Source organism: Arminella tubonensis, assembly GCF_003240585.1.
In the GTDB taxonomy this organism is placed as follows: Bacteria; Pseudomonadota; Alphaproteobacteria; order Rhizobiales; family Rhizobiaceae; genus Rhizobium; species Rhizobium tubonense.
Genome location: NZ_PCDP01000001.1, coordinates 55,488 through 110,789, shown reverse-complemented (window position 1 = coordinate 110,789; position 55,302 = coordinate 55,488). Strand labels below are relative to the sequence as shown.

Below are 55,302 nucleotides of genomic sequence, written 5' to 3'. Positions count from 1 at the left end.
AGATCGGATGGATGTCGCGGTAGGGCTGAACCACCTTGGCGTGGCTCGGCATCAGCATCTTCATGAAGTCTTTCGCTTCACGATAGCCTTCCTCGCCGGCAACGATGATTTCCGAGATGTCCTTGTTGTAGAGATCGCGGATCGAGCGCTTGATCAGGCTGCCTTCCTCATAGACGAGGCAGGGGGCAGTCGAGTTCAGCGTAAGCGTCCGCACGTTTTCCCAGAGACGCATCAGGTATTCGAAGTCGCGCTTGACCTCGACCTTGGTACGGTTGGCACCGGCGGTACGCAGGATGACGCCCATGCCCAACGGCACTTCGAGCATCCGAGCGATTTCCTTCAGCCGCTTGCGGTCCTGCGGGTTGGTGATCTTGCGGGAGATGCCACCGCCGCGTGCCGTGTTCGGCATCAGCACCGAGTAGCGACCGGCCAGCGACAGATAGGTGGTCAGCGCTGCGCCCTTGTTGCCGCGTTCTTCCTTGGCAACCTGAACCAGCAGGATCTGCCGGCGCTTGATGACTTCCTGGATGCGGTACTGCTTGCGCGGACGACGCGCAACGCGGTCAGGCACCTCTTCCATGGCGTCTTCGGCGCCCACGGATTCGATGACTTCCTCTTCGCCATTGTCGTCATCATCGTCGTCGTCGCCGCGACGCTTGGACATATCGATGTCTTCCGAGATCGAGTCGGTCTCGACCATGGCGGCCATTTCGCCGGCCGGGCCGTCGTCGTCGTTATCGGCCGATGAAGTCGCCTCGCCATCGGAAGCATTCCCGGCGGCAGGGGCGTCGACTACCTTCTTGCGGCTGCGGCGTGGCTTTGCCTTCTTGACCGGAGCTTCGGCTTCTGCGGCAAGGGGTTCTGCTGCAACAGCATCGGTCTCGGCCGGAGTGGCAACAGGCTCGTCCTTTGGCACGATGCCGACATCAGGCTGTTCCTGATGGGCAAGGTCGAACGCGGTTTCGACGTGCTCGACGTCGTCGTCGCGGCGATCCTCGGCTTCAGCCCGAAGCAGGGCCTGACGATCCGCGAGCGGAATCTGATAATAGTCGGGGTGGATTTCGGCGAAGGCGAGAAAGCCGTGCCGGTTACCGCCGTAGTCGACGAAGGCCGCCTGCAACGATGGTTCTACCCTCGTGACTTTTGCGAGGTAGATATTGCCGCGGATTTGCTTCTTGTGCTCGGACTCGAAGTCAAATTCTTCTATACGGCTGCCGCGAACGACTACAACGCGCGTCTCTTCCTCGTGAGACGCGTCGATAAGCATTTTGTCTGCCATGAAAGCTGTGCTCCTCGGCGCAGCCGTAAGAGGTCGGCCCGGACTGTCTCAAAGACAGACTGGATGCAACCCACAAATGCTGTGCCGGATAATGAAAGTCGCGATTGGTCTTCTTGAGCGGTCAGCAGCCAGACGACAGCCGGGGATTGAGTGCCCCGGGGCCTGTTCTTTTCAGATAAAAGCTGCTGCGACAACATCCGTAACCAAGCGAGATCGACAATGCCTTAGACCCCATTTCGGGCCCGATGAATGTGCTCCTGAAGAGCGTTTGGTGGCTTTCCACCGATGAAATTCCTGCAAATTGCCGGAAGTTCAGGATCCAGTATGTGGGATAAAAGTTCGTAAGACGGCGGACGACTGCCGGTTATGGCGCCAATTCGTGGTGGCTGCCTTTGCGGCGACTCTGTCCCGTCAACACTTCTACCCTAAAATGCGTTGTATGTTTTATCTGTCACAATAGCAAGGGCAAAGCCAAGTATGCCATAATATTGATGGATTTCTCGGCTGAAGCAAAAAGCGGCCGCGGCATCGACGATTCGCGGCCCAACGGTTTCCACAGGCTCGTGCCATTTGCGGATTTTCTGCGGTTCCATCTCTATTTTAGACTTCGCAAAAATCCTTGGAAGGCATATGGGGTGCGGCAGGCCACTGTTGAAGGGAATGCGATATGCAGGGATGGTTTTCGTGAGGGGACACCGGTTTTCGCTAGTGGTTGCCGCTATCATGTTCGCTATCGCGATGATATCCGCATCGCTAGCCTCGGCAGCCGCCGCAATTGACCCCATCCTCGCTTATGGTGCACGCATTGCGGGTGACGATGCCCGCACCCGTATCGTCATCGATCTTGATCGCGAGCCCAGATTTTCCGTCCACTATCTCGCCAATCCGACGCGTGTCGTCATCGATCTTCCGGCAACGGCCTTCGGCTTTCCGGCGAAGGACTTGGCGCCCCGCGGTCTTTTCAAGGATATTCGCTACGGCACCATGGACGCCGACAGCGCCCGGATCGTCCTGACGGCAATCAAGCCGGTGAAGATGGTGGCCGCCAAGGTGCAGCTGGATGAAAGCGGCAAGGGCCACCGGTTGGTGCTCGACGCGGAAATGATGCCCGCCGATCAATTTGCGGATCTGGTCAGCAAGGAAAGCTGGACAGGCGACGACGACGCCAAGGAGGTCGGTCCGGTGGCGCCGGTCGAAAACGCCAACCCCAGCGATTTCCTCGTTGCGGTTGACGCCGGCCATGGCGGGATTGATACCGGCGCAGTCGCCAGCGACGGCACGACGCCCGAAAAGGAAATCACGCTCGCCTTCGCCAAGAGCCTCGCGGACCGGCTTAACAAGCAGCCAGGCGTAAAAGCTTTTCTGACGCGAGACAGCGATCAATATCTGTCGCTATCGGAGCGGGTAACAATCGCACGCCAGAACCACGCCGCGCTCTTCATCTCCCTGCATGCCGACACGCTGAAGCAGAAGGATATACGTGGCGCGACGGTCTACACCATCTCCGACAAGTCTTCGGATAAGCTCGCAAACGACGTGGCTGAGCGCGAAAACGATTCAGACAAGATTGCCGGCGCCGAAGCGCCGGCTCAGCCGGCTGCCGTGGCCGACATCCTGATGGATCTGACGCGACGCGAGACGCAGGCTTTCTCTATTTCGCTTGCTCAGGACGTGCTCAATTCGTTCAACGGCCAGATCTCGATGATCAACAACCCGCATCGATATGCCGGCTTCCGGGTGCTCCAGGCGCCGGACGTCCCGTCGATCCTGCTCGAGCTGGGTTTTCTGTCGAACAAGGATGACGAGAAGCTCCTTTTGGACGATAATTGGCGAGAGAAGATCGTCGACCGCCTGACCGATGCGGTCAAGCAGTACCGTGCCACCACTGTCGCGAACGGTGGCTGAGTGTACGTTCGATACCCGGTCCCCGTGTCTTTCCTGTAACAGCTTGGCTTTATGGGTGGGGAGGAAGTGGAGAATGCGACTTGAGAGCCCTATTTTGCTCACATTCCCGCCGCTACAGCGAAGTATCATGGGGCGGCAATGTAAGGGATGGCTTTGTTGCCATTCCTGTCTTGCAATAAGGTTCCGAGCGTGCAAAACGGCCGGTATGTAACGTATCGCCCATGCGCCATAGTAAAGAAACACCGGTAGCTTCAATATGGTCAAACTGATTGGATATTTCTTTGGGCTGGGCTGCATCCTGTTCCTAGGGGTTGCGGCTGCCGGTGCCATCTATCTGAGCATCGTTTCCAAGGAGCTGCCCGACTACGAGGTGCTTGCCAATTACGCGCCGCCGGTGACCACCCGCATTCATGCCGGCAATGGCGCATTGATGGCCGAATACGCCCGTGAACGCCGTCTCTTCATTCCGATCCAGGCTATTCCGGATCGGGTCAAGGCGGCTTTTCTCTCCGCTGAAGACAAGAACTTCTACAATCATCCCGGTGTGGATTTGACCGGCCTCGCGCGCGCCGTCGTCGTCAATGCCCAGAATTTCGGCTCCGGCCGCCGCCCGGTCGGCGCCTCGACCATCACGCAGCAGGTTGCCAAGAACTTCCTGCTCTCGTCCGACCAGACATTCGACCGCAAGATCAAGGAAGCGATCCTCTCCTTCCGCATCGAACAGGCCTATAGCAAGGACAAGATCCTCGAGCTTTACCTGAATGAGATCTATTTCGGCCTGAATGCCTACGGTATTGCCGGTGCGGCACTGACCTATTTCGACAAATCCGTCACCGACCTGACCATCGCCGAGACGGCCTATCTGGCATCGCTGCCGAAGGGGCCCTCGAACTACAATCCCTTCCGCCATGCCGATGCTGCCATCGCGCGCCGCAACTGGGTGATCGATCGCATGGTCGAGAACGGCTACGTCAGCCAGGCTGATGGCGAGGACGCCAAGAAGCAGCCGCTCGGCGTCACGGGCCGCCGGAGCGGCGCTTCGGTCTTCGCCTCGGAGTTCTTCTCGGAAGAGGTCCGCCGCCAGATCATCGACAAATACGGCGATAAGACCCTTTACGAGGGTGGTCTCTCCGTTCGCACGTCGCTCGATCCGCAGCTTCAGATCGAAGCGCGCAAGGCGTTGCAGGATGGACTGGTGACCTACGACGAGCGCCGCGGCTTTCACGGCCCGATCAAGCAGATTTCGACAGCCCAGGACTGGGGACAGGAGCTTGCGAAAGTTCAGGGCCTGAGCGACGTACCGGAGTGGCATATCGCCGTTGTCCTCGCAGTTTCCGACCAGGGCGTCGATATCGGCCTGCAACCTGATGTCGACGGCGGCGGCAAGGTGTCGACCGAACGCAAGCGTGGATCGATCGCCGCAGCCGACATGCGCTGGGCCTATCGTTCGTCGGAAGGCGACCATAAGACCGCCAAGTCGCCGTCGGGCGTGCTGTCGGCCGGCGATGTCGTCTACGTCGAACCGATCGGTGATGCGGGTTCCGACGCCTACCGCCTGCGCCAGCCGCCGAAGGTTCAGGGCGGCCTTGTCGCGATGGATCCTCATACGGGCCGCGTGCTCGCCATGGTCGGAGGTTTCTCCTACGGCCAGTCAGAGTTCAACCGCGCAACGCAGGCTATGCGCCAGCCGGGCTCATCCTTCAAACCCTTCGTCTACGCCGCGGCGATGGACAACGGCTATACGCCGGCATCGGTCATTCTCGACGATCCGATCGAGATGCAGCTTAGCAACGGCACGGTCTGGAAGCCGGAAAATTACGAAGGCGAAGGCGGCGGAGCCAATACGCTGCGCTTTGCCATCGAGCATTCGCGCAACCTTATGACAGTTCGGCTTGCCAACGACATGGGCATGAACCTGGTTGCTGAATATGCCGACCGTTTTGGGATCTACGACCACATGCAGCCGCTGATCGCCATGTCGATCGGCGCCGGCGAGACGACTGTCCTGCGCATGGTGTCGGCCTATTCGGTGCTCGCCAATGGCGGCAAGCAGATCAAGCCGACCCTGATCGACCGCATCCAGGACCGCTACGGCAAGACCATCTTCAAGCATGAGGAACGCGTCTGCGACGGCTGCAACGTCCAGGACTGGCAGAACCAGGATGAGCCGAACATCGTCGACAACCGCGAGCAGGTCCTCGATCCGATGACGGCATATCAGGTGACCTCGATGATGCAGGGCGTCATCATCCGCGGCACGGCTGCCGGCAAGATCAAGCTGAACACCGAGGTGGCCGGCAAGACCGGAACGACCAATGACGAGAAGGACGCCTGGTTCGTCGGCTATACGCCGAGCCTCGTTGCCGGCATGTATGTCGGTTTCGACGCGCCGGCGACGCTTGGCCGGGGCGCGACGGGTGGCTCGATAGCCGCGCCGATCTTCAATGAGTTCATGCAGGCCGCCACCAAGGACGAAGCGCCGGAGAAATTCGTCGTGCCCGCAGGCATGACCATGGCCGCCGTCGATCGCAAGACCGGCATGGCTGCACAGCCCGGCGACCCGAATTCGATCGTCGAAGTGTTCAAGCCAGGCACCGGGCCGGCGACCAGCTATTCGGTCATCGGCGGCGGAGAGACGCAGTTGGCGCCTGAGGAAATCCTCAAGACCTCGCCCCAGGCCAACCAGGCGGTCACGTCGGGCGCCGGCGGCCTTTACTGATCAGCCCACATCCCCATCGAACCGTGCCGCCGGGGCTTTACATCGGCGGCATGCCTATCTATTGACGGGCAACACTTAAAATCGAGGCGAAGAAGCACAGCAATGCGAGCGGAAATCGAGAATGTTGTCGACGAAATCAAGCAGGCCATAAGCCTGCTGAGGAGGCATCTTTGACTGGGATCAAGCGGTAAGACGGCTCGACTGGCTGAACAACAAGTCTGAGGATCCCAATCTCTGGAACGATGCTGCGGAAGCGCAGAAGCTGATGCGTGAGCGCCAGGGCCTCGAAGACGGCATCAATGGCGTACGTGCGCTGGAGCGCCAGCTCAACGACAACATCGAACTCATCGAGCTCGGTGAGGAGGAAGACGACGCCGGCGTCATCAAGGAAGCCGAAGACGCCCTGAAGGTACTGAAGGCCGAGGCGGGACGCCAGCAGGTAGAGGCAATGCTGTCGGGCGAAGCCGATGGCAACGACACCTATCTCGAAGTTCATTCGGGTGCCGGCGGCACCGAAAGCCAGGATTGGGCCAACATGCTCTTGCGCATGTACACCCGCTGGGCCGAACGTCGGCGCTTCAAGGTCGAGCTTCTGGAAGTTCATGACGGCGAAGAAGCAGGCATCAAGTCCGCAACACTCTTGGTCAAGGGCCACAATGCCTACGGCTGGATGAAGACCGAATCAGGCGTCCACCGCCTGGTCCGCATCTCGCCTTACGACAGCAACGCCCGTCGCCACACGTCGTTCTCGAGCATCTGGGTCTATCCGGTAGTCGACGATTCGATCCAGATCGATATCAACGAAAGCGACTGCCGCATCGATACCTATCGCTCGTCAGGCGCTGGCGGCCAGCACGTCAACACGACCGACTCGGCAGTGCGCATCACACACATTCCGTCTGGTATCGTTGTCCAGTGCCAGCAGGAACGCTCGCAGCACAAGAACAAGGCCAAGGCCTGGGACATGCTGCGCGCCCGCATGTACGAGGCCGAGCTGAAGAAGCGCGAAGACGCGGCCAATGCCGAGGCCGCTTCCAAGTCCGACATCGGCTGGGGTCACCAGATCCGTTCCTACGTGCTGCAGCCCTACCAGATGGTGAAGGACCTGCGCACCGGCGTTACCAGCCAGGCACCCGGCGATGTCCTCGACGGCGACATCGACGAGTTCATGGAAGCAGCGCTGGCACACCGCATCAGCGGTGCCGCAGACGCGGCAGCTGACGACATCGACTAGAATACCAGCTGATAAAATAGCGAAAAGCCCCGGTGACGGGGCTTTTTTGATTCTGCTGACATCCCCACTAAAAGGCTCAGTTGGAGGCTTTTTCCACGGTCACTTCGCCAAGCTCATCCAGCATCACGTTCCAGACTTCCGCGTCCGCATCGGGATCGGTCTTGATGAAGACCATGGCGAACAGGCCTGGCTCCCTGATGATGCCACCGGAGTTTTCCGGGCGGATGTCAGTGACATAGGCTTTCAGCGCGGTGATCTCAGGCAGCTCCGTGGTCGACAGCACCTGCGGCGCATCCTCGCTCGCGACGATCTGCTGGAGATAGACCTTGGACGTCCTGTCAGCTTGCCGGACAGCGAAAAGCTTGTAGTAGCCGTGACGCGGTGCCTGCTTTTGCACCGGGCCTGCTGCTGGTGAAGGGGCAGGGGATTGTGCGTCAGGCGGCGCTTCCGCCGGCCCGGCCGGGTCGTCCTGCCAATATCCTGTGCTGGTCGAATAGAGGATCGTTGCTGGCAAAACCGCGGTTTCCTGAGCCGATGCGCTCGTCGCCGCGATGGAGGCGATCAATAGGGAGGCGGCAATGGAAACGGCTTTGATGCGTTTCCCCACGGCGTCCTCACCTGATATCGGACCTAGCGCGCTCAATCGGAAAACTGCTCCGCCAGGATACGGTCCGACCAGGAGCGATCCGGATCGGAAAGGATGCGCGCGGTGGTGTCCTCCGTCTGGGCGATACGGACACTCAAGACCGATTTCACCTCGGCATTGTCGGCGACGGCGTTGACCGGCCGCTTCTCAGGTTCAAGGATCGTAAGATCGACGGTCACCTTGTTTGGCAGCAACGCCCCGCGCCAGCGGCGAGGCCGGAAGGCGCTGACAGGGGTGATGGCCAGCAACGGCGCGTCGAGCGGCAGGATCGGCCCGTGAGCCGATAGATTATAGGCAGTCGAGCCGGCCGGTGTCGTCACCATCAGACCATCGCAGATCAATTCCTCGAGCCGCACAAATCCATCGACTTCGACGCGGAGCTTAGCCGCCTGGTACGATTGGCGAAACAGCGAGACCTCGTTGATCGCCAGCGCGATCGACGTCGAGCCGTCGGCATTCGTCGTTTTCATCTGTAGTGGATGAAATGCATTTTCGACTGCGGCATCTATCCGATCGGGTAGGTTTTCCACCCGGTAGTCGTTCATCAGAAACCCGATGGATCCGCGGTTCATGCCGTAGACGCGCTTGCCGGAATTCATCGTGCTGTGAAGCGTCTGCAGCATGAAACCATCGCCGCCGAGCGCTACCATCACGTCCGCTTCCTCCTGCGGCGCCTGGCCGTAGAGCGCGATCAACTCCTCGCGGGCGGCACACGCTTCTGGAGTCTGGGAAGCGATGAAGCAGAGGGAGTGAAAAGATCGCGGCATGCAATGTCCTTTTGAACGTTGTTCTAGGTAAAGGATAATTGCCTTGTGCGACAAGCCGTTTTGCGCGGCGGCGGTCTAATGTGTTCATGAAATTGGAACGAAAGCACTGATTCAGCCCCGATTGACAACGCCGGCTGGACAGGAAGTGCGCGGAGCCCCCGCTCGGGATTCGAACCCAGGTCTTCCTGAATACTGCTCAGGTGCTCTACCGTTGAGCTACGGGGGCAACGCAGCTGCATGGTTAGCGGAAAGTTAAAGTCGCCTCAATGCGATAGTGCTAATATGGTTTACGCGGCTCGGTCGATGCGCCCGATATCGGGTTCGAGAGGCGTTGACGCCGGAAGGCATCTTCAAGCGTCCAGCCGAGAATCCATGTGTCGCGCCTGGCTTCCCAGTCAGCGATTGTGCTCGCCGGCTCTTTGGCGTCGCTCAGGAACGGGTTATCCGTCAGGCTGTTGCCGTTCGCTCTGGCCGTTGCGCCCATGCGCTCGATATCTGCCCAGTCGGTCTTCATCTCAGCCGCTTCCGCTTTGTCCAAACAATATGGACATTGATCGGACGGTGGCAAGAATGCGCTAGGGTTCAACTTTGGGTTCAAATAGTGAGACCGCCGATCCGCCCCCGCTTGCGCGGTGACAAATGCGGCGGTCTCTGGTCCCGACCAAGGGGCCATCCCAACAACGAATTTGGGCTCAGGAAAGTTCCAGGTCCGCTCGTCCGAAACGGTGGCGCGTACATTTCCCTGCCTGTCGGGATCCCTGGTTCAGGCAGCATCCAACTTTTCTAAAGGTGCAAGTTAAGCGCTTCCACCGACTGCGCCGCCGCTCAATTCGATCGCGGACACCATATCGCGCGTGAAATCGACCAGCATGTCTGCATGCTCATGCGCTGCCGCGTCGTCCATGCCGGATTGCTTGCCGATATCCACCCAGCTTTCGTGCAATCCACTCAAACACTCTTCTCGTGCATCCGCATCGAACTCCAGCACATGCATGGCAGCCGTTTGTACGAATTGCGTCATTGCCTGATCTAGTTCTGAAGTCATTGGATCCTCGCAGTCTCAGCCGGTTTGGTGAGAGCCTCGGCGGCAATGTGGGATAGAAGAGCCAGGTGTCAAGGTAGCGGCCTGGCGATAGAGTGGCGCTGCGACTTTAGTGGGTCTGGACTAAAGGCGGAGTAGCTGTGCTCCAGTCAAACGAGACTTGCCCTGGCTTTTCCTAGCTATATTGTCAGCATCGGCGATGTACGCTCGAGATAAAATTGGGGGGTGTAAGCTGATGAAAAACGTATTCGATCAGGGCGGACATTGGAGAAACTGGGTTGGCAACCAGTCTTGCATTACACGGTACCGGGGTGAGCCGACCAGCGAGGCCGAACTCTGCGAGATGGTAGCGCAGGCTGTCTCTCAGGGCCTCAACGTACGCTGCGTCGGTTCGGGCCATTCCTTCACACCGGTCGCCATCACCAGCGGGCTGCTTCTTTCCCTGTCGCGGATGAAAGGTGTCCGCCACATCGACCGCGAGGCGCGCCGGGTCACGGTATCGGCTGGCACGACGATCAACGAGTTAGGCCGCGTTCTCAAGGAGAATGGCCTGTCGATGGTGAACCAGGGCGATATCGATTCCCAGGCACTCGCAGGCGCTCTCACCACGGGGACGCACGGCACCGGCAGCACGCTGGGCAATCTGGCCTCCTCGATCGTTGGGATGAAGCTTGTTCAGCCGAACGGCGAGCTTCTGACGGTGGACGAGAACAATCAGGACCTGCTGCGCGCAAGCCGGGTCTCTCTCGGCACGCTCGGGGTGATTTCCGAGCTCACGCTTCAGTTGATGGACACATACAATCTTCATGAGACGATCTGGAGGGAGGATTTCGACGCCTGCATGGAAATGCATGACGACCTCGCCGCCAAGCATCGCCATTTCAGCTTCTTCTGGTGCCCGACGGAGCGAAGCCGTCACTGCTACTGCCTGCCCGACACGGCTGCGACATCGAAGTCGGGAAAAACCACCGATGTCTGCGAGATGAAGATCATGGACATCACCGATCGGCCGCCGATGGAAACCGAATTCGAAAAGATTGCATACAGCTCTGAGATTTATCCAATCGTCTATGTCCCGAATTTCCACGAGCTGGAATATGCGGTCCCGGTCGCCTACGGCAAGCAGGCGGTCCAGGAAGTCCGCAAGCTGATGCTGGAGAAATATCCGGAATGCATCTACCCGATCGAATATCGGTTCACCGCCGGCGACAACGCCTGGATGAGCCCGTTCTTCGAGCAGGACAGCGTAACGGTCTCGGTTTCCGGCGAGCCGGGCACGGATTACTGGCCCTATCTGCGTGACGTCGACGCCATCCTGCGCGGCTTCGGTTCGCGACCGCACTGGGGCAAGCTGCATTTCCTGACAAGCGACGACGTAACTGACATTTATCCCAAGTCCGCCGAGTTCCGCGCCTTGCGCCGCAAGCTTGATCCGCAGGGCGTTTACCTCAACGATCACCTGACGCAGTTGTTCAACTAGAGATAAGCATAAAAAAACCCGCCAGCGGCGGGGTGTATTTGTTGGCGCGATGTCAATCGCGTTTGAAAAATGGTGCCCCCGACAAGGTTCGAACTCGTGACCCCCTGATTACAAATCAGGTGCTCTACCAACTGAGCTACAAGGGCTTGGTGCCGCCAAGTACCATATTTTGAGCTTGTGTAAAGCCAAAATTCGCCTCGGCGATACGTGAGCGGCAAGTTTTTCCAGTGTCTGACGTTGGGCCTCGGGTCTGCGTTGTATAACGTCATTGCTGCGACGACATTCGACAGATTTACGCAACGTCAGGCACTGAAACGCCGCATGACCCTATGTTCAAAAAGTAACGATGGAGTAATATTTCGACATGCTCAAGTTAGGTCTATCGACAACGGGGTACAGGCGCGGAATAAATCAAGGCAACTTGAGCCGAGGGAACACATGATGAAACTGATGCAGTTTGCGTTTTCTTTCCTGTTCGCTTTCAACGTTGTGGCGGCGTCCGCCGAGGAGTTGCGTATCGACGGCACTTCGGAGGCGAGTTTTGCAAAGAGTATGAGCGCCATTGCCAAGAGCCTGACGCCTGAGGAGAGGGAGCCCTACAAGCGCGGCCTGATGAATATCGTGCTGGCGCATTACCCGCCGGCGGCGAATGCCCAAGGGGCTGCGTTGGTATCGCTGATCAATCCGGCGATCAAGGCGGCCCACACGACGCTCAACGGCATGACCAAGGACGAGATCGTCGCGCGGGGCCGGGAGCTGCTGAAAAGCCCGCTGCTGCGCGCCAATTGAACTGACTTCGGCGCCATCCTCGTGGGGGCAATCATTATGCTTCAGAAATCAATTATCGTTGGCGCCTTGTTTGCCGCAGCCTCTTTAGCACAGTCGTCCTTCGCCGCCGATCCAACGGCCCGCTACAGCTGCGAGGACGGCAGCCACTTCTCCGTCCGTTTTCACGATGGGGTGGCCTTCGTGACGCTATCGGACGGAAAAAAGCTCAGCTTGCCACAGCGTATTGCCGGATCGGGCATTTGGTATTCGTCCGGTCGCTACGACCTGCGCGGCAAGGGTAGGGATGCGACGTGGACTGTCGGCCGGAAGGTTCCGGTTAATTGCGTGGCAGCGGATTGAGCTTTTTGTGCCTATCGCCTATGCCAGTCGCGATATGAGATAGGTGAGGCAGGGACAATGGAAGTCAGGGATTCGAACGGCGCGATTCTGCAGGAAAACGACAACGTCACCCTGATCAAGGATTTGAAGGTCAAGGGGACGTCGACGACGCTGAAGCGCGGCATGCTCGTCAAGGGCATTCACCTGACTGACAATCCAGACGAGGTCGAGTGCCGCGTCGAAAAGGTCAAGGGATTGGTGCTGCGGACCGAGTTCCTCAAAAAGGCGTGAGCCCTTGCGGGGCGCTGCCGGGTCGGGCTACTGGCGGATGAGGAGCAGGGGCTGCCCGCCGTCTTCCTTCGATTTATCGAAATTGCCGGCGGCATTCATGTCGAAGGACAGCGCGGTTCCTTCGCTTCCCATCAGTACCAGCCCGAATCCCTCCGTTGCCCAGAGGCTGAGCTTCATATCCGTGATGGAGGAGGGGCAGCCGTCCGTCAGCGACATCTTGGCGGTGCCGTCCTCGTCCTTGTCGGCAAGCAGCGCCACCTGGCAGAGAGCCTCGCCGCCCGGGCGCTGCAACTGCCATGTCCCAACGAGGCTTTCGATCGAAGGAACATGATCTACATCCCCGAGCGCCGGCAGCAGCCAGATGGGATCGCCTTCGGCGGTTTCCCAGGGTGAGCCCTCTTCCTGTCCGAAGCGGAGCAGGACTTTGCCGGTCGCGTCCATGATCGCGAGCATATCGTCATCGCCGATATTCCAGGCGGTGGCGCCGGCAAGGTCAGGCAGTGCGGCAGCGCATGTCTGCCCCCCGGTGATGGGGTGGCCGCCGGCGGCCTCTCCAGTCTCGAAGGTGAGGTGGCAACCTTTCGCCCCATTCTCCGGGGCGACGAGCCATGAGCCGGCTTGCGCCTTGACCTGTTCGGCGTCGGCAGCAAGCGAAGGCCCGGCGCCGGCAAGAGTGATCGCACCGACGGTGATCGCAAGGAAGGTGAGCGAACGGATCAAGACGAGTTCTCCCAATCGGCCGCCGCTCGAATCCCAGCGCCGCTATATCTTCAGAAAGGAACGTGCCGCATACATGGCGATTGCGGCGGCATTCGAAACGTTCAGCGATTTGATGGCGCCGGGCATTTCGAGGCGGGCGAGGGTATTGACCGTTTCACGGGTCTTCTGCCGCAATCCCTTGCCCTCGGAGCCGAGGACCAGTGCGATCTTATTGCCCGAGAACGTGCCTTCAAGCGCTGCCGGACCATCCGAATCAAGGCCGATTGTCACGAAGCCGAGTTTGTGAAGTTCGCCAAGCGCATCGGCCAGATTGGTGACCTGTATATAAGGTATGAGTTCGAGCGCCCCCGAAGCCGATTTTGCCAGCACGCCCGATTCGGTCGGGCTATGGCGCATCGTGGTGATGACTGCGCCTGCATCAAAGGCGACGGCGGAGCGCATGATGGCACCGACATTGTGCGGATCGGTCACCTGGTCGAGCACCAGCAGCAACGGACTGTCGTTCAGCGCGGCCAGCCGGCGCACCGGCAGCGGCCGCGTCTCAAGCATCACGCCCTGATGGATGGCGTCCGGGCCGAGCACCTTGTCGAGGTCCTGCGGCGAAACGATCTCGACGGGATAGCCGAGTTGGTCGACCGGGCCGATCTCCAACCGCACCAGCGCATTCTGCGTCACCGAAAGCTTGATGATCTGGCGTTCCGGATTGTCTAACGCGGCGCGAACCGTGTGCAGCCCGTAGAGTTGGACCTGGTCGGGGGCAAGCGCCGGCGGCTTCCAGTCGTCGGCACCGCCTCGCTTGCGCTTCTGCGGCACGGGCGTCGGGATCTCGCCGCGCTCACGCTTGGCGTCGCGATGGGCGCGCCTCAGCGTCGCGTAATGCGTGTCCTTGCTGGAGTGATCGCCTACGGGGTTTTCGGGGGCTGGAGGCCCTGGGGATTTGTCTTTGCTCATGCCGCTTTATACCGACCGAGCCCGAAAGCGCATAGCCCTTCTTTTATCCCGCGGCTTTCCGCAACGACTGAAATTTTTTCGTCATTTTTGCTGTGGCATCATGTTGACAGGATGAAGTGGGGCGGTCATATACGCGGCGCAGATCGAGGCGGCAGCGTCACGGTCTGCTGCAGTTGATCGAAAGATCATACTGGCTTGATCGAAAGATCAGACTTGGTCGCAAGATCCGGATGGAATCTGGAGGGATGCCCGAGTGGTTAAAGGGGACGGACTGTAAATCCGTTGGCTCAGCCTACGTTGGTTCAAATCCAACTCCCTCCACCATTCCGTCTCAGGATCTTTTGCACCCGCGGGTATAGCTCAGTGGTAGAGCAGCAGCCTTCCAAGCTGAATATGCGGGTTCGATTCCCGCTACCCGCTCCAGTGCACTGGAATAAATCATCCCTCATGCCTATCTAAGTGCCTGAACCGAAAGACGCTTCCACGTCCGTTCGGAACAGTCGGCGAAATCGGCGAAACTATTCGGCGTCCCACGTGCACTTCGTGCGCGACCGCCTGCCGTACGGTAATAACAGGGGCTGCAATTAAGTCTTGCGCTATGGCGACGAAAGCCTTAAACGGCGGCACTAAACCGGTTCGCCGGGGTCACCAATCCTACGTTCATCAGGAAGCATTCAAATGGCAAAGAGTAAGTTTGAGCGCAACAAGCCGCACGTTAACATCGGCACGATTGGCCACGTTGACCACGGCAAGACGTCTCTGACGGCAGCGATCACCAAGTATTTCGGCGAGTACAAGCGTTACGACCAGATCGACGCTGCACCGGAAGAAAAGGCGCGCGGCATCACCATTTCGACGGCACACGTCGAATATGAAACGCCGGCCCGTCACTACGCGCACGTCGATTGCCCCGGCCACGCCGACTACGTCAAGAACATGATCACCGGTGCTGCCCAGATGGACGGCGCGATCCTGGTCTGCTCGGCAGCCGACGGCCCGATGCCGCAGACCCGCGAGCACATCCTGCTGGCCCGTCAGGTTGGCGTTCCGGCCATCGTGGTGTTCCTGAACAAGGTCGACCAGGTCGACGACGCCGAACTTCTCGAGCTCGTCGAGCTGGAAGTGCGCGAACTTTTGTCGTCCTACGACTTCCCCGGCGACGATATCCCGATCATCAAGGGTTCGGCTCTGGCCGCACTTGAAGATTCGGACAAGAAGATCGGCGAAGACGCGATCCGCGAACTGATGGCAGCGGTCGACGCTTACATCCCGACGCCTGAGCGTCCGATCAACCTGCCGTTCCTGATGCCGATCGAAGACGTGTTCTCGATCTCGGGCCGCGGCACTGTCGTGACCGGCCGCGTCGAGCGTGGCATCGTCAAGGTTGGCGAAGAAGTCGAGATCGTCGGCATCCGCCCGACCTCGAAGACGACGGTCACCGGCGTTGAAATGTTCCGCAAGCTGCTCGATCAGGGCCAGGCCGGCGACAACATCGGCGCTCTGGTTCGCGGTGTGAACCGTGACGGCGTCGAGCGTGGCCAGATCCTTTGCAAGCCGGGTTCGGTCAAGCCGCACAAGAAGTTCATGGCTGAAGCCTACATCCTGACGAAGGAAGAAGGCGGCCGTCATACGCCGTTCTTCACGAACTACCGTCCGCAGTTCTACTTCCGTACGACTGACGTGACCGGTATCGTTTCGCTTCCTGAAGGCACGGAAATGGTCATGCCTGGCGACAACGTCACCGTTGCCGTCGAACTGATCGTGCCGATCGCCATGGAAGAAAAGCTGCGTTTCGCCATCCGCGAAGGCGGCCGCACCGTCGGCGCCGGCATCGTCGCTTCGATCGTCGAGTAATTATCGGATCATTCCGATTGAGGGCCTCGCTGGAAACGGCGGGGCCCATTTTCGTTGATTCGCGGTGTGATGGAGAAGATGGTCCGAAGGTCGGTAAGGGCGGGGAGGAGATCTCCGCCGCTCAGCTTCCTTCCGCCACGAGTCGCATCGACATTGATGCTAGGTCACCAATCGGGGACAAGAGCTCTGGGCGGTCGATGACTGGCAGGAGCTGGCCATTTCCAACGCCGGGAACCGCGGATTCCGGTCGGCAAACACCAGCATGTCTTGGCGAGATGCGCTCAGGTCCATCTGCCAGTCGTGCCGCATTGGAAAAATCGAAAAACGCACTTGCCATTCATGGCGTCCCGTCTTAAAGGGAGCGCCATGCTTCCGGAAGATGCCCCGCTGAAACGCGTAGGGCACCGACGGTCGCAGCGTGTGGGGGTATAGCTCAGCTGGTAGAGCGGCGGTCTCCAAAACCGCAGGTCGTAGGTTCGAGCCCTGCTGCCCCTGCCATTTTCTCCGGTTTGCTTAAGCGCGGTTGCTTCGCGGCTACGCAAATTGGGGCCTGCCGCAATAGTGGCAAATTTCGCGGAGCCTCGATTCCCTCTTGTTAAATTGGGAATCGATGTTTATGTAGGGTTCAACAGACACGCGGTGCGTGGGGCTGACTTGTTCAGCTTTACGCGCCGTAATTGCGTGGGCAGTCAATGGCATCCAAATCGAATCCGTTTACGTTTCTGCAGCAGGTCCGCTCCGAGACGGCGAAAGTCACATGGCCATCCCGTCGCGAGACGATGATCTCGACGATTATGGTTCTGGTCATGGTGGTATTTGCTTCGGTGTTTTTCTTCGCCGCGGACCAGCTTATCGGTTGGATCCTCGGCTACGTGCTGCATGCCGGCAACTGATATTGAGTGGAGATGAAGATGGCGGCACGTTGGTACATCGTCCACGCTTATTCTAATTTTGAAAAGAAGGTCGCCGAATCCATCGAGGAGAAGGCCAGGCAGAAAGGTCTTTCTCATCTTTTCGAGAAGATCCTGGTGCCGACCGAGAAGGTGGTTGAAGTGCGTCGCGGCCGCAAGGTCGATAGCGAGCGCAAGTTCTTCCCGGGCTACGTCATGGTACGTGCCAACCTGACGGACGAGGCCTACCACCTGATCAAGAATACACCGAAGGTCACAGGATTCCTCGGTTCAGACAATAAGCCCGTTCCGATCCCGGATAGTGAGGCTGATCGCATTCTCGGTCAGGTTCAGGAAGGTGTCGAGCGGCCGAAGGCTTCGATCTCCTTCGAAATCGGCGAGCAGGTCCGCGTTTCCGATGGCCCGTTCGCCTCGTTCAACGGCACCGTGCAGGATGTCGATGAAGAACGGTCCCGCCTCAAGGTGGAAGTATCTATTTTCGGCCGCGCTACGCCGGTCGAGCTGGAATACAGTCAGGTCGAAAAGGTCTGACTGGGATCGCGGCTTTCGAGCCGCGACAGCGCGTGGGAGGGAAGGGGCCTTAGCCGGACCCCGAGCCGCACCACGCAACCGCAGCCGCCGGAGTGATCCGGCATCAACGACCGGGTAACCGGTCAGCAGTGAAAGGCAGAGAGATATGGCTAAGAAAGTTGCAGGCCAGCTCAAGCTTCAGGTCAAGGCAGGATCGGCAAACCCGTCCCCGCCAATCGGACCTGCGCTTGGTCAGCGTGGCGTAAACATCATGGAATTCTGCAAGGCGTTCAATGCCGCTACGCAGGAAATGGAAAAGGGCATGCCGATTCCGGTCGTCATCACCTATTACCAGGACAAGTCCTTCACCTTCATCATGAAGCAGCCGCCAGTCAGCTACTTCCTGAAGAAGGAAGCGAAGATCACGGCTGGTTCGAAGCTGCCTGGCAAGACCAAGGCTGGCTCGATCACCATGGATCAGGTTCGCACGATTGCTCAGGCCAAGATGAAGGACCTGAATGCAGCCGACGTCGAAGGCGCAATGGCAATGGTTGAGGGCTCTGCCCGCTCCATGGGCCTGGAAGTGGTGGGTTAAGACGATGGTTGCTAAGCGCATTAAGAAAATCCGCGAAGGCGTAGACGCTACCAAGCTCTATGCACTTCCGCTCGCCATCGGCATGGTCAAGGAACGGGCTATCGCCAAGTTCGACGAGACTGTCGAAGTGTCCATGAACCTCGGCGTCGACCCGCGCCATGCAGACCAGATGGTCCGCGGCGTGGTCAATCTGCCGAACGGCACTGGCCGCGACGTTCGCGTTGCCGTTTTCGCACGCGGTGCCAAGGCTGACGAAGCCCGCGCTGCCGGCGCAGACGTTGTTGGCGCCGAAGACCTCGTTGAAATCGTTCAGGGCGGCAAGATCGACTTCGATCGTTGCATCGCCACGCCTGACATGATGCCGCTCGTCGGTCGTCTCGGCAAGGTTCTCGGCCCTCGCGGCATGATGCCGAACCCGAAGGTCGGAACGGTCACCATGGACGTTGCCGGTGCAGTCAAGGCATCCAAGGGTGGCGCTGTCGAATTCCGTGTCGAGAAGGCTGGCATTGTCCACGCCGGTATCGGCAAGGCCTCGTTCGATGCCAAGGCCCTGGAAGAAAACATTCGTGCCTTCGCTGACGCCGTCATCAAGGCAAAGCCGGCCGGTGCCAAGGGCAACTACGTCAAGCGCGTAGCGATTTCCTCGACCATGGGTCCGGGCGTTCGCATCGACGTATCGTCGGTCACGGCAGCCGCATAATTATCGGCGGGGCTCTTGGCCCGGCCATTAAGAATTCCCGGCCTCTTTAGGGAGGCTGGGATTTCCGGAGAAATCCGGAATTCCTGTCCGAGATTGCAGGTGGTTATCCCTTAATCACTGATGCCTGCATGAGACGGGTAAGACCCGAATTTTGAAGAAGCTAGCGCTTCGATGAACTCGGTTCGAGCCTTGGATGCCTTGTGCCTCGCAGCCTTGCGGCTCGAGCGCGAGGGGACAGGATCCTCAAGCGTCGCTTGGGATCTCTACTGATCCCAGGAGGCAAAAGGCAACCCGGCAGGGCCGTTCTTCACGGTCTTGCCTACTGGAGAAAAGCAGTGGAAAGAGCGGAAAAACGCGAATTCGTCACGGAACTGAACGAAGTCTTCAAGGCTTCGGGCTCAGTTGTCGTGGCCCACTATGCTGGTGTCACAGTCGCACAGATGAACGACTTCCGTTCGAAGATGCGCGCTGCTGGCGGCACCGTCAAAGTCGCGAAGAACCGCCTGGCCAAAATTGCTCTTCAGGGCACTGAGTCGGAAGGGATGTCTGATCTCTTCAAGGGACAGACGCTGATCGCATACAGCACTGATCCCGTAACGGCTCCTAAGGTCCTCGTGGATTTCGCCAAGACCAATGACAAGATCATTGTTCTGGGTGGCGCCATGGGAACAACCACGCTCAATGCCGAAGCTGTGCGGTCGCTCGCGACCCTGCCTTCGCTTGACGAACTGCGTTCGAAGCTGCTGGCGATGATCCAGACACCAGCTACGCGTATCGCAGGGGTTGTTGCGGCACCGGCAAGTCAGCTTGCTCGCGTGTTTGCAGCCTATGCCAAGAAGGACGAAGCCGCGTAAGGCGGTTTTTCGCTGTTCATAATCAACCAGTTCGAACCGAACAAAAGGAACTAATATCATGACTGATCTCGCAAAGATCGTTGACGACCTGTCCTCCCTGACCGTTCTCGAAGCCGCAGAACTGTCGAAGCTTCTCGAAGAAAAGTGGGGCGTTTCCGCTGCTGCTCCGGTAGCAGTTGCTGCTGCTGGCGGCGGTGCCGCTGCTGCTGTCGTTGAAGAAGAAAAGACCGAGTTCGACGTCATCCTCTCGGATGTCGGCGCTAACAAGATCAACGTCATCAAGGAAGTCCGCGCCATCACCGGCCTGGGCCTCAAGGAAGCCAAGGATCTGGTCGAAGCAGCTCCTAAGGCTGTCAAGGAAGGCGTTTCCAAGGCTGAAGCCGCTGACATCAAGAAGAAGCTTGAAGACGCTGGCGCCAAGGCCGACGTCAAGTAAGCATCAAACTGCGCTTGGGGGGCGGCTATTCGCTGCCTCCCATTTGCCGTTTTTCTGAACAAATTACCCAAAAGCCCGGAGAAACGGCTTTTGGGTAATGGGTTCTTCAAGAGGATAGTCTCGAACTCGGAACAGCACAGCAATCCGCGCTGGCGTTTTGGGAATTGGACGAGTTTGAACGACCCATTGATTGACGGGATCGCCTGGCCAGCGAAACCCGTCCGTTGCAGGCCCGGATGCAAGATTTTGAAGGAGCGACGATGGCTCAGACCCTTACGTTCAACGGTCGTAGGCGCGTACGCAAGTTTTTTGGTAAAATTCCTGAAGTCGCAGAAATGCCGAACCTCATCGAGGTCCAGAAGGCATCCTATGACCAGTTTCTCATGGTTGAAGAGCCCGAGGGTGGGCGTCCCGAAGAGGGTCTTCAGTCTGTTTTCAAGTCGGTTTTCCCGATCACCGATTTCTCCGGCGCGTCCATGCTGGAATTCGTTTCCTATGAATTCGAGCCGCCGAAGTTCGATGTCGACGAATGCCGCCAGCGCGACCTGACCTATGCAGCGCCGCTTAAGGTGACGCTGCGCCTCATCGTGTTCGATATCGACGAGGATACGGGCGCGAAGTCCATCAAGGACATCAAGGAACAGAGCGTTTACATGGGCGACATGCCGCTCATGACCAACAACGGCACGTTCATCGTCAACGGCACCGAGCGCGTCATCGTCTCCCAGATGCACCGTTCGCCAGGCGTGTTCTTCGACCACGACAAGGGCAAGAGCCACTCGTCCGGCAAGCTGCTGTTTGCCGCTCGCGTCATCCCTTACCGTGGTTCCTGGCTCGACATCGAATTCGACGCCAAGGACATCGTCTACGCGCGTATCGACCGTCGCCGCAAGATCCCGGTAACATCGTTGCTGATGGCTCTAGGCATGGACGGCGAAGAGATTCTCTCGACCTTCTATACAAAGTCGAACTACGTCCGTTCGGGCGAGGGCTGGCGCATTCCGTTCAACGCTGAAACGTTGAAGGGCGCCAAGACCATCACCGACATGGTCGACGCCGATACCGGCGAAGTCGTTGTCGAAGGCGGCAAGAAGCTGACCCCGCGTCTGCTTCGCACGCTTCAGGACAAGGGCCTCAAGGCTCTGAAGGCGACCGACGAAGAAATCTACGGCAACTTCCTCGCCGAAGACATCGTCAACTTCGAAACCGGCGAGATTTATCTCGAAGCCGGCGACGAGATCGACGAGAAGTCCCTGGCGCTGATCCTTGCTTCCGGTTTCGACGAAATCCCGGTTCTCGGCATCGACCACATCAATGTCGGCGCCTACATCCGCAATACGCTGTCTGCCGACAAGAACCAGAACCGTCAGGACGCCCTGTTCGATATCTACCGCGTCATGCGCCCAGGCGAGCCGCCGACGATGGAATCGGGCGAAGCCATGTTCAACTCGCTGTTCTTCGACAGCGAGCGCTACGATCTGTCCGCAGTCGGTCGCGTCAAGATGAACATGCGCCTCGACCTCGACGTCGAGGACACGGTCCGCATCCTGCGCAAGGACGACATCCTGGCCGTGGTCAAGATGCTGGTAGAACTGCGTGACGGCAAGGGCGAGATCGACGACATCGACAACCTCGGCAACCGCCGTGTTCGTTCTGTCGGCGAGCTGATGGAAAACCAGTATCGCCTCGGCCTGCTCCGCATGGAGCGCGCCATCAAGGAACGCATGTCCTCGATCGAGATCGATACGGTCATGCCGCAGGATCTGATCAACGCCAAGCCGGCAGCCGCCGCCGTCCGCGAATTCTTCGGCTCGTCGCAGCTGTCGCAGTTCATGGACCAGGTGAACCCGCTCTCGGAAATCACTCATAAGCGTCGTCTTTCGGCGCTTGGACCTGGTGGTCTGACCCGCGAACGTGCCGGCTTCGAAGTCCGCGACGTGCATCCGACCCACTACGGTCGTATTTGCCCGATCGAAACTCCGGAAGGCCCGAATATCGGTCTGATCAACTCGCTGGCCACCTTTGCCCGCGTCAACAAATACGGCTTCATCGAAAGCCCTTACCGTAAGATCATCGACGGCAAGGTCACGTTCGAAGTGCTCTACCTCTCCGCAATGGAAGAGGCGAAGTACTACGTTGCCCAGGCAAACGCTGAAATGAACCCTGATGGTTCGTTCTCGGAAGAGTTCGTCGTCTGCCGTCATGCCGGCGAAGTCATGCTTGCTCCGCGAGACAACATCAACCTGATGGACGTCTCGCCGAAGCAGCTGGTCTCGGTTGCAGCAGCACTTATTCCGTTCCTGGAAAACGACGACGCCAACCGCGCTCTGATGGGCTCGAACATGCAGCGTCAGGCCGTGCCTCTGCTGCGTGCGGAAGCTCCGTTCGTCGGCACCGGCATGGAGCCGGTCGTTGCCCGTGACTCCGGCGCTGCCATCGGCGCCCGTCGCGGCGGCGTGGTCGACCAGGTCGATGCGACGCGTATCGTTATCCGCGCCACGGAAGAACTCGATCCTTCGAAGTCAGGCGTCGATATCTACCGCCTGATGAAGTTCCAGCGTTCGAACCAGAACACCTGCGTCAACCAGCGCCCGCTGGTCACCGTCGGTGACGTGGTCAACAAGGGCGACATCCTCGCAGACGGTCCTTCGACCGACCTCGGCGATCTGGCCCTCGGCCGCAACGTGCTCGTCGCGTTCATGCCGTGGAATGGCTACAACTACGAAGACTCGATCCTGCTCTCCGAGCGTATTGTTGCCGACGACGTGTTCACGTCCATCCATATCGAAGAATTCGAAGTGATGGCGCGCGACACCAAGCTTGGTCCGGAAGAAATCACGCGTGACATTCCGAACGTCTCGGAAGAAGCGCTGAAGAATCTTGACGAAGCCGGTATCGTCTACATCGGTGCCGAAGTTCAGCCGGGCGATATCCTGGTCGGCAAGATCACGCCAAAGGGCGAAAGCCCGATGACGCCGGAAGAAAAGCTTCTTCGTGCCATCTTCGGTGAGAAGGCTTCCGACGTGCGTGACACGTCCATGCGCATGCCGCCCGGTACCTACGGTACGGTCGTCGAAGTTCGCGTCTTCAATCGCCACGGCGTTGAGAAGGACGAACGCGCAATGGCGATCGAACGCGAGGAAATCGAACGTCTCGCCAAGGACCGTGACGACGAACAGGCGATCCTCGACCGTAACGTCTACGGGCGTCTGATCGAGATGCTTCGCGGCCAGGTGTCCATCGCAGGGCCGAAGGGCTTCAAGAAGGGTGGCGAGCTTTCGAACTCGGTCGTCTCCGAATACCCGCGTTCGCAGTGGTGGATGTTTGCCGTCGAGGACGAACGCGTCCAGGGCGAACTCGAAGCACTCCGTGGCCAGTACGACGAATCCAAGTCGCGCCTTGAACAGCGCTTCATGGACAAGGTCGAAAAGGTCCAGCGCGGCGATGAAATGCCTCCGGGCGTCATGAAGATGGTCAAGGTCTTCGTCGCTGTGAAGCGCAAGATCCAGCCGGGCGACAAGATGGCCGGCCGTCATGGCAACAAGGGTGTCGTATCGCGCATCGTGCCGGTCGAAGACATGCCGTTCCTCGAAGACGGTACGCATGTCGACATCGTGCTCAATCCGCTCGGCGTGCCTTCGCGCATGAACGTCGGACAGATCCTCGAGACGCATCTCGGCTGGGCTTGCGCCGGCATGGGACGTCAGATCGGCGATCTGCTGGAAGCCTACAAGACGAGCGGCAATATCACGCCGCTGCGCAAGACGATCGACGATATCGTCGGACCTGGCCCGAAGGGCGATGAAGTCCGCGATTACGACGACGACTCTGTCGTTCGTCTGGCCGATCAGTGGAAGCGCGGCGTTTCGATTGCGACGCCGGTCTTCGACGGTGCTCATGAAGCCGACGTCAATGCCATGCTGGTATTGGCAGGCCTCAAGGAAAGCGGTCAGTCGACACTGTACGACGGTCGTACCGGCGAACAGTTCGACCGTCAGGTCACCGTTGGCTACATTTATATGCTGAAGCTGAACCACTTGGTCGACGACAAGATCCATGCTCGTTCGATCGGTCCTTACTCGCTCGTTACCCAGCAGCCGCTGGGCGGCAAGGCGCAGTTCGGTGGCCAGCGCTTCGGCGAAATGGAAGTCTGGGCGCTCGAGGCTTACGGTGCGGCTTACACGCTGCAGGAAATGCTTACGGTCAAGTCGGACGACGTTGCCGGCCGAACCAAGGTTTACGAAGCGATCGTCCGTGGCGACGATACTTTCGAGGCAGGCATTCCGGAAAGCTTCAACGTTCTCGTCAAGGAAATGCGCTCGCTGGGTCTCAGCGTCGAATTGGAAAACTCCAAACTCGACGAACTCCAGGTGGCAGCGCAACTCCCCGACGCGGCCGAATAACGATCGACAGGGTGTGCGCTGTGGCAACGCAGCGCACACGGTTCCCGCCGGCGCCCCGTTTAGGCGCGTTGGCCCGGCAGGGACAATTTCGCCGCAATCTGCGGTATTTGTCGTTTTAAAGCATCAGTCCGGTTCCCGGGAATTTGCCGGTACTGATCGCATTTTGAGGGCGTTACGCCCATGAAGGAGACAGGCATGAACCAAGAGGTCATGAATCTTTTCAATCCGCAGGTGCCTGCACAGAATTTCGATTCCATCCGGATATCGATCGCATCGCCGGAGAAGATCCTCTCCTGGTCCTACGGCGAGATCAAGAAGCCGGAGACCATCAACTACCGTACGTTCAAGCCGGAACGCGACGGTCTGTTCTGCGCGCGCATCTTTGGCCCGATCAAGGACTACGAGTGCCTGTGCGGCAAGTACAAGCGCATGAAGTACAAGGGCATCATCTGCGAAAAGTGCGGCGTCGAAGTCACGCTTTCGCGCGTTCGCCGCGAGCGCATGGGCCATATCGAGCTTGCAGCTCCCGTTGCCCACATCTGGTTCCTGAAGTCCTTGCCAAGCCGCATCTCGACGCTGCTCGACATGACGCTGAAGGATGTCGAACGCGTTCTCTACTTCGAAAACTACATCATCACCGAGCCGGGCCTCACCGCGCTTAAGGAGCATCATCTCCTTAGCGAAGAAGAGTACATGCTCGCAGTCGACGAATATGGCGAAGACCAGTTCACCGCCATGATCGGCGCCGAAGCCATCTACGAGATGCTTGCCAGCATGAATCTCGAAAAGATCGCCGGCGATCTGCGCGCGGATCTGGCTGAGACCACGTCGGATCTGAAGCAGAAGAAGCTGATGAAGCGGCTGAAGATCGTCGAGAACTTCCTGGAATCCGGCAATCGCCCGGAATGGATGATCATGAAGGTCGTTCCGGTCATCCCGCCGGACCTGCGCCCGCTCGTGCCTCTCGACGGCGGCCGTTTCGCCACATCGGACCTGAACGATCTCTATCGCCGCGTCATCAACCGCAACAACCGTCTGAAGCGGCTGATCGAACTGCGTGCGCCTGGCATCATCATCCGCAACGAAAAGCGCATGCTGCAGGAATCCGTCGATGCGCTGTTCGACAACGGCCGTCGCGGCCGCGTCATCACGGGTGCCAACAAGCGTCCGCTGAAGTCGCTGTCCGACATGCTCAAGGGCAAGCAGGGCCGCTTCCGCCAGAACCTGCTTGGCAAGCGCGTCGACTATTCCGGCCGTTCGGTCATCGTGACCGGTCCTGAATTGAAGCTGCATCAGTGCGGCCTGCCGAAGAAGATGGCGCTTGAGCTCTTCAAGCCGTTCATCTACGCCCGCCTCGACGCCAAGGGTTATTCATCGACCGTCAAGCAGGCAAAGAAGCTGGTCGAAAAGGAAAAGCCGGAAGTTTGGGATATCCTCGACGAGGTCATTCGCGAGCATCCGGTCCTGTTGAACCGCGCACCGACGCTGCACCGTCTGGGCATCCAGGCTTTCGAACCAATGCTGGTCGAAGGCAAGGCCATCCAGCTGCATCCGCTCGTCTGCACGGCCTTCAACGCCGACTTCGACGGCGACCAGATGGCTGTTCACGTGCCGCTCTCGCTTGAAGCCCAGCTTGAAGCACGCGTGCTGATGATGTCGACCAACAACATCCTGCACCCGGCAAACGGCGCGCCGATCATCGTTCCTTCGCAGGACATGGTTCTCGGCCTCTACTATCTGTCGATCCTGAACCAGAACGAGCCGGGCGAAGGCATGGCCTTCTCGGATCTCGGCGAACTGCATCACGCGCTTGAAAACAAGGTCGTGACGCTGCACTCCAAGATTCGCGGCCGCTTCAAGTCCATCGACGAAGAAGGCAAGCCTTACTCGAAGATTTATGAGACGACGCCTGGCCGTCTGCTCATCGGCGAACTTCTGCCGAAGAACTTCAAGGTGCCTTTCGACATCTGCAACCAGGAAATGACCAAGAAGAACATCTCCAAGATGATCGACACGGTCTATCGTCACTGCGGCCAGAAGGACACGGTCATTTTCTGCGACCGTATCATGCAGCTCGGCTTCGCCCACGCCTGCCGCGCCGGCATTTCGTTCGGCAAGGACGACATGGTCATTCCGGACACCAAGGTGAAGATCGTCGGCGACACCGAGTCGCTGGTGAAGGAATACGAACAGCAGTACAATGACGGCCTCATCACCCAGGGCGAAAAGTACAACAAGGTTGTCGACGCCTGGGGCAAGGCAACTGAAAAGGTCGCCGAAGAGATGATGGCCCGTATTAAGGCTGTCGAATTCGATCCGGCAACCGGTCGTCAGAAGCCGATGAACTCGATCTACATGATGTCGCACTCCGGCGCCCGCGGTTCTCCGAACCAGATGCGTCAGCTGGGCGGCATGCGCGGCCTGATGGCCAAGCCCTCGGGCGAAATCATCGAGACGCCGATCATCTCGAACTTCAAGGAAGGCCTGACCGTGAACGAGTACTTCAACTCGACCCACGGCGCCCGTAAGGGTCTTGCAGACACCGCCTTGAAGACGGCCAACTCCGGTTACCTGACACGCCGTCTCGTCGACGTCGCGCAGGATTGCATTGTCACGCACGTCGATTGCGGCACCGACAAGGGCCTCACCATGACCGCCATCATCGATGCCGGTCAGGTCGTTGCTTCCATCGGCGTCCGTATCCTCGGCCGTACGGCACTGGACGACATCGATCATCCGATCACGGGTGAGCGCATCGTCGATGCGGGCCGCATGATCCTGGAACCAGACGTCCTGCTGATCGAAAAGGCTGGCATCCAGTCCATCCGTATTCGCTCGGCTCTGACCTGCGAAATCCAGACCGGCGTTTGCGGCGTCTGCTACGGCCGCGACCTTGCTCGCGGTACACCCGTCAACATCGGTGAAGCTGTCGGCGTTATCGCCGCACAGTCGATCGGTGAGCCGGGCACGCAGCTGACCATGCGTACTTTCCACTTGGGCGGCACGGCCACCGTGGTCGACCAGTCGTTCCTGGAAGCTTCGTACGAAGGCACGGTTCAGCTGAAGAACCGCAACATGCTGCGCAACTCGGACGGCGTTCTCGTCGCCATGGGCCGCAACATGACGATCCAGCTCCTCGACGAGCGCGGCATCGAGCGGTCTTCGCAGCGTGTCGCATACGGTTCGAAGATCTATGTTGATGACGGCGACAAGGTGAAGCGCGGCCAGCGTCTGGCCGAGTGGGATCCTTACACACGTCCGATCATGACGGAACTTGCCGGTACGGTTCAGTTCGAAGACGTCATCGATGGTCTCTCCGTTCTGGAAGCGACCGACGAGTCGACAGGCATCACCAAGCGTCAGGTCATCGATTGGCGTTCGACGCCACGCGGTTCCGACCTGAAGCCGGCGATCGTCATCAAGGATGCTAACGGCAACGTAGCCAAGCTTCCTCGCGGCACCGACGCCCGGTTCTTCCTGTCGGTCGAAGCGATCCTGTCCGTCGAGCCTGGCCAGAAGGTCAGCCAGGGTGACGTTCTTGCCCGCTCGCCGCTGGAAAGCGCCAAGACCAAGGACATCACCGGTGGTCTGCCGCGCGTTGCCGAACTGTTCGAAGCTCGTCGTCCGAAGGACCATGCCATCATCGCTGAAATCGATGGTACGATCCGCCTCGGCCGCGACTACAAGAACAAGCGTCGCGTCATCATCGAGCCTGCGGAAGACGGCGTCGAGCCGGTCGAATACCTGATCCCGAAGGGCAAGCCCTTCCATCTTCAGGACGGCGACTATATCGAAAAGGGTGACTACATCCTCGACGGTAACCCGGCACCGCACGACATCCTGGCGATCAAGGGCGTGGAGGCTTTGGCTTCCTACCTCGTGAACGAAATCCAGGAAGTCTATCGTCTGCAGGGCGTTGTCATCAACGACAAGCACATCGAAGTGATTGTTCGCCAGATGCTGCAGAAGGTCGAAATCACCGATGCGGGCGATACCCACTACATCGTCGGCGACAGTGTAGACCGGATCGAACTCGACGACCTGAACGAGAGTCTGATCGAACAGGGCAAGAAGCCTGCTTACGGCGATCCTGTTCTGCTCGGCATCACCAAGGCGTCGCTGCAGACCCCGTCGTTCATCTCCGCCGCTTCCTTCCAGGAAACGACGAAGGTGCTGACGGAAGCAGCAATCGCCGGCAAGACCGACGGGCTTCAGGGCCTCAAGGAAAATGTCATCGTCGGTCGTCTGATCCCGGCCGGTACCGGTGGTACCATGACCCAGATCCGCCGCATTGCGACGGCTCGCGACGAACTCATCCTGGAAGAGCGCCGCAAGGGCTCCGGCTCGGCAGCTGCCACGCCGATGCTTCAGGACATGAACGAGAACGCGTCCGCCGCCGAATAAGCTGCGACAGCCGCGTGAATCAAAACCGCCCGGATTGCTCCGGGCGGTTTTTGTTTTTGAGCGCGCATATGAGAAGAGAATAGGCGAGGGCGGCTATGCGCCCCGCTGGGCAATTAGCGAAAACGGATGATCGCCACTTCGCCTTCGAGCGCACCCTGATAGGCGGACGCATGCGGCTCTTCATCGGGAACTTCGGTCAGCATGCCGATCTGGTCGAGGTCGGCCTCGATGAAGCCTTCCTCGGCAAGGGCATTCAGCGCCTCGCGCACGGCGGTATCGTCGTCCGGGGCTCTGAGCATGACGTGAAGATCGACGCCTTCGCTGCCATCCGTCTCGTATCCCTTGCCGATGATGATGAAGACCATGGGGCCGTCGTAGTTGTTGTCGTTGTCGGGCGTTGCGATCATCAGTCTTCCTTCGGTAGAATCGATTCGTCGCAGCGAATCTCTAGGTTGCCTTCGCGTCTTGGCGGGACGGTTTCATCGATTTCTTATAGGCTTTCGCCGAATTGCCCAAGTCTATCTTGATTGGCTACCGCCATTTCCCTATGAAATGGCCCGGAGGGCCGCGTCTGCAGGGGTTTCGGTCGCCTCGGGCGAAGATTATTTCTTAACCGGCCTTGACGAATGGGCGGGAACCCAGTATTCCCCGCGCCATCAGGTCCGATGTGAGGCTAGGCTATTCGGAGCGACACGCTCTGGAGTTCGCCTCAAACAAGGTTCTAAACGCACGTTGAATATATGAATGCTGCACGCATGACGCATTTTTTATGTGTCCTCTGCTTTTTGTGGTCCATCTGCGCAAGCGGATAGGGCCACGTTTTGCGCATTTACGATGATCGTGTGTCGTTGCCGGAGACGGTGAATGGTATCCGAAAGGGTATCGAGACAAGAATTTATAAGGGATGGTTGAATGCCTACCGTAAACCAGCTGATCCGCAAGCCTCGCCAGGCGCAGGTAAAGCGCAATAAGGTTCCTGCTCTTCAGGAAAACCCGCAGAAGCGCGGCGTTTGCACACGCGTCTACACGACCACGCCGAAGAAGCCGAACTCGGCTCTGCGTAAGGTCGCCAAGATTCGCCTGACCAACGGCTTCGAAGTCATTGGCTACATTCCAGGTGAAGGCCATAACCTTCAGGAACACTCTGTCGTGATGATCCGCGGCGGCCGCGTAAAGGACTTGCCGGGCGTTCGTTACCACATCATTCGCGGTGTTCTCGATACCCAGGGTGTCAAGAACCGTAAGCAGCGCCGTTCCAAGTACGGCGCAAAGCGTCCGAAGTAATTCGGTTCCAAATCCGGCGCTACGCGAGGTTCTCCGCGTGATGAAGCGTCAGTAACAAGTTGAGAGACGAGAAATATGTCCCGACGTCATAAAGCAGAGAAGCGTGAAATCAACCCGGATCCCAAGTTCGGTGATCTGGTTGTTACGAAGTTCATGAACGCGATCATGCTTCACGGCAAAAAGTCCGTGGCTGAAAACATTGTTTACGGCGCATTCGAAACCGTGCAGGGCAAGTCCAAGCAGGAGCCGTTGATCGTGTTCCATGCTGCTCTGGACAACATTGCTCCGCATGTCGAAGTTCGCTCGCGCCGCGTTGGCGGTGCTACCTATCAGGTTCCGGTCGACGTTCGTCCTGAGCGCCGTCAGGCTCTCGCGATCCGTTGGCTGATTGCAGCTGCCCGTAAGCGTAACGAAACCACCATGGTCGATCGCCTCAGCGGCGAGCTTCTCGATGCTTCCAACAACCGTGGAAGCGCCGTCAAGAAGCGCGAAGACACGCACAAGATGGCTGATGCCAACCGTGCGTTCTCGCACTATCGCTGGTAATCGACAAACGGTATCGAAAGGCAGTCCAAAATGGCTCGCGCATATAAAATCGAAGACTACCGTAATTTCGGTATCATGGCTCATATCGACGCCGGTAAGACCACGACCACCGAGCGGATTCTCTATTACACCGGCAAGTCGCACAAGATCGGTGAAGTTCACGACGGCGCCGCCACCATGGACTGGATGGAGCAGGAGCAGGAGCGTGGCATCACGATCACTTCCGCTGCGACCACGACCTATTGGAAAGGCCGCGACGGCAAGACCCGCCGCTTCAACATCATCGACACTCCCGGACACGTCGACTTCACCATCGAAGTAGAGCGTTCGCTCCGCGTTCTCGATGGCGCAATCGCGCTGCTCGATGCCAACGCAGGTGTTGAGCCGCAGACGGAAACCGTCTGGCGTCAGGCTGAAAAGTACCATGTTCCGCGGATGATCTTCTGCAACAAGATGGACAAGACCGGCGCCGACTTCTATCGCTCGGTCGAGATGATCAAGACCCGCCTGGGTGCGATCGCCGTCGTCATGCAGCTCCCGATCGGCGCTGAAAGCGATTTCATCGGCGTTATCGACCTGATCGAGATGAATGCCCTTATCTGGCGCGACGAGCAGCTCGGCGCCCAGTGGGATGTCGTCGAAATTCCGGAAGATATGAAGGAAAAGGCGCAGGAATATCGCGAGAAGATGATCGAACAGGTCGTCGATATCGATGAAGCTGCGACTGAAGCCTATCTCGAAGGCATCATGCCTGACAACGATCAGATCCGCGCGCTGGTTCGCCGCGGCACGATCGACGTCAAGTTCCATCCGATGTTCTGCGGCACGGCCTTCAAGAACAAGGGCGTTCAGCCTTTGCTCGACGCCGTTGTCGACTATCTGCCTTCGCCGCTCGACATTCCTTCGATCGCCGGCATCGATGTTAAGACCGAACTTGAAATCGCCCGTCATCCGTCGGATGAAGAGCCGCTTTCGATGCTCGCCTTCAAGATCATGAACGACCCCTTCGTTGGTTCGCTCACCTTCGCTCGTATCTACTCCGGCAAGCTCGAAAAGGGCACGGCGGTCATGAACACGGTCAAGGAAAAGCGCGAGCGTATCGGCCGTATGTTGCAGATGCACTCCAATTCCCGTGAAGACATCGAAGAAGCCTTTGCCGGCGACATCGTTGCTCTCGCAGGCCTCAAGGAAACCACGACCGGCGACACGCTCTGCGATCCGCTGCACCAGGTTATCCTCGAGCGCATGGAATTCCCCGAGCCGGTCATCCAGATCGCTATCGAGCCGAAGACCAAGGGCGACCAGGAAAAGATGGGCCTCGCGCTCAACCGCCTGGCTGCTGAAGATCCTTCCTTCCGCGTCAAGACGGATGAAGAGTCTGGTCAGACGATCATTGCCGGCATGGGCGAACTGCATCTCGACATTCTCGTCGACCGCATGCGTCGCGAATTCAAGGTTGAAGCAACCGTCGGCGCGCCGCAGGTTGCCTATCGTGAAAGCATCACGCGCAAGCACGAAGAAGACTACACGCACAAGAAGCAGTCCGGTGGTACCGGTCAGTTCGCGCGCGTCAAGATCGTCTTTGAACCGAACCCAGATGGCGACGATTTCAAGTTCGAATCGAAGATCGTCGGTGGTTCGATCCCGAAGGAATACATCCCGGGCGTTCAGAAGGGCATCGAAAGCGTGCTGTCTTCTGGTCCGCTGGCTGGCTTCCCGATGCTCGGCGTCAAGGCGACCCTCATCGACGGCGCGTTCCACGATGTTGACTCGTCGGTTCTCGCCTTCGAAATCGCTTCCCGCGCTTGCTTCCGTGAAGCTGCCAAGAAGGCTGGTGCCCAGCTTCTCGAGCCGATCATGAAGGTCGAAGTTGTGACCCCCGAAGATTACGTCGGTGACGTTATCGGCGACCTGAACTCGCGTCGCGGTCAGATCCAGGGTCAGGAAAGCCGCGGTATCGCCGTTGTCATCAACGCGCATGTGCCGCTCGCTAACATGTTCAAGTACGTCGATAACCTGCGCTCCATGTCGCAGGGTCGCGCTCAGTACACGATGTCGTTCGATCATTACGCACCGGTCCCGAGCAACGTCGCACAGGAAATCCAGGCAAAGTATTCCGGTCAAAAGTGACCGGCATACCTATTGACCGATAAAAGAGAAATACATCCCGTCAGGGAAAAGATAATGGAGAGCCGAAATGGCAAAGAGTAAGTTTGAGCGCAACAAGCCGCACGTTAACATCGGCACGATTGGCCACGTTGACCACGGCAAGACGTCTCTGACGGCAGCGATCACCAAGTATTTCGGCGAGTACAAGCGTTACGACCAGATCGACGCTGCACCGGAAGAAAAGGCGCGCGGCATCACCATTTCGACGGCACACGTCGAATATGAAACGCCGGCCCGTCACTACGCGCACGTCGATTGCCCCGGCCACGCCGACTACGTCAAGAACATGATCACCGGTGCTGCCCAGATGGACGGCGCGATCCTGGTCTGCTCGGCAGCCGACGGCCCGATGCCGCAGACCCGCGAGCACATCCTGCTGGCCCGTCAGGTTGGCGTTCCGGCCATCGTGGTGTTCCTGAACAAGGTCGACCAGGTCGACGACGCCGAACTTCTCGAGCTCGTCGAGCTGGAAGTGCGCGAACTTTTGTCGTCCTACGACTTCCCCGGCGACGATATCCCGATCATCAAGGGTTCGGCTCTGGCCGCACTTGAAGATTCGGACAAGAAGATCGGCGAAGACGCGATCCGCGAACTGATGGCAGCGGTCGACGCTTACATCCCGACGCCTGAGCGTCCGATCAACCTGCCGTTCCTGATGCCGATCGAAGACGTGTTCTCGATCTCGGGCCGCGGCACTGTCGTGACCGGCCGCGTCGAGCGTGGCATCGTCAAGGTTGGCGAAGAAGTCGAGATCGTCGGCATCCGCCCGACCTCGAAGACGACGGTCACCGGCGTTGAAATGTTCCGCAAGCTGCTCGATCAGGGCCAGGCCGGCGACAACATCGGCGCTCTGGTTCGCGGTGTGAACCGTGACGGCGTCGAGCGTGGCCAGATCCTTTGCAAGCCGGGTTCGGTCAAGCCGCACAAGAAGTTCATGGCTGAAGCCTACATCCTGACGAAGGAAGAAGGCGGCCGTCATACGCCGTTCTTCACGAACTACCGTCCGCAGTTCTACTTCCGTACGACTGACGTGACCGGTATCGTTTCGCTTCCTGAAGGCACGGAAATGGTCATGCCTGGCGACAACGTCACCGTTGCCGTCGAACTGATCGTGCCGATCGCCATGGAAGAAAAGCTGCGCTTCGCCATCCGCGAAGGCGGCCGCACCGTCGGCGCCGGCATCGTCGCTTCGATCGTCGAGTAATTATCGGCTGGGCCATACAAGGTTCAAAGTCGGGGACACCGCCGGTGTCCCCCTCGATTTTTGAAACCGGTGGCCCGCCTAAACAACTAAAGGTCAGTTCCGTGTCTGTACGCAGACGCCGGAATAACAAGAGCAAGGATAAAGTCGAATGAACGGCCAGAATATCCGCATCCGCCTGAAGGCGTTCGATCACCGGATTCTCGATGCCTCAACGCGCGAGATCGTATCGACGGCTAAGCGCACCGGTGCAAGCGTCCGGGGCCCCGTTCCGCTTCCGACCCGCATCGAGAAGTTTACGGTCAACCGGTCCCCGCACATCGACAAGAAGAGCCGCGAACAGTTCGAGATGCGCACGCATAAGCGCCTTCTCGACATCGTTGACCCGACCCCCCAGACAGTGGACGCGCTGATGAAGCTCGACCTCGCAGCTGGTGTCGATGTTGAGATCAAGCTCTGAGACGTCTAGTTCTCGGGCTGAGTGAGAAGGATTGAACCGATGCGTTCAGGTGTGATTGCACAGAAGGTGGGAATGACGCGCGTCTATAATGACGCCGGCGAGCATGTCCCGGTTACAGTATTGCGTATGGAGGGCTGCCAGGTTGTCGCCCAGCGTACGGTTGAAAAGAATGGCTACACCGCAGTCCAGATTGGTGCCGGTCAGGCGAAGGTCAAGAACACTTCGAAGGCCCTTCGCGGTCACTTCGCAGTGGCAAGCGTCGAGCCGAAGGCCAAGCTGCAGGAATTCCGCGTAACGGAAGACAACCTGCTGGACGTCGGCACCGCGATCAATGCGACGCACTTTGCGGCCGGCCAGCTGGTCGACGTAACGGGCACGACGATCGGTAAGGGTTTTGCCGGTGCGATCAAGCGCCATAACTTTGGCGGTCTCCGCGCCACGCACGGTGTGTCCGTATCGCACCGTTCGCATGGTTCGACTGGCTCGCGCCAGGACCCAGGCAAGGTGTTCAAGAACAAGAAGATGGCTGGCCACATGGGCCAGACGCGCGTCACGACGCAAAACCTTGAAGTTGTTTCGACCGACGAAGATCGTGGTCTGATCCTCATCAAGGGTGCCGTCCCGGGTTCCAAGGGATCCTGGATCATCGTTCGCGACGCCGTCAAGTCGGCAGCGAAGTAAGGGAGCCGGACCAATGGAATTTAACGTCAAGACCCTTGAGGGAAAAGACGCTGGGAAGGTTTCCCTTTCTGATGCGATTTTCGGCCTCGAGCCGCGTGAGGACATTCTCGCACGCGTCGTTCGCTGGCAGCTCGCCAAGAAGCAGCAGGGCACGCACAAGGCTAAGGGCCGCGCCGAAGTTTGGCGCACCGGTGCCAAGATGTACAAGCAGAAGGGTACGGGCCGCGCTCGTCACCATTCGGCTCGCGCTCCGCAGTTCCGCGGCGGCGGTAAGGCTCACGGCCCGGTTGTTCGCAGCCATGCTCATGACCTGCCGAAGAAGGTTCGCGCCCTCGGCCTGCGCCACGCTCTGTCTGCGAAGTTCCGCTCGGAAGATGTGATCGTCCTCGACGACTTCACACAGACCGAAGCCAAGACGAAGATCCTGGCCGGCACGTTCGAGACGCTCGGCCTGACCAATGCGCTCTTCATCGGCGGTTCAGAGCTTGACAGCAACTTCAAGCTCGCAGCCCAGAACATCCCGAACATCGATGTTCTGCCGATCCAGGGCATCAATGTTTACGACATCCTGCGTCGCGGCAAGCTCGTGCTTTCCAAGGCTGCGGTAGAGGCTCTAGAGGAGCGTTTCAAGTGACGGATATTCGCCATTACGATGTGATCGTTTCTCCCTCGATCACCGAAAAGTCGACGCTGGTTTCCGAACATAACCAGGTTGTCTTCAACGTTGCCAAGACCGCGACGAAGCCTGAAATCAAGGCTGCCGTCGAAGCGCTGTTCGGCGTAAAGGTCACGGCCGTCAACACCCTGCTTCGCAAGGGCAAGACCAAGCGGTTCCGCGGTTTTGTCGGCAAGCAGAAGGACGTGAAGAAGGCCGTTGTGACGCTCGCCGAAGGGCAGTCGATCGACGTCTCCACCGGTCTCTGAGGATAAGAAAATGGCATTGAAAACATTCAATCCGACAACCCCGAGCCAGCGCCAGCTGGTCATCGTCGACCGCTCGCACCTCCACAAGGGCAAGCCGGTCAAGGCTTTGACCGAAGGTCTGACGAAGAGCGGTGGTCGTAACAACCTCGGTCGCATCACTGCCCGCTTCATCGGCGGCGGTCACAAGCGCACCTACCGTCTGGTCGACTTCAAGCGTCGCAAGTTCAACGTCGAGGGTACAGTCGTACGCCTCGAGTATGACCCGAACCGCACGGCTTACATCGCCCTGATCTCCTATACCGATGGCGAGCAGGCATACATCCTCGCTCCGCAGCGTCTCACGACAGGCGACAAGGTGATTGCCTCCGACAAGGCGGTTGACGTGAAGCCTGGCAACACGATGCCGCTTCAGTTCATCCCGGTCGGCTCGATCATCCACAACGTCGAGATGAAGCCGGGCAAGGGTGGCCAGCTTGGCCGTTCCGCTGGTACCTATGTCCAGCTCGTCGGCCGCGACCAGGGCATGGCGATCCTTCGCCTCTCGTCCGGTGAGCAGCGCATGGTCCCCGGTTCGTGCCTTGCATCGATCGGTGCGGTCTCGAACCCGGACCATGGCAACATCAACGACGGCAAGGCCGGTCGTACGGTATGGCGCGGCAAGCGTCCGCATAACCGCGGCGTCGTCATGAACCCTGTCGACCACCCTCACGGTGGTGGTGAAGGTCGTACCTCGGGTGGTCGTCACCCGGTTTCGCCTTGGGGCAAGCCGACGAAGGGCAAGCGTACGCGGTCCAACAAGTCGACTGATAAGTTTATCATGCGCTCGCGCCACCAGCGCAAGAAGTAAGAGAGGAAGTCTCCAATGGCTCGTTCAGTATGGAAAGGTCCGTTTGTTGACGGCTATCTTCTCAAGAAGGCTGAGAAGGTTCGTGAAGGCGGACGAAGCGAAGTAATCAAGATGTGGACACGTCGTTCCACCATCCTGCCGCAGTTCGTGGGTCTGACATTCGGCGTCTACAACGGCAGCAAGCACATTCCGGTCAGCGTCAATGAAGACATGGTCGGACACAAGTTCGGTGAATTCGCTCCGACCCGCACCTATTATGGTCACGGCGCGGACAAGAAAGCGAAGAGGAAGTAACAATGGGCAAGGCAAAAGCCGAACGCCGGCTGAAGGACAACGAAGCGCAGGCAATCGCCCGCACGCTTCGCGTCAGCCCGCAGAAGCTCAACCTGGTGGCTGCATCGATCCGCGGCTTGAAGGTAGAGCGCGCACTGGCCGAGTTGGAATTCTCGCGCAAGCGCATCGCAGGCGCCGTCAAGAAGACGCTCGAAAGTGCGATCGCCAACGCTGAGAACAACCATGACCTCGACGTCGACTCATTGGTCGTCGCCGAAGCCTATGTCGGCAAGTCGATCGTCATGAAGCGGTTCCACGCACGTGGTCGCGGTCGTGCATCGCGCGTCGAGAAGCCTTTCTCGCATTTGACGATCGTCGTTCGTGAAGTGACAGCGCAGACGCAAGAGGAGGCCGCATAATGGGTCAGAAAATCAATCCAATCGGTTTTCGTCTTGGCATCAACCGCACTTGGGATAGCCGCTGGTTTGCGGATAATGCCGAATATGGTCAGCTTCTTCATGAAGACCTGAAGATGCGCAAGTTCGTCATGACCGAGCTGAAGCAGGCCGGCATTTCGAAGGTCGTGATCGAACGTCCGCACAAGAAGTGCCGCGTAACGATCCACTCGGCTCGTCCGGGCCTGATCATCGGCAAGAAGGGCGCAGACATCGACAAGCTTCGCAAGAAGCTCGCCGACATGACGAATTCCGAAACGCACCTCAACATCGTTGAAGTTCGCAAGCCGGAAATCGACGCTGTTCTCGTTGCCCAGTCGATCGCCCAGCAGCTCGAGCGTCGCGTGGCTTTCCGCCGCGCCATGAAGCGCGCTGTTCAGTCGGCAATGCGTCTCGGTGCCGAAGGCATCAAGATCACCTGCGCCGGCCGCCTCGGCGGTGCTGAAATCGCTCGTACGGAATGGTATCGCGAAGGTCGCGTGCCGTTGCACACGCTGCGCGCCGACATCGACTACGGCGTATGCGAAGCTGTTACCGCTTTCGGTATCTGCGGCATCAAGGTCTGGATCTTCAAGGGCGAAATCCTTGAGCACGATCCGATGGCTTCCGAGCGTCGTTCGATGGAAGGCGACAGCCAGGGCCCCGCAAGCCGGGATAGAGACCGTCGCCGCGATAACGCTTAATTGCGCGAGTGGCAGTTTAGTTCGGAGAATAAATAAATGTTGCAGCCAAAGCGTACGAAGTACCGGAAGCAATTTAAGGGCCGCATCAAGGGCGTCGCCAAGGGCGGTTCTGACCTGGCATTCGGTGAATTCGGCCTCAAGGCCCAGGAACCGAACCGCGTCAATGCTCGCGAGATCGAAGCGGCCCGCCGCGCGATCACTCGCTTCATGAAGCGTGCCGGTCGTGTCTGGATCCGGGTTTTCCCTGATGTTCCGGTCACCAAGAAGCCTACCGAAGTCCGCATGGGTAAAGGTAAGGGCGGCGTGGAATACTGGGCATGCAAGGTCAAGCCCGGCCGTATGATGTTCGAGATCGATGGTGTTAGCGAGGAAATCGCTCGTGAGGCGCTTCGCCTCGGTTCCGCCAAGCTCTCGGTTAAGACGCGCTTCGTTCAGCGCATTGCAGAGTAAGGATGAAGCTCATGAAAGCCGCAGACGCTCGCGCTCTCACCGCCGATCAACTGAAGGAAGAGCTTGCCAAGCTGAAGAAGGAGCAGTTCAACCTGCGCTTCCAGAAGGCTACCGGCCAGCTTGAGAAGTCTTCGCGTGTACAGGAAGTCCGTCGCGACATCGCACGCGTGAAAACCATTGCCCGCCAGAAGGCGGCAGAAGCCAAGGCCTAAGAGGATCTAATAATATGCCAAAGCGCATTCTGCAGGGCGTCGTCGTCAGCGACAAGAACGAGAAGACCGTAGTGGTTCGGGTTGAGCGTCGTTTCGCCCACCCGCTGCTTCAGAAAACCGTTCGCCGTACGAAGAAGTACAAGGCTCATGACGAAGCCAACCAGTACAAGATCGGCGACGCCGTTTCCATCGAGGAATGCGCTCCGATCTCCAAGGACAAGACCTGGACGGTTATCTCTGCCCAGTCGAAGTAACGGATTTTTGCTCAAGCTCTTGCGCTTGGGCGAAATATCTGTATGAAGCACGGAATTGGAAGCAGGGACGCTCGTGTTCGAGCGTTCTTTTGCTTATGTGATGGCCTGCGCAGGCGAGCTCTTGTTCGCGAGGCGGGTAAATTCAGCCAAGACTTTAGTCCATAAGCCGGGGTAGGGGGCGCCAAGCCCAACCATTCCGGTAAACAAGAAGGCGACCTGATATGATTCAGATGCAAACAAACCTCGACGTGGCGGATAATTCCGGCGCACGTCGTGTCATGTGCATCAAGGTGCTGGGCGGCTCGAAGCGCAAGTATGCCTCGATCGGCGACATTATCGTCGTTTCGATCAAGGAAGCGATCCCGCGCGGCCGCGTTAAGAAGGGCGATGTGATGAAGGCCGTAGTGGTTCGTACCGCTGCCTCGATCCGTCGCGCAGATGGCAGTGTCATCCGCTTCGATACCAATGCTGCAGTACTTATCGACAACAAGAAAGAGCCGATCGGCACCCGTATCTTCGGACCGGTTCCGCGCGAACTTCGCGCCAAGAACCACATGAAGATCATCTCGCTGGCTCCTGAAGTATTGTAAGGAGCGGAAAAGATGCAAAAGATTCGTAAGGGCGACAAAGTCGTCATTCTTGCTGGTAAGGACAAGGGTCGTACCGGCGAAGTCATTCAAGTGATGCCGAAGGAAGATCACGCTGTCGTGCGTGGCGTCAACATGGTCAAGCGCCATCAGCGCCAGTCGCAGACGCAGGAAGCCGGCATCATCAACAAGGAAGCCCCGCTTCACCTGTCCAACATCGCGATTGTTGACAAGGACGGCAAGCCGACCCGCGTCGGCTTCAAGTTCGTGGATGGGAAGAAGGTCCGTGTGGCCAAGCGTTCGGGAGATGTGATCGATGGCTGAGGCAAAATACGAGCCACGGCTCAAGCTGGAATATTTCGAGCGGATTCGTCCGGCCATGCAGGAGAAGTTCTCCTACTCCAACGAAATGCAGATCCCGCGTCTTGATAAGATCGTGATCAACATGGGTGTTGGCGAAGCAACGGCTGACTCGAAGAAGCCGACAATTGCTGCAGCCGACCTTGCAGCGATTGCCGGTCAGAAGCCGGTCATCACCCACGCACGTACGTCTATCGCCGGCTTCAAGGTCCGCGAGAACATGCCGATCGGCGCTAAGGTAACGCTGCGCGGCGCCCGTATGTATGAGTTTCTGGACCGCCTGGTGAACATCGCTCTCCCGCGTGTTCGCGACTTTCGCGGCCTGAACCCGAAAAGCTTTGACGGTCGTGGCAATTTCGCCATGGGCATCAAGGAGCACATTGTGTTCCCTGAGATCAACTACGACAAGGTTGATCAGATGTGGGGCATGGACATCATCGTTTGCACGACGGCCACCAAGGACGACGAAGCACGGGCTCTCTTGACAGAGTTCAACTTCCCGTTCCGTCAGTAACCGTAACGACGAGCGTAGAAAAGGAACCAAGATATGGCGAAGACAAGCGCAGTTGAAAAGAACAAGCGCCGCCGAGAAATGGTCGCACAGCAGGCCACCAAGCGCGCAGCGCTGAAGGCCACGATCATGAACCAGACTCTTTCGATCGAGGAGCGGTTCAAGGCTACCCTGAAGCTCGCATCGCTCCCGCGCGATGGATCAAAGACACGCGTCCGCAACCGTTGCGAAGTCTCCGGTCGTCCGCGCGCCTACTACCGCAAGCTGCGCATGTCGCGTATCGCGCTGCGTGAACTCGGCAATTTCGGCAAGGTGCCGGGCATTGTCAAGTCGAGCTGGTAAGGAGACGCCCAGATGACAATGACAGATCCATTGGGCGATATGCTCACCCGTATCCGTAACGGCGCTTCCCGCCGCAAGTCGTCGGTTTCGACGCCTGCGTCCAAGCTTCGTGCACGTGTTCTCGACGTCCTGCAGTCCGAAGGCTACATCCGTGGCTATGCTCTTGTCGATTTCGGCAACGGCAAATCGGAGCTGAACATCGAGCTCAAGTATTATGAAGGCGCATCGGTGATCCGTGAGATCGGCCGTGTGTCCAAGCCGGGCCGCCGGGTTTATGTCTCGGTCAAGTCCATTCCGCAGGTCGCGAACGGTCTCGGTATCACTATCCTTTCTACTCCGAAGGGCGTGATGGCCGACCACCAGGCTCGTGAACAGAATGTTGGTGGCGAGGTTCTCTGCTCGGTCTTCTAAGGCCGACGGAAATCTCCCGTCGAAACAGACAGGTTTGATAAAATGTCTCGTATCGGTAAGAAGCCCGTTCAGGTCCCTGCAGGAATCACGGCCACTGTTGATGGCCAGAAGGTGACTGCTAAGGGTCCTAAGGGCGAACTGTTCTTCATCGCGAATGATGAAATCGGTCTCAAGATCGAAAATAACGCTGTTGTGGTTACGCCGCTCAACGACAGCAAGGATGCTCGCGCAAAGTGGGGCATGTCCCGCACGATGGTCGAGAACATTCTGAAGGGTGTCACCGAAGGTTACGAGCGCAAGCTTGAAATCAACGGCGTCGGCTACCGTGCCGCCATGCAGGGCAAGAACCTGCAGCTCGCGCTTGGCTTCAGCCACGACGTGGTTTACGAACCGCCGGCCGGTATCACCATCGTTGTTCCCAAGCCGACGGAAATCGTCGTCAGCGGCATCAACAAGCAGCAGGTCGGCCAGGTTGCCGCGGAAATCCGCGAATACCGCGGCCCCGAGCCTTACAAGGGCAAGGGCGTCAAGTATGCCGGCGAGCGGATTGTCCGCAAAGAAGGCAAGAAGAAGTAAGGATCACGCGAAATGGCTAGCAGGAAAGAAGCACTTGCACGTCGTGCCAACCGCGTGCGTCGTCAAATCAAGTCGGTGGCCAACGGCCGTCCGCGCCTGTCTGTTCATCGCTCGTCGAAGAACATCTACGCTCAGATCATCGATGATGTGGCCGGCAAGACGCTTGCGTCTGCCTCCACCCTCGAAAAGGATGTGCGTGGCTCTTTGAAGACCGGTGCCGACACAGCGGCTGCCGCCGTCGTTGGCAAGCTCGTTGCAGAGCGTGCCTCGAAGGCAGGCGTCAACCAGGTCGTATTCGACCGTGGCGCCTTTATCTATCACGGCCGCATCAAGGCACTTGCCGAAGCTGCCCGTGAAGGTGGACTGACCTTCTAATTTGATTTCCGGCCGGATCTAGCATCCGGCCGGCTTTCGGCCTTTTAAGGCCATCACCGGATCGCATCGACGCCAATAAGGCGCGTTGTGGTCCTTCTTTTAGTTTGCCGATTGCACCGGAAAAGAAAAAGGAAAAGGACAATGGCACAAGAAAAAAGAGGTTCTCGCGACGATCGCCAGAACCGCGATGAGCGCGATAGCGAGTTTGTCGACAAGCTCGTCGCAATCAACCGCGTTGCCAAGGTTGTCAAGGGCGGCCGTCGTTTCGGCTTTGCTGCTCTCGTCGTCGTTGGTGACCAGAAGGGCCGCGTAGGCTTCGGCCATGGCAAGGCACGCGAAGTGCCGGAAGCCATCCGCAAGGCCACCGAAAGCGCCAAGCGCGACATGATCTTCGTGCCTCTGCGCGATGGTCGTACGCTGCATCACGACATTCACGGCCGTCATGGCGCCGGCAAGGTTCTGCTGCGCTCCGCCAAGGTCGGTACCGGCATCATCGCCGGCGGTCCGATGCGTGCCGTTTTCGAAACGCTCGGCGTTCATGACGTCGTCGCCAAGTCGACCGGTTCCTCGAACCCATACAACATGGTTCGCGCAACCTTCGACGCTCTGAAGCATCAGATTCACCCGAAGGATATCGCAGCTCAGCGCGGCATGAAGTATGCCACTCTGCAGGCTCGTCGTGCTGCCTCCGGCAATGCCTCTGAAGAATAAGGGGAGTTTGACCTATGGCCAAAGCGACCAAGAAGACCGAAGCAAAGACCGTAACGGTCGAGCAGATCGGTAGCCCCATTCGCCGTCCCGACGTTCAGCAGAAGACGCTGATCGGTCTCGGATTGAACAAGATGCACCGTCGTCGCACGCTGGAGGATACTCCTTCGGTTCGTGGCATGATCCGTGCTGTCCAGCATCTCGTTCGCGTCGTCGACGAGAAGTAAGCCGGAGGTATTCGTTATGAAACTGAATGAAATCACCGACAATGATGGTGCGACCCACAACAGCAAGCGTGTTGGTCGCGGTATCGGCTCTGGCAAGGGCAAGACCGGCGGCCGCGGCGTCAAGGGACAGAAGTCCCGTTCCGGCGTAGCGATCAACGGTTTCGAAGGCGGTCAGATGCCAATCTACCGTCGTCTGCCTAAGCGTGGCTTCAACAACATCTTCAAGTCGGACTTCGTCGTAGTCTCGGTTGCTCGCCTCCAGGCAGCAGTCGACGCCGGCAAGCTCGATGCCAAGACGACGATCGATGCGGTTGCCCTCAAGGCTGCCGGCGTCATCCGTCGCGTCAAGGACGGCGTCCGTATCTTGTCCGATGGCGAGATCACGGCGAAGGTGACGCTTGAAGTTGCAGGCGCTTCCAAGTCCGCAGTCGAGAAGATCGAAAAGGCTGGCGGCACCGTCAAGCTTCTTTCGGCTCCTGTCGAAACTGTCGCAGAATAATATCACTTATAAGTCGCCCGGGGTGCTTCACACCGGGCGATTTTGCTCCCATATGTGAGCCTCACGAATCTGTGTAACGCAGCCGCGTCGGACAGATGATAACGGGAACGAGGGTGAGGTATCCGATTGCGCCGCAATCCGTCCAAAGCCCGGCTTTTGAACAATTTACTTACTGATTCCGGACCCGGCCGATTTTGCCGGAATTGGTAGTGCGGAGATTTGCATGGCATCTGCAGCGGAACAACTGGCGTCCAATCTCAATTTTTCGACCTTCGCCAAGGCAGAGGATCTGAAAAAGCGGCTCTGGTTCACTCTGGGCGCTCTTCTCGTTTACCGCTTGGGCACCCACATTCCGCTTCCGGGTCTAAATCCCCAGGCCTATGCTCAGGCTTTCCAAGGCCAGGCCGGCGGCATCCTCGGTCTATTCAACATGTTTTCCGGCGGCGCCGTCCAGCGCATGGCGATCTTCGCGCTCGGCATCATGCCCTATATCTCCGCTTCGATCATCGTGCAGCTCATGACCTCGGTCGTGCCGGCGCTTGAGAATTTGAAGAAGGAAGGCGAGCAGGGCCGCAAGATCATCAACCAGTACACCCGGTATGGCACGGTGCTGCTCGGCACGTTGCAGGCCTATGGCATTGCGATCGGCCTTCAGAGCGGCAACGGCCTTGTGGTATCTCCGGGCTGGTTCTTCATCGTTTCGACCGTCATCACGCTGCTCGGCGGCACGATGTTCCTGATGTGGCTTGGCGAGCAGATCACCTCGCGCGGTATCGGTAACGGTATTTCGCTGATCATCTTCGCCGGTATCGCAGCCGGTCTGCCGACAGCACTGGCAGGCACACTGGAACTCGGTCGTACCGGTGCTCTTTCGACAGGCCTCATCCTCGCGGTGCTGGTCGTCGCCATCGGCGTCATCGCGCTCATCGTCTTCGTCGAGCGTGCCCAGCGCCGGCTGCTGATCCAATATCCGAAGCGGCAGGTCGGCAATCGGATGTTCCAGGGCGATACGTCGCACCTGCCTCTGAAGCTGAACACCTCGGGCGTCATCCCGGCGATCTTCGCGTCTTCGCTGCTGCTTCTGCCGGCGACGCTTGCGGGCTTTGCCAACACGGCGGGCATGCCTGCCTGGGCAACATCGATCGTCGCAGCGCTCGGCCATGGTCGACCGCTCTACATGGTGCTTTATGCCGCCATGATCGCTTTCTTCGCCTTCTTCTACACGGCCATCGTCTTCAATCCGAAGGACACGGCCGATAATCTGAAGAAGCACGGCGGCTTCATTCCGGGCATCCGTCCGGGCGAGCGTACCGCCGAATATATCGACTACGTCCTCACCCGCATCACCGTGATCGGCGCAGTCTACCTCGTCTTCGTCTGCATACTGCCTGAGATCCTCGTGTCGCAGACGGGGATACCGTTGTCCCTTGGTGGGACTTCGCTTTTGATCGTGGTTAGCGTAACGCTGGATACGGTGGCACAAATTCAAGGTCACCTGATCGCGCAGCAGTACGAAGGCTTGATCAAGAAATCGAAGTTGCGTGGAGGAAAGAGGGGGCGATGAGACTTATACTTTTGGGGCCACCGGGAGCAGGTAAGGGGACCCAGGCCCAGCGTATCGTGGAGAAGTACGGGATACCCCAGCTCTCCACCGGGGATATGCTGCGGGCCGCGGTTGCTGCCGGAACTGAAGTCGGGAAGCGCGCCAAGGCCGTTATGGATGCGGGTAAGCTCGTCTCCGACGAAATTGTCAACGCCATCATCTCCGAACGCATTGATGCAGAGGATTGCGCCAAGGGTTTCATCCTCGATGGTTTCCCCCGCACCCTGGTGCAGGCCGACGCCACAGAGCAGATGCTGAAGGCAAAGGGCCTCGAGTTGTCGGCCGTGATCGAGATCAGGGTAGACGACGTCGTGCTCGCCGATCGCGTGTCAGGCCGCTATACCTGCGCCAATTGCGGGGCGGGCTATCACGATACCAACCTCAGGCCAAAGGTTGAGGGCGTCTGCGACAGGTGCGGCTCTACGCATTTCAAGCGTCGTCCCGATGACACGCGCGAGACAGTCGTCACGCGTATGCAAGCTTATTACAAGGAAACGGCTCCGTTGATTGGCTATTACTATGCCAAGAACAAGCTTCATTCCGTAGACGGCATGGCCGATATCGATCATGTAACTGCTGAGGTCGATTCTATCCTCGGCAAGCTGTAAGGCTCTGTCCCTCGCTTGCGATGGATGCGCCAAAATAAACTTGGCGGAACGGTTGCTTTTTTTAACTGATTCCGCTAAACACCGCGCCAACTCGCGACATCTGATGCGATCGGCGCGGACTTCCCGTCAAGGGAATTCCGGGTTCGGTCGCTTTGACATGTTACGGACCTCTATCTGAACAGGTGGCCCCTAGGGTCGCATAACGAAGACCTTTGCCGCATGGCAAATGGAACGCAAGGAGAATAGGCGTGGCACGTATCGCTGGCGTCAACATCCCGACGGCAAAGCGCGTAGTAATTGCGCTGACCTATATTCACGGGATTGGAACTAAGTTTGCACAGGAAATCGTCGCCAAGGTTGGTATCCCGGCAGAACGCCGCGTTCACCAGCTGACGGACGCCGAAGTCCTGCAGATCCGCGAAACCATCGACCGTGACTATCAGGTCGAAGGCGATCTGCGTCGCGAAACCTCGATGAACATCAAGCGCCTGATGGACCTCGGCTGCTACCGCGGCCTGCGTCATCGCCGCGGCTTGCCGGTTCGTGGCCAGCGCACGCATACCAATGCCCGTACCCGCAAGGGCCCGGCAAAGGCTATCGCAGGCAAGAAGAAGTAATATCCGGGAAACCGGGTGGGGGAGGCTGGTGGTTACACCGGCCTCTTTTGAGTTTGGCAAAGGGCCTGTCGGGTCTTTTGCCGGTGGAGCCGCTGGAATTACGGCGGTGCAGAGATCAACGAAAGGAATACCATGGCCAAGGAAGCCGTCCGCGTTCGCCGTCGTGAGCGCAAGAATATCTCGTCGGGTGTCGCTCACGTCAACTCGACTTTCAACAACACGATGATCACCATCACCGACGCACAGGGCAACGCCATTGCCTGGTCGTCTGCTGGCGCAAAGGGCTTCAAGGGCTCGCGCAAGTCGACGCCGTTCGCAGCGCAGATCGCCGCTGAAGATGCAGCCAAGAAGGCGCAGGAACATGGCATGAAGTCGCTGGAAGTCGAAGTCTGCGGCCCGGGTTCGGGTCGTGAGTCCGCTCTGCGCGCGCTCCAGGCTGCCGGTTTCATGATCACGTCCATCCGCGACGTGACCCCGATCCCGCACAATGGTTGCCGTCCGCGCAAGAAGCGTCGCGTTTAATCGTCGCCAATCACAACACCGGTAAGCGCCAAGCGTTTGCCGGTGCTTCTCAAGGTCGGTTGCCACGATTGGATGGTGGCAACGAACGGAAGGCAGGAATATGATTCAGAAAAATTGGCAGGAACTGATCAAGCCGAACAAGGTCGAGTTCTCCTCGAGCGGTCGCACGAAGGTGAACCTCGTTGCAGAACCTCTTGAGCGTGGTTTCGGCCTGACGCTTGGCAACGCGCTCCGTCGCGTTCTGCTGTCTTCCCTGCGCGGCGCCGCTGTAACGGCCGTGCAGATCGACGGCGTATTGCATGAGTTCTCCTCGATCCCGGGCGTCCGCGAAGACGTGACCGATATCGTGCTGAACATCAAGGAAATCGCCATCAAGATGGACGGCGATGACGCAAAGCGCATGGTCGTGCGCAAGCAGGGCCCAGGCGTCGTCACGGCTGGCGACATCCAGACGGTCGGCGACATCGAGATCCTCAACCCGGAGCATGTCATCTGCACGCTCGACGAGGGCGCTGAAATCCGCATGGAATTCACCGTCAACAACGGCAAGGGCTATGTTCCGGCCGAGCGCAATCGTGCGGAAGATGCTCCGATCGGTCTCATCCCGGTCGACAGCCTGTATTCGCCGGTCAAGAAGGTGTCCTACAAGGTGGAAAACACCCGTGAAGGACAGGTTCTCGACTACGACAAGCTGAACATGGCCATCGAAACCGACGGCTCGATCACCGGTGAAGATGCCATCGCTTTTGCGGCGCGCATCCTGCAGGACCAGCTTGGCGTCTTCGTCAACTTCGACGAGCCGCAGAAGGAAACCGAAGAAGAGACAGTCACCGAACTGGCCTTCAACCCTGCCCTTCTCAAGAAGGTGGACGAGCTCGAACTGTCCGTTCGTTCGGCAAACTGCCTGAAGAACGACAACATCGTCTATATCGGCGACCTCATTCAGAAGACCGAAGCAGAAATGCTCCGCACTCCGAACTTTGGCCGCAAGTCGCTCAACGAAATCAAGGAAGTTCTCGCTTCCATGGGTCTCCACCTCGGCATGGAAGTGCCGGCATGGCCGCCTGAGAACATCGAAGATCTCGCCAAGCGCTACGAAGACCAGTACTAACAACAAAAAAGGCAGGTTTTGACTGCCTTTCCCCGTCAAACAGCAGGCCCCGATGCAAAATGCAAGGGTGCCTGCATGTGCCAGGAAACGGCAGGCCCATAAACAGAGGGCGCCTGCGATATAAGGAGAATAGCAATGCGCCATGGTATGGTAGGCCGCAAGCTGAACAGAACTGCAAGCCACCGCAAGGCAATGTTTGCCAATATGGCGGCTTCGCTCATCCTGCATGAGCAGATCGTAACGACCCTGCCTAAGGCGAAGGAAATTCGCCCGATCGTCGAAAAGCTTGTCACGCTCGGCAAGCGCGGCGACCTGCATGCTCGCCGCCAGGCGATCTCGCAGATCCGCGACGTAGTCGTTGTCGCCAAGCTCTTCGATGCGATCGCAACCCGCTACGCCACCCGCAACGGCGGCTACCTTCGCATCATGAAGGCCGGCTATCGTCAGGGCGACAATGCCGCCATGGCAGTCATCGAGTTCGTCGACCGCGACACCTTCGCCAAGGGCGCTGCCGACAAGGCTCGTGTTGCCGCTGAAGAACAGGCTGCTGCTGCCGCTTAATCGCGAAGGCACAGGTTCATTAGAAAAGCCGGACGATCGCTCGTCCGGCTTTTTTGCCGTTTGGGTTAGCCAGTCTTTTTTAGTTCTAGCGACGAGTGATGCCCGCGCCGTACCGGATTCGCCCCACCTGATAGTGACAGTCCGGCGCGATTGGATTACGACAATTCCTAAAAATCAGGGTCTTGCCCGTCCGATTGGCGGAATGGGTCTGCCGCAGGCATCGCCCTGAAAATCAAGACGTCGAGGATAGCACCATGCCAGTTTATCGTTCCAGAACCACGACCCATGGCCGCAACATGGCAGGCGCGCGCGGCCTTTGGCGCGCGACGGGTATGAAGGACGGCGATTTCGGCAAGCCGATCATTGCGGTGGTCAATTCGTTCACGCAGTTCGTGCCCGGCCACGTCCATTTGAAGGACCTCGGCCAGCTCGTCGCGCGCGAGATCGAGGCATCGGGCGGCGTCGCCAAGGAGTTCAACACCATCGCGGTCGATGACGGCATCGCCATGGGCCACGACGGCATGCTCTATTCGCTGCCCTCGCGCGAACTCATCGCCGATAGCGTCGAGTACATGGTCAATGCCCACTGCGCCGACGCCATGGTCTGCATCTCGAATTGCGACAAGATAACCCCTGGCATGCTGATGGCTTCCCTGCGCCTCAACATCCCGACGGTCTTCGTCTCCGGCGGCCCGATGGAAGCCGGCAAGGTCATCATGCATGGTAAGAAGGTTGCGCTCGATCTCGTCGACGCGATGGTTGCGGCCGCGGATGACAAGATCAGCGACGAGGACGTCGCCGTCATTGAGCGTTCGGCTTGCCCGACCTGCGGCTCTTGCTCGGGCATGTTCACCGCCAACTCCATGAACTGTCTGACCGAAGCACTTGGCCTGTCGCTGCCCGGCAATGGTTCGACATTGGCCACGCATTCGGACCGCAAGGAGCTATTCCTGGAAGCCGGACGCCGGATCGTCGCCCTGGCAAAGCGCTACTATGAGCAGGACGACCTGACTGCCCTGCCGCGCACGATCGCCAGCAAGGGCGCTTTTGAAAACGCCATGGCCCTCGATATCGCCATGGGCGGTTCGACGAACACGGTTCTCCATATTCTGGCAGCTGCCCACGAGGGCGAAGTCGATTTCACGATGGATGACATCGATCGCCTGTCGCGGCGCGTGCCCTGCCTTTCCAAGGTCGCGCCTGCCAAGGCCGATGTCCACATGGAAGACGTGCATCGTGCAGGCGGTATCATGGCGATCCTTGGCGAGCTGAACCGCGCCGGCCTGTTGAATGCCGACTTGCCGACCATCCACGCGCCGACGCTTGGCGATGCATTGGCTCTCTGGGACATCGCTGTCACCGACAACAAGGCGGCGCTCGATCTGTTCAGCGCAGCCCCAGGCGGCGTGCCCACGCAGGTTGCCTTCAGCCAGAGTGCCCGCTGGGAAGAGCTCGACCTCGACCGTGAGCACGGCGTCATCCGCGACGCCCAGCACCCCTTCTCGAAGGACGGTGGCTTGGCAGTTCTGAAGGGTAATCTGGCGCTCAACGGCTGCATCGTGAAGACGGCCGGCGTCGATGAAAGCATCCTGAAATTCTCCGGCCCAGCCCGCGTCTTCGAAAGCCAGGACTCATCGGTCAAGGCCATCCTTGCCAACGAGGTCAAGGCAGGCGACGTCGTCGTCATCCGCTACGAAGGACCGAAGGGCGGCCCCGGCATGCAGGAGATGCTCTATCCGACCAGCTACCTGAAGTCGAAGGGTCTCGGCAAAGCCTGCGCACTGATCACCGACGGCCGTTTCTCTGGCGGCACCTCTGGCCTTTCCATCGGCCATGCCTCGCCGGAAGCAGCCAATGGCGGCACGATCGGCCTGGTGCGGGAAGGGGACATGATCGACATCGACATCCCCAACCGCACGATCAGCCTGCGCGTCAGTGATGAAGAATTGGCCAGCCGTCGCGCCGAGCAGGATGCAAAGGGCTGGTTCCCGACAGAAGTCCGCAAGCGCAACGTCACCACAGCGCTCAAGGCCTATGCAGCCTTCGCGACCAGTGCCGACCGGGGCGCTGTCCGGGATCTGACCGGGCGTTGACTCTTCACCTCCCCCTTGATGGGGGAGGTCGCGCGGCACGCGCGGGTGACCATAGGATGTCTCAAGGCATCACCCCACCCCCGGAGCTTTCGCTCCGACCTTCCCCATCGAAGGGAGGGTAAAAATTCACAACGGTCGGTTCAAATGCTTATAGGTCTCATCAAGCTGCTGAAGTCGGCTTTCATATGAAGCCTTCAGGCAGGCGAGATCAGCCCCGCAGTCCTGACGCTTCTTGAGCCAGGCTGCCTGCTCGTCCTGCAACGTGCCGCGCGAGCCCATCGCCATCAGGCCTGAGAGCAGATCGAATGTCGTCACCATCTTAACATCGGCGTCGTTGAGCGACCTCGTATCGCAGATCGCCTTCTCGTCCGGCTTCAACTCTTTGCTATCGCAATCAAAGCTGGCGGCATTGGCAGTCGTGCCAAGCGAAACGAGCATGGGTAACGTGAGCAGCATTGCCGCTCCGAAGACTTGAACGTTGAAACCGGCTCGACCAGCGAAAAGAAACATGCCCAGACTCCGTTCTGTTTATGGGGGATCGCCCGGATCAACTAATCGGCGAGGCAGCCGCAAAGTATCGCGAATCCATCTTCCGTCGACCTTGCCTGATATAAATGCGTGGTCACGCATTTTTGTTCATTTCATATGCCCGACCCCAACATTGTCTCTTCTTGACCTTCCATGCTTCCGCCCTCTTTTCTTTCTAGCGTCTACCGCTACAACGTTGCTTTCCAGGACATTTTAAAAGGGAATATGCATGCCAGGCTTGTTGAATCGCGCCTCTATCCCGATGCTCGCGCTTTGGGTGGCGCTCCCCATTTCGGCCGATGCGCAGACGGCCAAGGCCGTGCCTCAGAGCCAGATGGAGATGCAACTGTCTTTCGCGCCGCTGGTCAAGCAGACGGCGGGCGCTGTCGTCAACGTCTATGCCGAACGCGTCGTCCAGCAGCAGTCGCCCTTCGCCGGCGATCCCTTCTTCCAGCAGTTCTTCGGCCAGCGCATGCCCAACCGGACGGAGAAGCAATCGTCGTTGGGCTCCGGCGTCATCGTCGAGGCGAACGGCACCATCGTTACCAACAACCACGTCGTCGACGGTGCTGACGATATCAAGATCGCCCTCTCGGATGGTCGCGAGTTCCCCTGCAAGGTGGTGCTCAAAGACGAGCAGGTTGATCTGGCAGTGTTGAAGATCGATACCAAGGAAACCTTTCCGGTGCTGCCGATTGGCGATTCGGATGCAGTCGAGGTCGGCGACCTCGTGCTTGCGATCGGCAACCCCTTCGGCGTCGGCCAGACCGTGACCTCGGGTATTGTTTCGGCGCTTGCCCGCAACCAGGTGAAGAACGAAGTCGGCTTCTTCATCCAGACCGATGCCTCGATCAATCCGGGCAATTCGGGTGGAGCGCTCATCAATATGAAGGGCGATCTGATCGGCCTCAATACCGCGATCTATTCGCAAAGCGGCGGTTCCAACGGCATCGGCTTCGCCACGCCGGCCAATCTTGTCCGCGTCTTCCTTGCCGCTGCCGATCGCGGCGCAAAGACATTCGACAAGCCCTATATCGGCGCCACCTTCGAACCCGTCACCTCGGAGGTAGCAGACGCGCTGGGCCTCAAGAAAGTGCGCGGCGCACTGATCACCAAGGTGACAGAGGGCGGACCTGCCGCCAAGGCGGGTCTGAAGCCGGGTGAAGTGATCACGGCTCTCAACGGCATTCCGGTCGAACATCCGGATGCGCTCGGCTACCGTCTGACGACCGCCGGGCTTGGAGCAACCGTATCGCTCACGGTGCTTAACAACGGCAAGGAGCGCGAGGCGCCGATGACGCTGGCCGCCGCACCGGAAACCCAACCGCGCGAGGAAAGAACCATAACCGGTGACAATCCCTTTGCCGGCGCCACGGTGGCAAACCTTTCGCCGCGTGTCGCCGATGAGCTGCATCTCCCAACCGATACGGTCGGTGTCGTCGTTGAAAAATTGAAGAGCGATAGTCCAGCAGCGCGGCTTGGCTTCGCACCGAAGGACATCATCGTTTCCGTCAACGGCACCGTTATCACGACCACCCAAAACCTGCAGGTTGCCGTCAGCGGCGAGCCGGATATCTGGCGCGTCGAGATCGAGCGGGACGGCCAGCGCATCCGGCAATTCTTCCGATGAGCAACGACCTCTTCGCCCCAAAGATTCCGGAGGAGGTTGCCAACAGGCGGCCTCTTGCCGATCGCCTTCGGCCGCAGACGCTTTCGGACGTGACCGGCCAACCGCATCTGACGGGCGAGGACGGCGTGCTGCGCCGGATGATAGCGAGCGGTTCGCTGGGATCGATGATCTTTTGGGGGCCGCCGGGTACCGGCAAGACCACGGTAGCGCGGCTCCTGTCGGGTGAGGCGGGGTTAGCTTTCGAGCAGATCTCGGCAATCTTTTCCGGTGTTGCCGACCTCAAGAAGATGTTCGAGACCGCCCGCATGCGGCGAATGGACGGCCGACAGACCTTGCTGTTCGTCGACGAGATCCATCGCTTCAACCGCGCCCAGCAGGACAGCTTCCTGCCTGTCATGGAGGACGGCACGGTAATCCTCGTTGGCGCCACGACCGAGAATCCTTCGTTCGAACTCAACGCCGCACTTTTGTCCCGCGCCCGGGTGCTGACCTTTAAGTCGCATGACGAGGAGAGCCTTGAGGAACTGCTGACCCGTGCGGAGACCGTCGAGGGCAAGCCCCTGCCTTTGCGCGATGACGCAAGGGCAAGTCTCATCCGCATGGCCGACGGCGATGGTCGCGCGGTCTTGACGCTCGCGGAGGAGGTGTGGCGGGCTGCGCGGAAGGATGAGACGTTCGATACGGAAGCGCTGACCCAGATCGTCCAGCGCCGCGCGCCAGTCTATGACAAGGCGCAGGACGGCCACTACAATCTCATCTCGGCGCTGCATAAGTCTGTACGCGGTTCGGACCCCGACGCGGCCCTATACTATCTCGCCCGCATGTTCGATGCCGGCGAGGATCCGCTCTATCTCGGACGCCGTCTGGTGCGCATGGCGATCGAGGATGTCGGCCTGGCCGATCCGCAGGCGCTGGTGATCTGCAATGCTGCCAAGGACGCCTATGACTATCTCGGCTCGCCCGAGGGCGAACTGGCCTTTGCGCAGGCCTGCGTCTACCTGGCGACGGCGCCGAAATCCAATGCGGTCTATACTGCGTTCAAGGCCGCGACCCGGGCCGCCAAGGAGAACGGCTCGCTTCTCCCACCAAAGCACATCCTCAACGCGCCGACCAAGCTGATGAGAGGCGAGGGCTACGGCGACGGCTATCGCTACGATCACGATGAGCCGGACGCTTTTTCCGGCCAGGATTATTTCCCCGAAAAGATGGGCCGTCAGACCTTCTACGATCCGCCGGAACGCGGGTTCGAGCGCGAGATCAGAAAGCGGCTCGAATGGTGGTCGAAGCTCCGCAAGGAGCGTGGCTGATATCCATCAACCCTGTCACGACGCCTTCTGCATCCGTGGGCGGACAGCTTTCTCTATCATCTTGACGTTGGACTCGACCTGGCCGTTGTGGCCCTCCATGTCGACGACGACATGCCAGTGGCCGCTCTCCGGCAGGGTCAACCTTATCGGGGATTTTTTCGCGACGCCGCCGACGAACTGGTGTTTCAGCGTCTCGGTGAAGCGCAGGAAGTTCACCGCGTTCATCAGCCGGACATTGGCGACGGCCGACAACGTGATTTCGATCACGGTGCCGGCACGCTGCTCCTGCAGATCGTAGTGGGTGTAGCGGAATGCTGGCTTCGACATTGCACTCTCAACTCTGATGTCATTGTAGCATCATCTTATCTACGTCCCGGTTAAAGAAGCGTTGGCCGGGGCGCAGCGAGAGGCGGAAGCTCATATGTTAGTGCACGTTCGCCGTCATAGACGCCTGGCAATCGAGGTCAAGTACGACACCCTCAGGAGCACGGCAGATGTCGGCCGGGTTGTGGTTGCATTCTTCCGCCGCGAAGTGCAGCGCGGCTGCCTCATTGGCGAACAGGCCGCCGACGAGGCCCTGGCGATCCTGGACTATCCATGCGCCGTGTCCGTCACGGCCGACGACGAAACGCGCCGGCGCCGCGGTAGCAGCAATAGAGGAACGGCGTTGGATTTGCTGAGTATTTGGCATGTTGGTCGTGGTCCTCAATATCATCTGACGAAGGTCGACTAGCGGCTGAACCAGTGCATCAGCAACTGGATGGCGCCGGCAGTCATGAAAACGAAAGCCAGACGCGGCAGGATCGCGCTGATACCTGAACGCAGGGAATGAGGACGGCCGGAACGATGGCCGGCGACCGCGATCGCCGGTGGGCGTTG

62 protein-coding genes and 5 tRNA genes (2 of these 67 running past the window's edge) are annotated in these 55,302 nt (G+C 58.9%); 53 read left to right on the top strand and 14 right to left on the bottom strand.

The annotated features are described in order from the left end of the window. Positions 1-1,279, bottom strand: partial view of an Rne/Rng family ribonuclease gene (locus CPY51_RS00620; protein WP_111158120.1) — the 5' end (the start) only. 1,553 nt of this gene lie to the left of the window's left edge; 1,279 of the gene's 2,832 nt are visible here — the first part of the coding sequence; its start codon is at positions 1,277-1,279; its stop codon lies beyond the left edge, outside the window. A 723-nt stretch (positions 1,280-2,002) separates the two neighbouring features. Between CPY51_RS00620 and CPY51_RS00615 the strand changes: the two genes are divergently transcribed. From CPY51_RS00615 to prfB, 3 genes are all read left to right on the top strand, one after another. After that, positions 2,003-3,184 (top strand): N-acetylmuramoyl-L-alanine amidase, encoded by a 1,182-nt coding sequence (locus CPY51_RS00615; RefSeq protein ID WP_244598400.1) that lies wholly within the window; start codon positions 2,003-2,005, stop codon positions 3,182-3,184. 256 nt (positions 3,185-3,440) lie between these two features. Further along, positions 3,441-5,903, top strand: coding sequence for a penicillin-binding protein 1A (locus CPY51_RS00610; protein ID WP_111158118.1), 2,463 nt, complete (start codon positions 3,441-3,443; stop codon positions 5,901-5,903). A gap of 102 nt (positions 5,904-6,005) precedes the next feature. After that, positions 6,006-7,137, top strand: a protein-coding gene (gene prfB / locus CPY51_RS00605) for a peptide chain release factor 2 (protein WP_195909377.1) whose coding sequence is annotated in 2 segments (ribosomal slippage) — positions 6,006-6,074 and positions 6,076-7,137 — 1,131 coding nt in all. Because the reading frame shifts where the segments join, the coding sequence is not laid out codon by codon here. A 76-nt stretch (positions 7,138-7,213) separates the two neighbouring features. Here the strand turns inward: prfB and CPY51_RS00600 are convergent. The 5 genes from CPY51_RS00600 to CPY51_RS00580 all read right to left on the bottom strand — a co-directional run bounded on the left by CPY51_RS00600 (position 7,214) and on the right by CPY51_RS00580 (position 9,595). Further along, entirely contained in the window at positions 7,214-7,744 is a 531-nt protein-coding gene (locus CPY51_RS00600) for a hypothetical protein (RefSeq protein WP_420820650.1), read from the bottom strand. 32 nt (positions 7,745-7,776) lie between these two features. Then, positions 7,777-8,550 carry an NAD kinase gene (locus tag CPY51_RS00595; protein ID WP_111158116.1) on the bottom strand — a complete coding sequence of 258 codons (774 nt, stop codon included), beginning with the start codon at positions 8,548-8,550 and terminating at the stop codon, positions 7,777-7,779. A gap of 153 nt (positions 8,551-8,703) precedes the next feature. Further along, positions 8,704-8,776 (bottom strand) — tRNA-Thr (locus CPY51_RS00590). Between the two features lie 51 nt (positions 8,777-8,827). Continuing rightward, the gene (locus tag CPY51_RS00585; RefSeq protein ID WP_111158115.1) at positions 8,828-9,064 is read right to left on the bottom strand and encodes a CrpP-related protein; all 237 of its coding nucleotides are present in this window, start codon (positions 9,062-9,064) and stop codon (positions 8,828-8,830) included. A 282-nt stretch (positions 9,065-9,346) separates the two neighbouring features. Further along, positions 9,347-9,595: a hypothetical protein gene (locus CPY51_RS00580; RefSeq protein ID WP_111158114.1), complete on the bottom strand. Its 249-nt coding sequence runs from the start codon at positions 9,593-9,595 to the stop codon at positions 9,347-9,349. Positions 9,596-9,827: 232 nt separating this feature from the next. On the opposite strand from CPY51_RS00580, the gene CPY51_RS00575 reads away from it, so the two are divergent. After that, positions 9,828-11,072, top strand: a complete 1,245-nt coding sequence (locus CPY51_RS00575) for a D-arabinono-1,4-lactone oxidase (RefSeq protein ID WP_111158113.1) — start codon at positions 9,828-9,830, stop codon at positions 11,070-11,072. Between the two features lie 70 nt (positions 11,073-11,142). Here CPY51_RS00575 and CPY51_RS00570 read toward each other — a convergent pair. Beyond that, positions 11,143-11,218: transfer RNA gene (locus CPY51_RS00570), tRNA-Thr, on the bottom strand. A gap of 295 nt (positions 11,219-11,513) precedes the next feature. Between CPY51_RS00570 and CPY51_RS00565 the strand changes: the two genes are divergently transcribed. The 3 genes from CPY51_RS00565 to CPY51_RS00555 are packed head-to-tail and all read left to right on the top strand — an operon-like array spanning position 11,514 to position 12,470. Beyond that, positions 11,514-11,861 carry a DUF6694 family lipoprotein gene (locus CPY51_RS00565; RefSeq protein ID WP_111158112.1) on the top strand — a complete coding sequence of 116 codons (348 nt, stop codon included), beginning with the start codon at positions 11,514-11,516 and terminating at the stop codon, positions 11,859-11,861. A 36-nt stretch (positions 11,862-11,897) separates the two neighbouring features. Then, positions 11,898-12,200 carry an MliC family protein gene (locus CPY51_RS00560; protein ID WP_111158111.1) on the top strand — a complete coding sequence of 101 codons (303 nt, stop codon included), beginning with the start codon at positions 11,898-11,900 and terminating at the stop codon, positions 12,198-12,200. Positions 12,201-12,257: 57 nt separating this feature from the next. After that, on the top strand, positions 12,258-12,470 hold the full coding sequence (locus CPY51_RS00555) for an alkylphosphonate utilization protein (RefSeq protein ID WP_111158110.1): 213 nt from the start codon (positions 12,258-12,260) through the stop codon (positions 12,468-12,470). A 27-nt stretch (positions 12,471-12,497) separates the two neighbouring features. Here CPY51_RS00555 and CPY51_RS00550 read toward each other — a convergent pair whose 3' ends face one another. Further along, a complete protein-coding gene (locus tag CPY51_RS00550; RefSeq protein WP_111158109.1) occupies positions 12,498-13,190 on the bottom strand; it encodes an AprI/Inh family metalloprotease inhibitor in 693 nt (230 codons plus the stop codon). A gap of 42 nt (positions 13,191-13,232) precedes the next feature. Beyond that, the gene (gene rlmB, locus CPY51_RS00545; RefSeq protein ID WP_111158108.1) at positions 13,233-14,141 is read right to left on the bottom strand and encodes a 23S rRNA (guanosine(2251)-2'-O)-methyltransferase RlmB; all 909 of its coding nucleotides are present in this window, start codon (positions 14,139-14,141) and stop codon (positions 13,233-13,235) included. Between the two features lie 239 nt (positions 14,142-14,380). Here rlmB and CPY51_RS00540 point away from each other — a divergent pair. The 12 genes from CPY51_RS00540 (at position 14,381) to rpoC (ending at position 28,808) form a co-directional block, all read left to right on the top strand. Further along, positions 14,381-14,465 (top strand) — tRNA-Tyr (locus CPY51_RS00540). Positions 14,466-14,490: 25 nt separating this feature from the next. Beyond that, positions 14,491-14,564 (top strand) — tRNA-Gly (locus tag CPY51_RS00535). 255 nt (positions 14,565-14,819) lie between these two features. Next, entirely contained in the window at positions 14,820-15,995 is a 1,176-nt protein-coding gene (tuf, locus tag CPY51_RS00530) for an elongation factor Tu (RefSeq protein ID WP_111158096.1), read from the top strand. Between the two features lie 422 nt (positions 15,996-16,417). Then, positions 16,418-16,493, top strand: a tRNA-Trp gene (locus CPY51_RS00525). A 194-nt stretch (positions 16,494-16,687) separates the two neighbouring features. After that, entirely contained in the window at positions 16,688-16,888 is a 201-nt protein-coding gene (gene secE, locus CPY51_RS00520) for a preprotein translocase subunit SecE (protein WP_111158107.1), read from the top strand. 18 nt (positions 16,889-16,906) lie between these two features. Beyond that, positions 16,907-17,437 (top strand): transcription termination/antitermination protein NusG, encoded by a 531-nt coding sequence (nusG, locus tag CPY51_RS00515; RefSeq protein ID WP_111158106.1) that lies wholly within the window; start codon positions 16,907-16,909, stop codon positions 17,435-17,437. Positions 17,438-17,582: 145 nt separating this feature from the next. Beyond that, a complete protein-coding gene (gene rplK, locus CPY51_RS00510) occupies positions 17,583-18,011 on the top strand; it encodes a 50S ribosomal protein L11 (protein ID WP_111158105.1) in 429 nt (142 codons plus the stop codon). Positions 18,012-18,015: 4 nt separating this feature from the next. Beyond that, positions 18,016-18,711: a 50S ribosomal protein L1 gene (gene rplA, locus CPY51_RS00505; protein WP_111158104.1), complete on the top strand. Its 696-nt coding sequence runs from the start codon at positions 18,016-18,018 to the stop codon at positions 18,709-18,711. Between the two features lie 335 nt (positions 18,712-19,046). Further along, positions 19,047-19,565, top strand: a complete 519-nt coding sequence (gene rplJ, locus CPY51_RS00500) for a 50S ribosomal protein L10 (protein WP_111158103.1) — start codon at positions 19,047-19,049, stop codon at positions 19,563-19,565. 58 nt (positions 19,566-19,623) lie between these two features. Beyond that, positions 19,624-20,001, top strand: a complete 378-nt coding sequence (rplL, locus tag CPY51_RS00495; protein WP_111158102.1) for a 50S ribosomal protein L7/L12 — start codon at positions 19,624-19,626, stop codon at positions 19,999-20,001. Positions 20,002-20,261: 260 nt separating this feature from the next. Continuing rightward, on the top strand, positions 20,262-24,404 hold the full coding sequence (gene rpoB / locus CPY51_RS00490; protein ID WP_111158101.1) for a DNA-directed RNA polymerase subunit beta: 4,143 nt from the start codon (positions 20,262-20,264) through the stop codon (positions 24,402-24,404). A gap of 195 nt (positions 24,405-24,599) precedes the next feature. Further along, positions 24,600-28,808: a DNA-directed RNA polymerase subunit beta' gene (gene rpoC / locus CPY51_RS00485; RefSeq protein ID WP_111158100.1), complete on the top strand. Its 4,209-nt coding sequence runs from the start codon at positions 24,600-24,602 to the stop codon at positions 28,806-28,808. A 113-nt stretch (positions 28,809-28,921) separates the two neighbouring features. Here the strand turns inward: rpoC and CPY51_RS00480 are convergent, their stop codons facing one another. Then, entirely contained in the window at positions 28,922-29,215 is a 294-nt protein-coding gene (locus CPY51_RS00480) for a transcriptional regulator (RefSeq protein WP_111158099.1), read from the bottom strand. Positions 29,216-29,720: 505 nt separating this feature from the next. Between CPY51_RS00480 and rpsL the strand changes: the two genes are divergently transcribed. From rpsL to ilvD, 32 genes are all read left to right on the top strand, one after another. Then, positions 29,721-30,092 (top strand): 30S ribosomal protein S12, encoded by a 372-nt coding sequence (rpsL, locus tag CPY51_RS00475; protein WP_003507760.1) that lies wholly within the window; start codon positions 29,721-29,723, stop codon positions 30,090-30,092. Positions 30,093-30,167: 75 nt separating this feature from the next. Next, positions 30,168-30,638, top strand: coding sequence for a 30S ribosomal protein S7 (rpsG, locus tag CPY51_RS00470; protein WP_111158098.1), 471 nt, complete (start codon positions 30,168-30,170; stop codon positions 30,636-30,638). Between the two features lie 30 nt (positions 30,639-30,668). Further along, positions 30,669-32,768, top strand: coding sequence for an elongation factor G (gene fusA / locus CPY51_RS00465; protein WP_111158097.1), 2,100 nt, complete (start codon positions 30,669-30,671; stop codon positions 32,766-32,768). 67 nt (positions 32,769-32,835) lie between these two features. Next, positions 32,836-34,011 carry an elongation factor Tu gene (tuf, locus tag CPY51_RS00460; RefSeq protein ID WP_111158096.1) on the top strand — a complete coding sequence of 392 codons (1,176 nt, stop codon included), beginning with the start codon at positions 32,836-32,838 and terminating at the stop codon, positions 34,009-34,011. Between the two features lie 148 nt (positions 34,012-34,159). Then, positions 34,160-34,468, top strand: coding sequence for a 30S ribosomal protein S10 (gene rpsJ / locus CPY51_RS00455; RefSeq protein ID WP_003547547.1), 309 nt, complete (start codon positions 34,160-34,162; stop codon positions 34,466-34,468). Positions 34,469-34,507: 39 nt separating this feature from the next. After that, positions 34,508-35,149: a 50S ribosomal protein L3 gene (gene rplC / locus CPY51_RS00450; protein WP_111158095.1), complete on the top strand. Its 642-nt coding sequence runs from the start codon at positions 34,508-34,510 to the stop codon at positions 35,147-35,149. A 13-nt stretch (positions 35,150-35,162) separates the two neighbouring features. Beyond that, a complete protein-coding gene (gene rplD / locus CPY51_RS00445) occupies positions 35,163-35,783 on the top strand; it encodes a 50S ribosomal protein L4 (RefSeq protein WP_111158094.1) in 621 nt (206 codons plus the stop codon). After that, positions 35,780-36,073, top strand: a complete 294-nt coding sequence (locus tag CPY51_RS00440) for a 50S ribosomal protein L23 (RefSeq protein ID WP_111158093.1) — start codon at positions 35,780-35,782, stop codon at positions 36,071-36,073. The genes rplD and CPY51_RS00440 overlap by 4 nt, the downstream gene beginning before the upstream one ends. 10 nt (positions 36,074-36,083) lie before the next feature. Next, positions 36,084-36,920: a 50S ribosomal protein L2 gene (rplB, locus tag CPY51_RS00435; RefSeq protein ID WP_111158092.1), complete on the top strand. Its 837-nt coding sequence runs from the start codon at positions 36,084-36,086 to the stop codon at positions 36,918-36,920. Positions 36,921-36,935: 15 nt separating this feature from the next. Continuing rightward, positions 36,936-37,214, top strand: coding sequence for a 30S ribosomal protein S19 (gene rpsS, locus CPY51_RS00430; RefSeq protein ID WP_007770151.1), 279 nt, complete (start codon positions 36,936-36,938; stop codon positions 37,212-37,214). A 2-nt stretch (positions 37,215-37,216) separates the two neighbouring features. Then, positions 37,217-37,612 (top strand): 50S ribosomal protein L22, encoded by a 396-nt coding sequence (rplV, locus tag CPY51_RS00425; protein WP_111158091.1) that lies wholly within the window; start codon positions 37,217-37,219, stop codon positions 37,610-37,612. Beyond that, positions 37,612-38,331 carry a 30S ribosomal protein S3 gene (rpsC, locus tag CPY51_RS00420; RefSeq protein ID WP_111158090.1) on the top strand — a complete coding sequence of 240 codons (720 nt, stop codon included), beginning with the start codon at positions 37,612-37,614 and terminating at the stop codon, positions 38,329-38,331. The genes rplV and rpsC overlap by 1 nt, the downstream gene beginning before the upstream one ends. Positions 38,332-38,367: 36 nt before the next feature. Continuing rightward, positions 38,368-38,781 carry a 50S ribosomal protein L16 gene (gene rplP / locus CPY51_RS00415; protein ID WP_111158089.1) on the top strand — a complete coding sequence of 138 codons (414 nt, stop codon included), beginning with the start codon at positions 38,368-38,370 and terminating at the stop codon, positions 38,779-38,781. A gap of 11 nt (positions 38,782-38,792) precedes the next feature. After that, positions 38,793-38,993 carry a 50S ribosomal protein L29 gene (gene rpmC / locus CPY51_RS00410; protein WP_111158605.1) on the top strand — a complete coding sequence of 67 codons (201 nt, stop codon included), beginning with the start codon at positions 38,793-38,795 and terminating at the stop codon, positions 38,991-38,993. 14 nt (positions 38,994-39,007) lie between these two features. Further along, entirely contained in the window at positions 39,008-39,247 is a 240-nt protein-coding gene (gene rpsQ, locus CPY51_RS00405) for a 30S ribosomal protein S17 (RefSeq protein WP_111158088.1), read from the top strand. Between the two features lie 221 nt (positions 39,248-39,468). Beyond that, on the top strand, positions 39,469-39,837 hold the full coding sequence (gene rplN, locus CPY51_RS00400; RefSeq protein WP_111158087.1) for a 50S ribosomal protein L14: 369 nt from the start codon (positions 39,469-39,471) through the stop codon (positions 39,835-39,837). A gap of 12 nt (positions 39,838-39,849) precedes the next feature. Continuing rightward, positions 39,850-40,158 (top strand): 50S ribosomal protein L24, encoded by a 309-nt coding sequence (gene rplX / locus CPY51_RS00395; RefSeq protein ID WP_111158086.1) that lies wholly within the window; start codon positions 39,850-39,852, stop codon positions 40,156-40,158. Beyond that, on the top strand, positions 40,151-40,708 hold the full coding sequence (gene rplE / locus CPY51_RS00390) for a 50S ribosomal protein L5 (RefSeq protein ID WP_111158085.1): 558 nt from the start codon (positions 40,151-40,153) through the stop codon (positions 40,706-40,708). Before rplX ends, rplE begins: the two co-directional genes overlap by 8 nt. Positions 40,709-40,741: 33 nt before the next feature. Then, positions 40,742-41,047 (top strand): 30S ribosomal protein S14, encoded by a 306-nt coding sequence (rpsN, locus tag CPY51_RS00385; protein ID WP_111158084.1) that lies wholly within the window; start codon positions 40,742-40,744, stop codon positions 41,045-41,047. A 12-nt stretch (positions 41,048-41,059) separates the two neighbouring features. Next, positions 41,060-41,458 carry a 30S ribosomal protein S8 gene (gene rpsH, locus CPY51_RS00380; protein ID WP_111158083.1) on the top strand — a complete coding sequence of 133 codons (399 nt, stop codon included), beginning with the start codon at positions 41,060-41,062 and terminating at the stop codon, positions 41,456-41,458. A 42-nt stretch (positions 41,459-41,500) separates the two neighbouring features. Further along, complete coding sequence (gene rplF, locus CPY51_RS00375) at positions 41,501-42,034, top strand: 50S ribosomal protein L6 (protein ID WP_111158082.1); 534 nt, start codon at positions 41,501-41,503, stop codon at positions 42,032-42,034. A gap of 12 nt (positions 42,035-42,046) precedes the next feature. Beyond that, positions 42,047-42,409 carry a 50S ribosomal protein L18 gene (rplR, locus tag CPY51_RS00370; RefSeq protein WP_111158081.1) on the top strand — a complete coding sequence of 121 codons (363 nt, stop codon included), beginning with the start codon at positions 42,047-42,049 and terminating at the stop codon, positions 42,407-42,409. Positions 42,410-42,550: 141 nt separating this feature from the next. Beyond that, positions 42,551-43,120, top strand: a complete 570-nt coding sequence (gene rpsE / locus CPY51_RS00365; RefSeq protein ID WP_111158080.1) for a 30S ribosomal protein S5 — start codon at positions 42,551-42,553, stop codon at positions 43,118-43,120. Positions 43,121-43,134: 14 nt separating this feature from the next. Next, positions 43,135-43,344, top strand: a complete 210-nt coding sequence (gene rpmD, locus CPY51_RS00360; RefSeq protein ID WP_111158079.1) for a 50S ribosomal protein L30 — start codon at positions 43,135-43,137, stop codon at positions 43,342-43,344. A gap of 16 nt (positions 43,345-43,360) precedes the next feature. After that, positions 43,361-43,843, top strand: coding sequence for a 50S ribosomal protein L15 (gene rplO / locus CPY51_RS00355; protein ID WP_111158078.1), 483 nt, complete (start codon positions 43,361-43,363; stop codon positions 43,841-43,843). A gap of 223 nt (positions 43,844-44,066) precedes the next feature. Then, entirely contained in the window at positions 44,067-45,407 is a 1,341-nt protein-coding gene (gene secY / locus CPY51_RS00350; protein ID WP_111158077.1) for a preprotein translocase subunit SecY, read from the top strand. Continuing rightward, entirely contained in the window at positions 45,404-46,054 is a 651-nt protein-coding gene (locus tag CPY51_RS00345) for an adenylate kinase (RefSeq protein ID WP_111158076.1), read from the top strand. The genes secY and CPY51_RS00345 overlap by 4 nt, the downstream gene beginning before the upstream one ends. A 248-nt stretch (positions 46,055-46,302) precedes the next feature. Then, entirely contained in the window at positions 46,303-46,671 is a 369-nt protein-coding gene (gene rpsM, locus CPY51_RS00340) for a 30S ribosomal protein S13 (RefSeq protein ID WP_111158075.1), read from the top strand. Between the two features lie 132 nt (positions 46,672-46,803). Continuing rightward, positions 46,804-47,193, top strand: a complete 390-nt coding sequence (rpsK, locus tag CPY51_RS00335) for a 30S ribosomal protein S11 (RefSeq protein ID WP_022718372.1) — start codon at positions 46,804-46,806, stop codon at positions 47,191-47,193. Positions 47,194-47,293: 100 nt separating this feature from the next. Beyond that, positions 47,294-48,304 (top strand): DNA-directed RNA polymerase subunit alpha, encoded by a 1,011-nt coding sequence (locus CPY51_RS00330; protein WP_111158074.1) that lies wholly within the window; start codon positions 47,294-47,296, stop codon positions 48,302-48,304. Between the two features lie 135 nt (positions 48,305-48,439). Further along, positions 48,440-48,865 carry a 50S ribosomal protein L17 gene (gene rplQ / locus CPY51_RS00325; RefSeq protein ID WP_111158073.1) on the top strand — a complete coding sequence of 142 codons (426 nt, stop codon included), beginning with the start codon at positions 48,440-48,442 and terminating at the stop codon, positions 48,863-48,865. 254 nt (positions 48,866-49,119) lie between these two features. Then, positions 49,120-50,958 (top strand): dihydroxy-acid dehydratase, encoded by a 1,839-nt coding sequence (gene ilvD / locus CPY51_RS00320; protein ID WP_111158072.1) that lies wholly within the window; start codon positions 49,120-49,122, stop codon positions 50,956-50,958. A 126-nt stretch (positions 50,959-51,084) separates the two neighbouring features. Here ilvD and CPY51_RS00315 read toward each other — a convergent pair whose 3' ends face one another. Further along, positions 51,085-51,414 (bottom strand): lysozyme inhibitor LprI family protein, encoded by a 330-nt coding sequence (locus CPY51_RS00315; protein WP_244598397.1) that lies wholly within the window; start codon positions 51,412-51,414, stop codon positions 51,085-51,087. Between the two features lie 301 nt (positions 51,415-51,715). Here CPY51_RS00315 and CPY51_RS00310 point away from each other — a divergent pair, with 301 nt between their 5' ends. Together CPY51_RS00310 and CPY51_RS00305 are read left to right on the top strand one after the other, a co-directional pair. Beyond that, entirely contained in the window at positions 51,716-53,116 is a 1,401-nt protein-coding gene (locus CPY51_RS00310) for a DegQ family serine endoprotease (RefSeq protein WP_111158070.1), read from the top strand. Beyond that, on the top strand, positions 53,113-54,423 hold the full coding sequence (locus CPY51_RS00305; RefSeq protein WP_111158069.1) for a replication-associated recombination protein A: 1,311 nt from the start codon (positions 53,113-53,115) through the stop codon (positions 54,421-54,423). Before CPY51_RS00310 ends, CPY51_RS00305 begins: the two co-directional genes overlap by 4 nt. Positions 54,424-54,438: 15 nt before the next feature. Here CPY51_RS00305 and CPY51_RS00300 read toward each other — a convergent pair whose 3' ends face one another. From CPY51_RS00300 to CPY51_RS00290, 3 genes are all read right to left on the bottom strand, one after another. Beyond that, positions 54,439-54,750 carry a DUF1883 domain-containing protein gene (locus CPY51_RS00300; protein WP_111158068.1) on the bottom strand — a complete coding sequence of 104 codons (312 nt, stop codon included), beginning with the start codon at positions 54,748-54,750 and terminating at the stop codon, positions 54,439-54,441. A gap of 97 nt (positions 54,751-54,847) precedes the next feature. Beyond that, positions 54,848-55,114 carry a hypothetical protein gene (locus tag CPY51_RS33040; RefSeq protein ID WP_111158067.1) on the bottom strand — a complete coding sequence of 89 codons (267 nt, stop codon included), beginning with the start codon at positions 55,112-55,114 and terminating at the stop codon, positions 54,848-54,850. 38 nt (positions 55,115-55,152) lie between these two features. After that, positions 55,153-55,302, bottom strand: partial view of a hypothetical protein gene (locus CPY51_RS00290; protein WP_111158066.1) — the 3' portion only. 42 nt of this gene lie beyond the right edge of the window; the window shows 150 of its 192 coding nt (coding positions 43-192); its start codon lies off the right edge, out of view; the stop codon is at positions 55,153-55,155.

Coding starts and splice junctions, on each gene's coding strand:
- CPY51_RS00615 (WP_244598400.1), top strand. CDS start 2,003: ATGTTCGCTATCGCGATGATATCCGCATCGCTAGCCTCGGCAGCCGCC.
- CPY51_RS00610 (WP_111158118.1), top strand. CDS start 3,441: ATGGTCAAACTGATTGGATATTTCTTTGGGCTGGGCTGCATCCTGTTC.
- CPY51_RS00595 (WP_111158116.1), bottom strand. CDS start 8,550: ATGCCGCGATCTTTTCACTCCCTCTGCTTCATCGCTTCCCAGACTCCA.
- CPY51_RS00585 (WP_111158115.1), bottom strand. CDS start 9,064: ATGAAGACCGACTGGGCAGATATCGAGCGCATGGGCGCAACGGCCAGA.
- CPY51_RS00580 (WP_111158114.1), bottom strand. CDS start 9,595: ATGACTTCAGAACTAGATCAGGCAATGACGCAATTCGTACAAACGGCT.
- CPY51_RS00575 (WP_111158113.1), top strand. CDS start 9,828: ATGAAAAACGTATTCGATCAGGGCGGACATTGGAGAAACTGGGTTGGC.
- CPY51_RS00565 (WP_111158112.1), top strand. CDS start 11,514: ATGAAACTGATGCAGTTTGCGTTTTCTTTCCTGTTCGCTTTCAACGTT.
- CPY51_RS00560 (WP_111158111.1), top strand. CDS start 11,898: ATGCTTCAGAAATCAATTATCGTTGGCGCCTTGTTTGCCGCAGCCTCT.
- CPY51_RS00555 (WP_111158110.1), top strand. CDS start 12,258: ATGGAAGTCAGGGATTCGAACGGCGCGATTCTGCAGGAAAACGACAAC.
- rlmB (WP_111158108.1), bottom strand. CDS start 14,141: ATGAGCAAAGACAAATCCCCAGGGCCTCCAGCCCCCGAAAACCCCGTA.
- tuf (WP_111158096.1), top strand. CDS start 14,820: ATGGCAAAGAGTAAGTTTGAGCGCAACAAGCCGCACGTTAACATCGGC.
- secE (WP_111158107.1), top strand. CDS start 16,688: ATGGCATCCAAATCGAATCCGTTTACGTTTCTGCAGCAGGTCCGCTCC.
- nusG (WP_111158106.1), top strand. CDS start 16,907: ATGGCGGCACGTTGGTACATCGTCCACGCTTATTCTAATTTTGAAAAG.
- rplK (WP_111158105.1), top strand. CDS start 17,583: ATGGCTAAGAAAGTTGCAGGCCAGCTCAAGCTTCAGGTCAAGGCAGGA.
- rplA (WP_111158104.1), top strand. CDS start 18,016: ATGGTTGCTAAGCGCATTAAGAAAATCCGCGAAGGCGTAGACGCTACC.
- rplL (WP_111158102.1), top strand. CDS start 19,624: ATGACTGATCTCGCAAAGATCGTTGACGACCTGTCCTCCCTGACCGTT.
- rpoB (WP_111158101.1), top strand. CDS start 20,262: ATGGCTCAGACCCTTACGTTCAACGGTCGTAGGCGCGTACGCAAGTTT.
- rpoC (WP_111158100.1), top strand. CDS start 24,600: ATGAACCAAGAGGTCATGAATCTTTTCAATCCGCAGGTGCCTGCACAG.
- CPY51_RS00480 (WP_111158099.1), bottom strand. CDS start 29,215: ATGATCGCAACGCCCGACAACGACAACAACTACGACGGCCCCATGGTC.
- rpsL (WP_003507760.1), top strand. CDS start 29,721: ATGCCTACCGTAAACCAGCTGATCCGCAAGCCTCGCCAGGCGCAGGTA.
- rpsG (WP_111158098.1), top strand. CDS start 30,168: ATGTCCCGACGTCATAAAGCAGAGAAGCGTGAAATCAACCCGGATCCC.
- fusA (WP_111158097.1), top strand. CDS start 30,669: ATGGCTCGCGCATATAAAATCGAAGACTACCGTAATTTCGGTATCATG.
- tuf (WP_111158096.1), top strand. CDS start 32,836: ATGGCAAAGAGTAAGTTTGAGCGCAACAAGCCGCACGTTAACATCGGC.
- rpsJ (WP_003547547.1), top strand. CDS start 34,160: ATGAACGGCCAGAATATCCGCATCCGCCTGAAGGCGTTCGATCACCGG.
- rplC (WP_111158095.1), top strand. CDS start 34,508: ATGCGTTCAGGTGTGATTGCACAGAAGGTGGGAATGACGCGCGTCTAT.
- rplD (WP_111158094.1), top strand. CDS start 35,163: ATGGAATTTAACGTCAAGACCCTTGAGGGAAAAGACGCTGGGAAGGTT.
- rplB (WP_111158092.1), top strand. CDS start 36,084: ATGGCATTGAAAACATTCAATCCGACAACCCCGAGCCAGCGCCAGCTG.
- rpsS (WP_007770151.1), top strand. CDS start 36,936: ATGGCTCGTTCAGTATGGAAAGGTCCGTTTGTTGACGGCTATCTTCTC.
- rplV (WP_111158091.1), top strand. CDS start 37,217: ATGGGCAAGGCAAAAGCCGAACGCCGGCTGAAGGACAACGAAGCGCAG.
- rpsC (WP_111158090.1), top strand. CDS start 37,612: ATGGGTCAGAAAATCAATCCAATCGGTTTTCGTCTTGGCATCAACCGC.
- rplP (WP_111158089.1), top strand. CDS start 38,368: ATGTTGCAGCCAAAGCGTACGAAGTACCGGAAGCAATTTAAGGGCCGC.
- rpmC (WP_111158605.1), top strand. CDS start 38,793: ATGAAAGCCGCAGACGCTCGCGCTCTCACCGCCGATCAACTGAAGGAA.
- rpsQ (WP_111158088.1), top strand. CDS start 39,008: ATGCCAAAGCGCATTCTGCAGGGCGTCGTCGTCAGCGACAAGAACGAG.
- rplN (WP_111158087.1), top strand. CDS start 39,469: ATGATTCAGATGCAAACAAACCTCGACGTGGCGGATAATTCCGGCGCA.
- rplX (WP_111158086.1), top strand. CDS start 39,850: ATGCAAAAGATTCGTAAGGGCGACAAAGTCGTCATTCTTGCTGGTAAG.
- rplE (WP_111158085.1), top strand. CDS start 40,151: ATGGCTGAGGCAAAATACGAGCCACGGCTCAAGCTGGAATATTTCGAG.
- rpsN (WP_111158084.1), top strand. CDS start 40,742: ATGGCGAAGACAAGCGCAGTTGAAAAGAACAAGCGCCGCCGAGAAATG.
- rpsH (WP_111158083.1), top strand. CDS start 41,060: ATGACAATGACAGATCCATTGGGCGATATGCTCACCCGTATCCGTAAC.
- rplF (WP_111158082.1), top strand. CDS start 41,501: ATGTCTCGTATCGGTAAGAAGCCCGTTCAGGTCCCTGCAGGAATCACG.
- rplR (WP_111158081.1), top strand. CDS start 42,047: ATGGCTAGCAGGAAAGAAGCACTTGCACGTCGTGCCAACCGCGTGCGT.
- rpsE (WP_111158080.1), top strand. CDS start 42,551: ATGGCACAAGAAAAAAGAGGTTCTCGCGACGATCGCCAGAACCGCGAT.
- rpmD (WP_111158079.1), top strand. CDS start 43,135: ATGGCCAAAGCGACCAAGAAGACCGAAGCAAAGACCGTAACGGTCGAG.
- rplO (WP_111158078.1), top strand. CDS start 43,361: ATGAAACTGAATGAAATCACCGACAATGATGGTGCGACCCACAACAGC.
- secY (WP_111158077.1), top strand. CDS start 44,067: ATGGCATCTGCAGCGGAACAACTGGCGTCCAATCTCAATTTTTCGACC.
- CPY51_RS00345 (WP_111158076.1), top strand. CDS start 45,404: ATGAGACTTATACTTTTGGGGCCACCGGGAGCAGGTAAGGGGACCCAG.
- rpsK (WP_022718372.1), top strand. CDS start 46,804: ATGGCCAAGGAAGCCGTCCGCGTTCGCCGTCGTGAGCGCAAGAATATC.
- CPY51_RS00330 (WP_111158074.1), top strand. CDS start 47,294: ATGATTCAGAAAAATTGGCAGGAACTGATCAAGCCGAACAAGGTCGAG.
- rplQ (WP_111158073.1), top strand. CDS start 48,440: ATGCGCCATGGTATGGTAGGCCGCAAGCTGAACAGAACTGCAAGCCAC.
- ilvD (WP_111158072.1), top strand. CDS start 49,120: ATGCCAGTTTATCGTTCCAGAACCACGACCCATGGCCGCAACATGGCA.
- CPY51_RS00315 (WP_244598397.1), bottom strand. CDS start 51,414: ATGCTGCTCACGTTACCCATGCTCGTTTCGCTTGGCACGACTGCCAAT.
- CPY51_RS00310 (WP_111158070.1), top strand. CDS start 51,716: ATGCCAGGCTTGTTGAATCGCGCCTCTATCCCGATGCTCGCGCTTTGG.
- CPY51_RS00305 (WP_111158069.1), top strand. CDS start 53,113: ATGAGCAACGACCTCTTCGCCCCAAAGATTCCGGAGGAGGTTGCCAAC.
- CPY51_RS00300 (WP_111158068.1), bottom strand. CDS start 54,750: ATGTCGAAGCCAGCATTCCGCTACACCCACTACGATCTGCAGGAGCAG.
- CPY51_RS33040 (WP_111158067.1), bottom strand. CDS start 55,114: ATGCCAAATACTCAGCAAATCCAACGCCGTTCCTCTATTGCTGCTACC.